This window comes from uncultured Amnibacterium sp., from assembly GCF_964250715.1.
GTDB lineage: Bacteria > Actinomycetota > Actinomycetes > Actinomycetales > Microbacteriaceae > Amnibacterium.
Window position 1 is genome coordinate 56,562 of the sequence record NZ_CAXUGX010000001.1, and the last position, 56,109, is coordinate 112,670.

Annotated in this window: 52 protein-coding genes (2 of these 52 running past the window's edge); 25 read left to right on the forward strand and 27 right to left on the reverse strand. The window is 71.4% G+C overall.

The window, feature by feature from the left end:
- The 3 genes in view from ACFE7H_RS00265 to ACFE7H_RS00275 are tightly spaced (at most 31 nt apart) and all read right to left on the reverse strand, a layout consistent with a single transcriptional unit that may run on beyond the window.
- A protein-coding gene (locus ACFE7H_RS00265) for a 3-hydroxybutyrate dehydrogenase (protein WP_375399187.1) crosses the window boundary here: on the reverse strand, nt 1–695 show its 5' portion. It extends 52 nt beyond the left edge of the window; only the first 695 of its 747 coding nucleotides appear in the window; it begins with the start codon at nt 693–695; the stop codon falls past the left edge of the window.
- 31 nt (nt 696–726) lie between these two features.
- Complete coding sequence (locus ACFE7H_RS00270) at nt 727–1,167, reverse strand: hypothetical protein (protein WP_375399188.1); 441 nt, start codon at nt 1,165–1,167, stop codon at nt 727–729.
- On the reverse strand, nt 1,167–1,781 hold the full coding sequence (locus ACFE7H_RS00275) for a nucleotidyltransferase domain-containing protein (RefSeq protein ID WP_375399189.1): 615 nt from the start codon (nt 1,779–1,781) through the stop codon (nt 1,167–1,169). Before ACFE7H_RS00275 ends, ACFE7H_RS00270 begins: the two co-directional genes overlap by 1 nt.
- 131 nt (nt 1,782–1,912) lie before the next feature.
- Between ACFE7H_RS00275 and ACFE7H_RS00280 the strand changes: the two genes are divergently transcribed.
- The 4 genes from ACFE7H_RS00280 to ACFE7H_RS00295 all read left to right on the forward strand — a co-directional run bounded on the left by ACFE7H_RS00280 (nt 1,913) and on the right by ACFE7H_RS00295 (nt 5,152).
- The gene (locus ACFE7H_RS00280) at nt 1,913–2,110 is read left to right on the forward strand and encodes a ribbon-helix-helix protein, CopG family (protein ID WP_375399190.1); all 198 of its coding nucleotides are present in this window, start codon (nt 1,913–1,915) and stop codon (nt 2,108–2,110) included.
- The gene (locus ACFE7H_RS00285) at nt 2,107–2,487 is read left to right on the forward strand and encodes a type II toxin-antitoxin system death-on-curing family toxin (protein WP_375399191.1); all 381 of its coding nucleotides are present in this window, start codon (nt 2,107–2,109) and stop codon (nt 2,485–2,487) included. The genes ACFE7H_RS00280 and ACFE7H_RS00285 overlap by 4 nt, the downstream gene beginning before the upstream one ends.
- Before the next feature lie 167 nt (nt 2,488–2,654).
- A complete protein-coding gene (pgi, locus tag ACFE7H_RS00290) occupies nt 2,655–4,424 on the forward strand; it encodes a glucose-6-phosphate isomerase (RefSeq protein WP_375399192.1) in 1,770 nt (589 codons plus the stop codon).
- A 167-nt stretch (nt 4,425–4,591) separates the two neighbouring features.
- Entirely contained in the window at nt 4,592–5,152 is a 561-nt protein-coding gene (locus ACFE7H_RS00295; RefSeq protein ID WP_375399193.1) for an NYN domain-containing protein, read from the forward strand.
- Nucleotides 5,153–5,310: 158 nt separating this feature from the next.
- On the opposite strand, the gene ACFE7H_RS00300 is transcribed toward ACFE7H_RS00295, so the two are convergent.
- The 3 genes from ACFE7H_RS00300 to ACFE7H_RS00310 all read right to left on the reverse strand — a co-directional run bounded on the left by ACFE7H_RS00300 (nt 5,311) and on the right by ACFE7H_RS00310 (nt 8,210).
- The gene (locus ACFE7H_RS00300) at nt 5,311–5,748 is read right to left on the reverse strand and encodes a CoA-binding protein (protein WP_375399680.1); all 438 of its coding nucleotides are present in this window, start codon (nt 5,746–5,748) and stop codon (nt 5,311–5,313) included.
- 457 nt (nt 5,749–6,205) lie between these two features.
- Nucleotides 6,206–6,499: a hypothetical protein gene (locus ACFE7H_RS00305; protein ID WP_375399194.1), complete on the reverse strand. Its 294-nt coding sequence runs from the start codon at nt 6,497–6,499 to the stop codon at nt 6,206–6,208.
- 40 nt (nt 6,500–6,539) lie between these two features.
- On the reverse strand, nt 6,540–8,210 hold the full coding sequence (locus ACFE7H_RS00310) for a sodium:solute symporter family protein (RefSeq protein ID WP_375399195.1): 1,671 nt from the start codon (nt 8,208–8,210) through the stop codon (nt 6,540–6,542).
- Nucleotides 8,211–8,439: 229 nt separating this feature from the next.
- Here ACFE7H_RS00310 and ACFE7H_RS00315 point away from each other — a divergent pair, with 229 nt between their 5' ends.
- Entirely contained in the window at nt 8,440–8,883 is a 444-nt protein-coding gene (locus tag ACFE7H_RS00315) for a hypothetical protein (protein ID WP_375399196.1), read from the forward strand.
- Between the two features lie 162 nt (nt 8,884–9,045).
- Here the strand turns inward: ACFE7H_RS00315 and ACFE7H_RS00320 are convergent, their stop codons facing one another.
- The 3 genes from ACFE7H_RS00320 to ACFE7H_RS00330 form a co-directional block, all read right to left on the reverse strand.
- Nucleotides 9,046–10,347: an O-acetylhomoserine aminocarboxypropyltransferase/cysteine synthase family protein gene (locus ACFE7H_RS00320; RefSeq protein ID WP_375399197.1), complete on the reverse strand. Its 1,302-nt coding sequence runs from the start codon at nt 10,345–10,347 to the stop codon at nt 9,046–9,048.
- A 184-nt stretch (nt 10,348–10,531) separates the two neighbouring features.
- Complete coding sequence (locus ACFE7H_RS00325) at nt 10,532–11,764, reverse strand: NAD(P)/FAD-dependent oxidoreductase (RefSeq protein WP_375399198.1); 1,233 nt, start codon at nt 11,762–11,764, stop codon at nt 10,532–10,534.
- 94 nt (nt 11,765–11,858) lie between these two features.
- A complete protein-coding gene (locus tag ACFE7H_RS00330) occupies nt 11,859–13,007 on the reverse strand; it encodes a winged helix DNA-binding domain-containing protein (protein ID WP_375399199.1) in 1,149 nt (382 codons plus the stop codon).
- Nucleotides 13,008–13,013: 6 nt separating this feature from the next.
- Here ACFE7H_RS00330 and ACFE7H_RS00335 point away from each other — a divergent pair, with 6 nt between their 5' ends.
- Nucleotides 13,014–14,438, forward strand: a complete 1,425-nt coding sequence (locus ACFE7H_RS00335; protein WP_375399200.1) for a PQQ-binding-like beta-propeller repeat protein — start codon at nt 13,014–13,016, stop codon at nt 14,436–14,438.
- 146 nt (nt 14,439–14,584) lie between these two features.
- Here the strand turns inward: ACFE7H_RS00335 and ACFE7H_RS00340 are convergent, their stop codons facing one another.
- Nucleotides 14,585–15,655 carry an NAD(P)/FAD-dependent oxidoreductase gene (locus ACFE7H_RS00340; RefSeq protein WP_375399201.1) on the reverse strand — a complete coding sequence of 357 codons (1,071 nt, stop codon included), beginning with the start codon at nt 15,653–15,655 and terminating at the stop codon, nt 14,585–14,587.
- A gap of 467 nt (nt 15,656–16,122) precedes the next feature.
- Between ACFE7H_RS00340 and ACFE7H_RS00345 the strand changes: the two genes are divergently transcribed.
- The gene (locus ACFE7H_RS00345) at nt 16,123–17,154 is read left to right on the forward strand and encodes an isopenicillin N synthase family dioxygenase (protein WP_375399202.1); all 1,032 of its coding nucleotides are present in this window, start codon (nt 16,123–16,125) and stop codon (nt 17,152–17,154) included.
- Between the two features lie 27 nt (nt 17,155–17,181).
- Here the strand turns inward: ACFE7H_RS00345 and ACFE7H_RS00350 are convergent, their stop codons facing one another.
- On the reverse strand, nt 17,182–17,679 hold the full coding sequence (locus tag ACFE7H_RS00350) for a hypothetical protein (protein ID WP_375399203.1): 498 nt from the start codon (nt 17,677–17,679) through the stop codon (nt 17,182–17,184).
- An 89-nt stretch (nt 17,680–17,768) separates the two neighbouring features.
- Between ACFE7H_RS00350 and ACFE7H_RS00355 the strand changes: the two genes are divergently transcribed.
- Entirely contained in the window at nt 17,769–18,644 is an 876-nt protein-coding gene (locus tag ACFE7H_RS00355) for an alpha/beta fold hydrolase (RefSeq protein WP_375399204.1), read from the forward strand.
- 123 nt (nt 18,645–18,767) lie between these two features.
- Here the strand turns inward: ACFE7H_RS00355 and ACFE7H_RS00360 are convergent, their stop codons facing one another.
- On the reverse strand, nt 18,768–19,175 hold the full coding sequence (locus tag ACFE7H_RS00360) for a TraR/DksA family transcriptional regulator (protein WP_375399205.1): 408 nt from the start codon (nt 19,173–19,175) through the stop codon (nt 18,768–18,770).
- Nucleotides 19,168–19,557: a PPOX class F420-dependent oxidoreductase gene (locus ACFE7H_RS00365; protein WP_375399206.1), complete on the reverse strand. Its 390-nt coding sequence runs from the start codon at nt 19,555–19,557 to the stop codon at nt 19,168–19,170. The genes ACFE7H_RS00360 and ACFE7H_RS00365 overlap by 8 nt, the downstream gene beginning before the upstream one ends.
- 171 nt (nt 19,558–19,728) lie before the next feature.
- Here ACFE7H_RS00365 and ACFE7H_RS00370 point away from each other — a divergent pair, with 171 nt between their 5' ends.
- Complete coding sequence (locus ACFE7H_RS00370) at nt 19,729–20,721, forward strand: ATP-binding cassette domain-containing protein (protein ID WP_375399207.1); 993 nt, start codon at nt 19,729–19,731, stop codon at nt 20,719–20,721.
- On the forward strand, nt 20,718–21,548 hold the full coding sequence (locus tag ACFE7H_RS00375) for an ABC transporter permease (RefSeq protein ID WP_375399208.1): 831 nt from the start codon (nt 20,718–20,720) through the stop codon (nt 21,546–21,548). The genes ACFE7H_RS00370 and ACFE7H_RS00375 overlap by 4 nt, the downstream gene beginning before the upstream one ends.
- A 31-nt stretch (nt 21,549–21,579) precedes the next feature.
- Here ACFE7H_RS00375 and ACFE7H_RS00380 read toward each other — a convergent pair whose 3' ends face one another.
- The 5 genes from ACFE7H_RS00380 to ACFE7H_RS00400 form a co-directional block, all read right to left on the reverse strand.
- Entirely contained in the window at nt 21,580–24,954 is a 3,375-nt protein-coding gene (locus ACFE7H_RS00380; RefSeq protein WP_375399209.1) for a BTAD domain-containing putative transcriptional regulator, read from the reverse strand.
- A 146-nt stretch (nt 24,955–25,100) separates the two neighbouring features.
- Entirely contained in the window at nt 25,101–25,535 is a 435-nt protein-coding gene (locus ACFE7H_RS00385) for an SRPBCC domain-containing protein (protein WP_375399210.1), read from the reverse strand.
- Nucleotides 25,536–25,602: 67 nt separating this feature from the next.
- Nucleotides 25,603–26,655, reverse strand: a complete 1,053-nt coding sequence (locus ACFE7H_RS00390) for an aldo/keto reductase (RefSeq protein WP_375399211.1) — start codon at nt 26,653–26,655, stop codon at nt 25,603–25,605.
- A 246-nt stretch (nt 26,656–26,901) separates the two neighbouring features.
- A complete protein-coding gene (locus tag ACFE7H_RS00395; protein WP_375399212.1) occupies nt 26,902–28,077 on the reverse strand; it encodes a MalY/PatB family protein in 1,176 nt (391 codons plus the stop codon).
- A complete protein-coding gene (locus tag ACFE7H_RS00400) occupies nt 28,068–29,786 on the reverse strand; it encodes a dolichyl-phosphate-mannose--protein mannosyltransferase (protein ID WP_375399213.1) in 1,719 nt (572 codons plus the stop codon). Before ACFE7H_RS00400 ends, ACFE7H_RS00395 begins: the two co-directional genes overlap by 10 nt.
- Nucleotides 29,787–29,855: 69 nt before the next feature.
- On the opposite strand from ACFE7H_RS00400, the gene rsmI reads away from it, so the two are divergent.
- The 3 genes from rsmI (at nt 29,856) to ACFE7H_RS00415 (ending at nt 31,898) form a co-directional block, all read left to right on the forward strand.
- Nucleotides 29,856–30,677, forward strand: coding sequence for a 16S rRNA (cytidine(1402)-2'-O)-methyltransferase (gene rsmI / locus ACFE7H_RS00405; RefSeq protein WP_375399214.1), 822 nt, complete (start codon nt 29,856–29,858; stop codon nt 30,675–30,677).
- Between the two features lie 33 nt (nt 30,678–30,710).
- Nucleotides 30,711–30,848, forward strand: coding sequence for a hypothetical protein (locus tag ACFE7H_RS00410; RefSeq protein WP_375399215.1), 138 nt, complete (start codon nt 30,711–30,713; stop codon nt 30,846–30,848).
- Nucleotides 30,849–30,968: 120 nt separating this feature from the next.
- A complete protein-coding gene (locus ACFE7H_RS00415; RefSeq protein ID WP_375399216.1) occupies nt 30,969–31,898 on the forward strand; it encodes an NADP-dependent oxidoreductase in 930 nt (309 codons plus the stop codon).
- An 81-nt stretch (nt 31,899–31,979) separates the two neighbouring features.
- Here ACFE7H_RS00415 and ACFE7H_RS00420 read toward each other — a convergent pair whose 3' ends face one another.
- Complete coding sequence (locus tag ACFE7H_RS00420) at nt 31,980–33,068, reverse strand: hypothetical protein (RefSeq protein WP_375399217.1); 1,089 nt, start codon at nt 33,066–33,068, stop codon at nt 31,980–31,982.
- A 104-nt stretch (nt 33,069–33,172) separates the two neighbouring features.
- On the opposite strand from ACFE7H_RS00420, the gene metG reads away from it, so the two are divergent.
- The 5 genes from metG (at nt 33,173) to ACFE7H_RS00445 (ending at nt 39,634) form a co-directional block, all read left to right on the forward strand.
- The gene (metG, locus tag ACFE7H_RS00425) at nt 33,173–34,759 is read left to right on the forward strand and encodes a methionine--tRNA ligase (protein WP_375399218.1); all 1,587 of its coding nucleotides are present in this window, start codon (nt 33,173–33,175) and stop codon (nt 34,757–34,759) included.
- Between the two features lie 62 nt (nt 34,760–34,821).
- On the forward strand, nt 34,822–35,724 hold the full coding sequence (locus ACFE7H_RS00430; RefSeq protein WP_375399219.1) for a TatD family hydrolase: 903 nt from the start codon (nt 34,822–34,824) through the stop codon (nt 35,722–35,724).
- Between the two features lie 158 nt (nt 35,725–35,882).
- Nucleotides 35,883–36,752: an SMP-30/gluconolactonase/LRE family protein gene (locus ACFE7H_RS00435; protein ID WP_375399220.1), complete on the forward strand. Its 870-nt coding sequence runs from the start codon at nt 35,883–35,885 to the stop codon at nt 36,750–36,752.
- A 94-nt stretch (nt 36,753–36,846) separates the two neighbouring features.
- The gene (locus ACFE7H_RS00440) at nt 36,847–37,866 is read left to right on the forward strand and encodes a 3-hydroxyacyl-CoA dehydrogenase family protein (protein WP_375399221.1); all 1,020 of its coding nucleotides are present in this window, start codon (nt 36,847–36,849) and stop codon (nt 37,864–37,866) included.
- Between the two features lie 151 nt (nt 37,867–38,017).
- Nucleotides 38,018–39,634 carry an FAD-dependent oxidoreductase gene (locus tag ACFE7H_RS00445; RefSeq protein WP_375399222.1) on the forward strand — a complete coding sequence of 539 codons (1,617 nt, stop codon included), beginning with the start codon at nt 38,018–38,020 and terminating at the stop codon, nt 39,632–39,634.
- 39 nt (nt 39,635–39,673) lie between these two features.
- On the opposite strand, the gene ACFE7H_RS00450 is transcribed toward ACFE7H_RS00445, so the two are convergent.
- Complete coding sequence (locus ACFE7H_RS00450; protein ID WP_375399223.1) at nt 39,674–39,802, reverse strand: hypothetical protein; 129 nt, start codon at nt 39,800–39,802, stop codon at nt 39,674–39,676.
- A gap of 272 nt (nt 39,803–40,074) precedes the next feature.
- Between ACFE7H_RS00450 and ACFE7H_RS00455 the strand changes: the two genes are divergently transcribed.
- The gene (locus ACFE7H_RS00455) at nt 40,075–41,064 is read left to right on the forward strand and encodes a hypothetical protein (RefSeq protein ID WP_375399224.1); all 990 of its coding nucleotides are present in this window, start codon (nt 40,075–40,077) and stop codon (nt 41,062–41,064) included.
- A 108-nt stretch (nt 41,065–41,172) separates the two neighbouring features.
- Here ACFE7H_RS00455 and ACFE7H_RS00460 read toward each other — a convergent pair whose 3' ends face one another.
- From ACFE7H_RS00460 to ACFE7H_RS00475, 4 genes are all read right to left on the reverse strand, one after another.
- On the reverse strand, nt 41,173–42,312 hold the full coding sequence (locus tag ACFE7H_RS00460; protein WP_375399225.1) for a substrate-binding domain-containing protein: 1,140 nt from the start codon (nt 42,310–42,312) through the stop codon (nt 41,173–41,175).
- Between the two features lie 81 nt (nt 42,313–42,393).
- Nucleotides 42,394–43,716, reverse strand: a complete 1,323-nt coding sequence (locus ACFE7H_RS00465) for a sugar ABC transporter permease (RefSeq protein ID WP_375399226.1) — start codon at nt 43,714–43,716, stop codon at nt 42,394–42,396.
- Nucleotides 43,713–45,236, reverse strand: a complete 1,524-nt coding sequence (gene mmsA / locus ACFE7H_RS00470; protein ID WP_375399227.1) for a multiple monosaccharide ABC transporter ATP-binding protein — start codon at nt 45,234–45,236, stop codon at nt 43,713–43,715. Before mmsA ends, ACFE7H_RS00465 begins: the two co-directional genes overlap by 4 nt.
- A gap of 272 nt (nt 45,237–45,508) precedes the next feature.
- A complete protein-coding gene (locus ACFE7H_RS00475; protein ID WP_375399228.1) occupies nt 45,509–46,558 on the reverse strand; it encodes a LacI family DNA-binding transcriptional regulator in 1,050 nt (349 codons plus the stop codon).
- A gap of 194 nt (nt 46,559–46,752) precedes the next feature.
- Here ACFE7H_RS00475 and rsmA point away from each other — a divergent pair, with 194 nt between their 5' ends.
- Both rsmA and ACFE7H_RS00485 read left to right on the forward strand, forming a co-directional pair.
- Complete coding sequence (gene rsmA, locus ACFE7H_RS00480) at nt 46,753–47,634, forward strand: 16S rRNA (adenine(1518)-N(6)/adenine(1519)-N(6))-dimethyltransferase RsmA (protein ID WP_375399229.1); 882 nt, start codon at nt 46,753–46,755, stop codon at nt 47,632–47,634.
- Between the two features lie 9 nt (nt 47,635–47,643).
- Complete coding sequence (locus ACFE7H_RS00485) at nt 47,644–48,570, forward strand: 4-(cytidine 5'-diphospho)-2-C-methyl-D-erythritol kinase (RefSeq protein WP_375399230.1); 927 nt, start codon at nt 47,644–47,646, stop codon at nt 48,568–48,570.
- A gap of 119 nt (nt 48,571–48,689) precedes the next feature.
- On the opposite strand, the gene ACFE7H_RS00490 is transcribed toward ACFE7H_RS00485, so the two are convergent.
- The 3 genes from ACFE7H_RS00490 to ACFE7H_RS00500 form a co-directional block, all read right to left on the reverse strand.
- Nucleotides 48,690–50,090: a DUF222 domain-containing protein gene (locus tag ACFE7H_RS00490; protein ID WP_375399231.1), complete on the reverse strand. Its 1,401-nt coding sequence runs from the start codon at nt 50,088–50,090 to the stop codon at nt 48,690–48,692.
- 251 nt (nt 50,091–50,341) lie between these two features.
- Nucleotides 50,342–51,055 (reverse strand): hypothetical protein, encoded by a 714-nt coding sequence (locus ACFE7H_RS00495; RefSeq protein ID WP_375399232.1) that lies wholly within the window; start codon nt 51,053–51,055, stop codon nt 50,342–50,344.
- Between the two features lie 132 nt (nt 51,056–51,187).
- Complete coding sequence (locus tag ACFE7H_RS00500; protein ID WP_375399233.1) at nt 51,188–52,660, reverse strand: glycosyltransferase 87 family protein; 1,473 nt, start codon at nt 52,658–52,660, stop codon at nt 51,188–51,190.
- Between the two features lie 136 nt (nt 52,661–52,796).
- Between ACFE7H_RS00500 and ACFE7H_RS00505 the strand changes: the two genes are divergently transcribed.
- The 4 genes from ACFE7H_RS00505 to ACFE7H_RS00520 all read left to right on the forward strand — a co-directional run.
- On the forward strand, nt 52,797–54,041 hold the full coding sequence (locus ACFE7H_RS00505) for a molybdopterin-dependent oxidoreductase (protein ID WP_375399234.1): 1,245 nt from the start codon (nt 52,797–52,799) through the stop codon (nt 54,039–54,041).
- On the forward strand, nt 54,038–54,760 hold the full coding sequence (locus ACFE7H_RS00510; protein ID WP_375399235.1) for a hypothetical protein: 723 nt from the start codon (nt 54,038–54,040) through the stop codon (nt 54,758–54,760). Before ACFE7H_RS00505 ends, ACFE7H_RS00510 begins: the two co-directional genes overlap by 4 nt.
- A 257-nt stretch (nt 54,761–55,017) precedes the next feature.
- On the forward strand, nt 55,018–55,524 hold the full coding sequence (locus ACFE7H_RS00515) for a sigma-70 family RNA polymerase sigma factor (protein WP_375399236.1): 507 nt from the start codon (nt 55,018–55,020) through the stop codon (nt 55,522–55,524).
- Nucleotides 55,521–56,109, forward strand: partial view of a hypothetical protein gene (locus tag ACFE7H_RS00520; protein ID WP_375399237.1) — the 5' portion only. The gene runs 161 nt beyond the window's last position; 589 of the gene's 750 nt are visible here — the first part of the coding sequence; the start codon lies at nt 55,521–55,523; its stop codon lies off the right edge, out of view. Before ACFE7H_RS00515 ends, ACFE7H_RS00520 begins: the two co-directional genes overlap by 4 nt.

Here is a 56,109-nt window from a genome sequence, read left to right on the forward strand (position 1 = left end):
GCCGCGGTGTCGCCGGCCAGCCAGACGACGAGGTCGGCTACCTCGGCCGGCTCGACGAGGCGCTTGATCGCGGTCTCGGTGAGCATGATCTCCTCGACGACGCGGTCCTCCGAGATGCCGTGGATGCGCGCCTGATCCGCGATCTGCTGCTCCACGAGCGGCGTGCGCACGTAGGACGGCTCGATGCAGTTGCTGGTGACGCCCTTCGCCCCGCCTTCGAGCGCGATCGTCTTGGATAGCCCCTCGAGGCCGTGCTTCGCGGAGACGTACGCGCTCTTGTAGGCGCTCGCCCGCAGGCCGTGCACCGAGCTGATGTTGATGACGCGGCCCCAGCCGCGGTCGTACATCCCCGGCAGCGCCGCCCGGACGAGCTGGAACGGCGCGACGAGCATCAGGTCGACGATGAAGCGCCAGCGGGCCGGGTCGAACTCCTCGATCGGGCTCACGGTCTGGACGCCCGCGTTGTTGACGAGCACGTCGACGTCGAGGCTGAGCTCGTCGAGCCCTTCGGGCTTCGACAGGTCGACCTGCCACGGGGTGCCGCGGATCTCCGCCGCCACCCGCGCGGCGCCCTCGCCGTCGAGGTCCGCGACGGTCACCGATGCACCGACCGCGGCCAGCGCTCGCGCGGCCGCCTCGCCGATGCCGCTCGCGCCGCCGGTCAGAAGCGCCCGCTTGCCCTGGAGATCGCTCACGCCGACTCCTTCGTCTCGAGACGATCCTGGCTCATCGCGCCGTGCTGCGGTTCGTCTCTGCGCCGGGCGACCGCTCGAGCACCTCGTCCATCGTGCTGACGAGTCGTCGAGCGCGCGCCAGGTTCTGCGCCCAGAGCGGTTTCGAGATCTCCCCCGCTCCATACTGCGCACGGTTTTTCACGTCCAGGAGACGCCCGAGGGCGGCGGCGGCGTTCGAATCGTCGGGGAGCGCCCGTTTGAGCAGGGCGACCGCTGCTCGATGGTCATCGCCGTGCGAATGCTCACCCAGGCGATGACCGCAGATCGCGTCGCTTGCGGCGATGCCGGCCTCGACGGCGTTGCTGAGACCGACCGCCCTCACGGCGCTTGTCGGTGCACCCTCCGCGTCCTCCGCCACCACGAGGAAGGCGTGCGCTCTCGCCGCCCGCTCCCGAATACCCGCCGCATCGATGACCTTGGACTGCGCAGCCACTACCTTGCACCGCGTTCCAGGGTCGCAGGCTTCGCGCCGGCGACGAGTACGGCTTCATGTCGCCATGATTCGACCATCGGATCGCCGTTGCCAACCAGCTCGGCCAGCTGCGCATCGGTCACGTCGTAGATCTCCGCGCGGTTGCCGGTCCACGCCTCGACGCGGCCGGCGAGCAGCTCGCTGAACGCGTCGCGTTCGCCGAGCGTCGTGTGGTCCGGATGCACGACAAGCAGGTCGACATCGCTGTCGGCGGTCGAACTGAAGCGGGCCGTCGATCCGTAGAGCAGCACCGACGTACCGGCCGCGGCGTGCTTCTTGGCCAACCTGTTTATCTCGTCGTCGAGTTCGGACCGGATGTCCCGGGCCCGTTTCACCGCGGGCCAGAGCAGGTGATCTTCGTTCACGGCGTACTCGACGGCGTGCGGGCGAGCCGTCGCAGCGACCAAGCCGATGCTCACCAGCTCGAGCAGCGCGGTGCGGGTGACGCTCGCGGACGCCGCACCGGTCACCCGCGCGACCTGGCGACCGCTCATGGGGCCCAGACGGGAGAGCGTGAGCAATGCGGTCGCCACGGTCGGCCGAAACAGCGACTCCAGCGAGTTCGAGAGGTTCATAATCCGAGTGTACCGCGAAACAGTACAATTGTACTGACTTCTAGTACATCCGGAGGGTCCAGTGCTCGCCCACGCGCTCGCGCTGCCGGCCCGACACGTGGTGTCACGAGTGATACCATCCAATCATGCCCATGACCTTGCGTTTGACCGACGCTGAGGCCGACGCGCTGCGTACTCGCGCCGAGCTCGAGGGGCGCTCCATGCAGGACGTCGCTCGGCAGGCGGTCCGCGAGTACATCGAGCAGCGCAGTCGTGCCGAGCTCATCGACGGGGTGTTGGACGCGGCGTTGCCGCGATATGCCGAGGCGTTGGCGCGACTCGCGAAGTGATCTTCCTCACCCTGGAGGAGTTGCTGCACGTCGCGGAACGGACACTCGGCGCGCCCGCGCGGCTCCGGGACGCCGGACTGCTCGAATCCGCCCTCGCCCGCCCGCGTACAACGGTGGCGGGCGTGGACGCCTATCCGGGCATCGAGGACAAGGCGGCCGCACTCGTGCACTCGCTGGTGCGGAATCACGGGCTGATCGACGGGAACAAGCGGCTCGGACTCGTCGGCTTGATCGTCTTCCTCGCAGTCAACGGGCTCGAACTGCAGTTCTCCAACGACGAGGCGTTCGACTTCATCACCGACATCGCGGAGGGGCGACTCGACGAGGTCGGGGCGATCGCCACGCGCATCCGCTTCGCGACTGTAGCGACGGGCTGACCGGGTAGCCGTCGGAGTGGGCACACCGGCTCGGCCGCTCGCCATCGCTCGGCTTGGCTCCGCCCTCCCTGCGGGGCCGCGCCCTGCGGCGCTACGGTCGTTTCGGCGTACCGGTCTGCTCATCCGCGGGCGCGGCCGGGCGCTGAGAGATGAAGCGGAGCACACCGGTGACGACCACCCCACCCACCCCGAGCAGCACCCCCTCCGGTCCCGTCGACCCGACCGGCACCGACGCGTGGCGGGCGCTCGCCGCGATCGCCGACGGCTTCACGCCCGACCTGCGCGGGTGGTTCGCGGCGGAGGCCGACCGGGCGGAGCGGTTCACTTTTCAGGCGGCCGACCTGACCGTCGATCTCTCCAAGAACCTGGTGACCGACGAGATCCTGGGGCACCTGCTGCAGCTGGCGAAGGACGTCGACGTGCCTGGGCGGTACGCCGCCATGATCGCGGGCGAGCGGATCAACGCCACCGAGGATCGCGCCGTGCTGCACACCGCGCTCCGACGCCCGGCTGCCGGATCGGCCGACGCGGCCGACCTGCAGCCCCCCGCACCGTTCGTGCTCGACGGGCAGGACATCGACCACGACGTGCAGCAGGTGCTCGACAAGGTCGGCGCCTTCGCGACCGCCGTGCGCGACGGCAGCTGGATCGGCGTCACCGGCAAGCGGATCGCGACCGTCGTCAACATCGGCATCGGCGGTAGCGACCTCGGGCCCGTCATGGTCTACGAGGCGCTCAAGCCGTACCTGCAGGCGGGGCTGGAGGTGCGGTTCGTCTCCAATATCGACCCCTCCGACGTCTACGAGAAGACCGCGGACCTGAACCCCGAGACCACGCTCTTCATCGTCGCGTCCAAGACCTTCGGCACGCTCGAGACCCTGACGAACGCGCGCCTCGCGCGGCAGTGGCTGTGGGAGGGCCTGACCGACTTCGGCCTGATCGACGACACCGACGAGGCCCGCACGGGCGCCGTCGCCAAGCACTTCGTCGCAGTTTCCACCGCGCTCGACAAGGTGCAGGCGTTCGGCATCGACCCCGACAACGCCTTCGGCTTCTGGGACTGGGTGGGAGGCCGCTACTCCGTCGACTCCGCCATCGGCACGTCCCTGGCCGTCGCGATCGGGCCCGACGGGTTCCGAGAGTTCCTCGCCGGATTCCACGCGCTCGACGAGCACATGCGCACCACCCCGCTGGAGCGCAACGTCCCCGTGCTGATGGGCCTGCTGAACGTCTGGTACACGAATTTCCTGGGCGGCCAGACCCACGCGGTGCTGCCCTACGCGCAGTACCTGAACCGGTTCCCCGCCTACCTGCAGCAGTTGACCATGGAGTCGAACGGCAAGTCGGTGCGCTCCGACGGCTCACCGGTCACCACCGACACGGGCGAGGTCTTCTGGGGCGAGCCCGGCACCAACGGCCAGCACGCCTTCTACCAGTTGATCCACCAGGGCACCCGGCTGATCCCGGCCGACTTCATCGCCGTCGCCAACCCGGCGCATCCGCTCGCCGACGACTCCGGCGACGGGGGAGCCGTGGCGCCCGGCGCCGACGTGCACTCGCTGTTCCTGGCCAACTTCTTCGCCCAGACGAAGGCGCTGGCGTTCGGCAAGACGGCGGAGGAGGTGCGGGCGGAGGGAGCGGACGAGTCGGTCCTGGCCGCGCGCACGTTCAGCGGCAACCGGCCGACCACCTCCATCCTCGCCCCGGCGCTCACCCCGTCGGTGGTCGGGCAGCTGATCGCGCTCTACGAGCACATCGTGTTCACGCAGGGCACCATCTGGGGCATCGACTCCTTCGACCAGTGGGGTGTGGAGTTGGGCAAGAAGCTGGCGCTCGAGGTCACGCCCGCCGTGCAGGGCGACGCGGAGGCGCTGCAGTCGCAGGACGCCTCCACCCGCTCGCTGATCGCGAAGTACCTGCAGTTGCGCGAGGGCTGACGGCGCGAGGTGCGCGGGTTTCATTCTGCCGCCATCCGTCCAGCCGAGGGACAGGCAAGGGACTGGCAGCCAAGGGACTGTCCAGGCAGGGGACTGATGGGCATGCCGGGGCCCGTACCGCAGTCCCTGAGCGATACACATACTCGTGGCGAGGATCGGAAGTAACCATGGCAGCGACCGCACGGCGCACCTTCGTCCTCGTCGACGGCGAGAACATCGACGCGACCCTGGGCAACACGGTGCTCGGCCGCCGGCCGGAGCCGGGCGAGCGGCCCCGCTGGGAGCGGGTGATCGACTTCGCCCGCACGCTGTGGGGGCAGGAGCCGACCGGGCTCTTCTTCCTGAACGCCTCCAACGGGCACCTGCCCGGTCCGTTCGTGACCGCGCTGCAGGGCGCGGGCTTCCGGCCGGTACCGCTCGCCGGCAGCGCGAACGAGAAGGTCGTCGACATCGGCATCCAGCGCACGCTCGACGCGCTGATCGGCCGTGACGCGGACGTGCTGCTCTGCAGCCACGACCGCGACTTCATCGAGCAGGTCGAGCGGCTGCTCGACGCCCACCACCGCGTCGGCATCATCGGATTCCCGGAGCTGGTCAGCGGCGCCTACGCGGCCCTCGACGTGCCGCTCTACGACCTGGAGACCGAGGTGCACGCCTTCAACTCGCCGTTGCCGCGCGTGCGGATCATCCCGCTTGCGGACTTCGACCCGGAGGCGTTCCTGCGCTGACCGCAGCGTGCGCGCCGCGGTCGATCCGAGGCCCGGCGCCCAGTCGGCGTCACGCGGTACCTGCACCTCCACGCGGTAGGCGTACACACCGCCCGAACGGTGTCAGTACCGCGCGGAGTGGGAGCGAGCCTCCCGGACTTGTCCGCGGATGGCGTGGCTCAGCGGATCGTCTTGCGCGCCGTGATCTGGCCGGTGTCGAAGCCCATCAGGTGCAGGCCGCCGTGGAAGCGGGCGTGCTCGATCTTCATGCAGCGGTTCATCACGACGGTCAGGCCGCTGCGCTCGCCGTAGTAGGCCGCGTCCTCGTTCCAGATGCCGAGCTGCACCCAGATCGTCTTGGCGCCGATCTTCACGACGTCATCGATGACCTGCGGGATGTCGCTGCCGCGGCGGAAGACGTCGACGATGTCGGGTACCTCGGGCAGCGACTCGAGGTCGGGGTAGACCTTCTGGCCCAGGATCTCCTTGGCCCGCGGGTTGACGAAGTAGACGCGGTACGGGCTGGTGGACAGCAGGTAGGTGGCGACGAAGTAGCTGGAGCGCGCCGGGTTCGGGCTGGCACCCACGATCGCGACGCTCTTCGCGCGCCGCAGGATCTGGAGTCGCTGCTTCGCATCCGGGCCGTGCCACGTGCGCTCCGCCTTGGAGCCGTGTGCCGAGCCGTGCGCAGAGGCGCCGGCGGAGGAAGAGGAGGAGCCGGAGCCGGACGCCTCGCCCCTCGCGGGTACGGCGCACGTCTCGGCAGGTGCCGATGCCGGTGTGGACTCCGACCCGCTCTCGTGCTGCGCGGTCACGACGGCGCCGTCCTCGGCCGCGACCGCGGATTGCGTTGCCGTACCCGGTCCGGCCGCGTTGCTGACCAATTTGTCCGATGTCTCGTCCATGGCGCCTCCCGCAGCCCATTCTGCCGTCGAGCCGGGATGTCGGACGCCAGCGGCCGCGGCCCCGCCGCTCGCACGTCCCGTCGGACACGCACATCCCGGCGCCGCGGTGCGCGAGGCCCGAGCGGGTGCGGGAGGCGGAGGCTCGCAGCAGCAGCAGGCGGGCCGGGGGTCAGCCGGCGGTGTCCTCGGCCCGTTCGCTGCGGGCCTCGGCGGGCGCCTCCGCCTGAATGGGGCTGAGCAGCGCCCAGGCGCCGAACGCCAGCCCGAGGACGAGCATGCCGATACCCGCCAACAGATTGACGTTGATCCCCGCGGCCTTCTGCAGCTCGGCCTGGGAGGTGAAGCCGATGCCCCAGACGATGCAGACCAGGCCGTAGATGGTGAAGAGCACCGCGATGATCATCCGCAACTCGAAGAACTTGGCCAGGAACCGCTGCCCGGCGCTGCCACCCGTGTCGCTCATGCGAACCTCCTCATGCCCGACTGCCTCGTACCGACCCTCATCAGGCGACCGCGAACAGAACGTACCCGCCGACCGTGATCGCCACGGCGACACCGGTCAGCACGTAGGGCGATCGGAGCAACCCGGGATCCCGCGGGAGCGCCTCGGCGCCGTCGGTCAGTCCGCGAACGAGTCCCCGCAACTCCGACTCCGGTTTCGGCTCCGTGCGGTAGGACACGATCACCGCCACGACGATGGCGAGCACGAATCCGACCGTGCCGCCGACGAAGCTGGAGCCCTGACCGGAGAAGCTGAACACCTTGGCCGTGTTCAGGATGAAGACGATGACCGCGCCGACGATGCCGGCGAGCAGGCCCGACCAGCCGGCTGGCGCCGTCATCCGCTTCCAGAGCAGCCCCAGGATGAAGACGGCGAAGAGCGGCACGTTGAAGAACGAGAACAGCGTCTGGATGTAGTCCTGGATGTTGCTGAATCCGGATGCGATGAAGGCGGTCCCGATGGCGAGCAGGGTCCCGACCACGGTCACGACGCGGCCGACCCGCAGGTAGTAGGCGTCGTCCCGGCCCTGGCGGATCCAGTCCTGCCAGATGTCGTAGGTGAAGACCGTGTTCAGCGAGCTGACGTTCGCCGCCATGCCCGCCATGAACGCGGCGAGCAGGCCCGCCAGGGCCACGCCGAGAAAGCCGTTCGGCAGCAGGTTCTGCAGCAGCAGCGGGATGACGTTGTTGTAGGTGACGTCGCCGCCCGAGCCGCCCTTCTTCAGGTCGACCAGTTGCGGGATCAACACCGAGGCGACCATGCCGGGCACGACGATGATCAGCGCGACCAGCGCCTTCGGGATGGCGGCGATCAGCGGGGTGCGGATGGCCGCGGGTGCGTCTTTGGCCGAGAACGCCCGCTGCACCTCGGTGAAGTTCGTCGTCCAGTATCCGAACGACAGCACGAAGCCGAGCCCCAGCACCACGCCGACCGTGCTGCCGATGCTGTTGGTGATGCCGGTCAGTTGCTCCGCCGGAAACGGGGTCAGGGTCGCCTTGCCGCCGGGCAGCGCGGAGATCTTGGAGACCAGGCCGTTCCAGCCGCCGACGCGGGCGAGGCCCACCAGGGTGACGGGGATCATCGCGGCGATGATCACGAAGAATTGCAGCACCTCGTTGTAGATGGCCGCGGACAGGCCGCCGAGCAGGGTGTACGCCAGCACGATGAAGCCGGCCACGACGATCGCGAGCCAGATCGGCCAGCCGAGCAGGGCGTTCACCACCAGCGCGAGGGCGTAGAGGTTGACGCCGGCGATCAGCACCGAGGCGACGGCGAAGAGCACCGCCTGCAGGCGCTGCGTCGTGCGGTCGAAGCGCTTGCGCAGAAACTCCGGGACGCTGCGCGCCTGCGAGCGGTAGTAGAAGGGCATCATGAACAGCCCGAGGAACAGCATCGCCGGCACGGCGCCGATCCAGTAGTAGTGCAGCGCCTGCTCGCCGTACTGCGCGCCGTTCGCCGACTGCCCGAGCAGCTCGGTCGCTCCCAGGTTCGCGGAGACGAACGCGAGACCCGTCACCCACGCGGGTAGCGAGCGGCCCGACAGCAGAAAGTCGAGGCTGCTCGACACGGAGCGGCGTGCGGCGAACCCGATGCCGAGGACGAGCAGGAAGTAGAACGCGACCAGGATGTAGTCGATCGGCTGGGCGTCGATCTTGAGCGGATTGCCGGCCATCGGAACGGCCGGGAGGAACGTGGTCGTGATGGTCGTGCTCCTTCACACTGACGTCTCGCTCGTCGCCGGCAACGCTGCCGGGACGCCGCGGAACGCTAACATCCCGAGCCCGGAAATTGGAACCGATCGCGCCCACCGTGTTCCATGGCGGTTTCCCTCAATCCCTGAGGTACCTTCTCGCTGCAGGCGCCCCTCGGGAGGCGTCGCCCGACGCTCGGAAGGTTCAACCATGACCGCCACCGCCCGCACGACCACGACCACGACCTCCGTGCCCACCGGACCGCGCCGCGCCTTCGCTGTGCTGATCGGGCTCAGCGCCCTGTTCGTGGTCTTCCAGTACTTCACCTCGGGCGAATTCATCACCGACGACATCCCCCATGAGACCCGCGAGACGTGGACGAACATCCACGGATTCGGCGCGTACCCGGTGATGGTGTTCGCGCTGATCGCGGCGATCGTCGCCTTCGCGCGCTTGCGTGCCGTGCGGGGGCTCGCGGTCGCCGCCGGGGTCTATTTCGTGGCGACCGTCGTGCAGTGGCTGCTCGGGCACGCCATCAGCACCCTGGGCATCGACGCGCTCACTCCGCTGCACGTCGTCGTCGCGGCGGTCGTGCTCGGACTCGCCGTCTGGCTCTCGGTCCGGTCGGCCCTGCTGCGTCGCTCGACGACGTAGCCCGCGCCGCTGACCCGCAGGCGGTCGGTCAGCGCCCTGCGGGGGCCGGTCACCGCCCTGCGCGGGCCGGTCAACCTACCCCCCCTACCCCCCCCAGCGCGGTCGATCAGCGGGCGGGCCGGATCAGCAGGCGGGCGAGCGAGACCCGGCTCCGCGGATGCGTCAGGCGACCGTGACCCGCTGCACCGCGGCCTCGAGGGCCTGGTCGAGGTCGTCGATGATGTCCGCCACGTCTTCGATGCCCACGCTGATGCGCACGAGGCCCGGCTGCACACCGGCGTCGACCAGCTGCTGCTCGGTCAATTGCGCGTGCGTGGTGGACGCCGGATGGATGACCAGTGTCTTCGCGTCGCCGATGTTCGCCAGGTGGCTGGCCAGGTCGACACTCTCGATGAACGTGCGGCCGGCCTCCCTCCCGCCCTTCACGCCGAAGCCGAACACCGAGCCCGGCCCCTTCGGCAGGTACTTCGCGGCGCGCTCGTGATGCCGGTGGTCGGGCAGGCCCGCCCAGGTGACGTACTCGACGCGGTCGTCGGCGTCCAGCCACTCCGCGACGGTGCGCGCGTTGTCGACGTGGGCCTGCATCCGGAACGGCAGCGTCTCCACGCCCTGAGCCAGCAGGAAGGCGGAGTGGGGAGCGAGCGCGGGCCCGATGTCGCGCAGCTGCTCAGCGCGCAGCCGGGTGAGGAAGGCGTACTCGCCGAAGTTGCCGCTCCACTCCAGGCCGCCGTACGAGGGGACGGCCGCGCCGAACAGCGGGAAGCGCTCGCTGTGCCAGGGGAAGCGGCCCGACTCCGACACCACGCCGCCGAGGGTGGTGCCGTGGCCCCCCAGGAACTTGGTCGCGGAGTGCACGACGATGTCGGCGCCCCACTCCATGGGGCGGGAGAGGTACGGGGTCGCGACGGTCGCGTCGATCATCAGCGGCACGCCGTGGGCGTGCGCGACGTCGGCCAGGCCGGCGATGTCCGCCACGTCGCCGGAGGGGTTCGCCACGCTCTCGGCGTAGACGACCTTGGTCTTCTCCGTGATGGCAGCGGCGAAGTCGGCGGGGTCGTCGGACTGCACGAATGTGGTCTCGACTCCGAAGCGGCGGAGCGCGACGTCGAGCTGGGTGAGCGAGCCGCCGTACAGCTGGGCGGAGGCGACGATGTGGTCGCCCGCGCCGGCCAGGGCGGCGAAGGTGATGTACTGCGCGCCGAGCCCGGAGGCGGTCGCGACGGCGCCGAGCGCGCCCTCCAGGCTGGCGATGCGCTCTTCGAAGCTGGCGACCGTCGGGTTGGCGAGGCGGCTGTAGATGGTGCCGAACTTCTGCAGCGCGAAGCGGGCCGCGGCGTCGTCGGCGTCGTCGAAGACGAAGGCGCTCGTCTGGTAGATCGGCAGCGCCCGGGCCCCGGTCACCGGATCAGGGATGTTCCCCGCGTGGATCGCCCTGGTGCGGAAGCCGTATTCGCGATCAGCCATGCGTCGAGGGTATCCGCGGCGCGCGGTGACGCGACGCGGGGCGCTCCTCCTCCGCTGCTCTGCCCCTCCGACAGTCCGAGGAATTCAGGAGAAGTCGAGGAATGCAGGCGGAATCGGCCCGAATCGGGACCCGGACCTCGATCTGTCCTGAATTCTTAGCAATTCAGGAGCCGCAGCGTGCCCGTCAGCGGTCGGCGAGCAGGGCCTCCGCCGCTCGACGGCCCGAGCGGAGCGCGCCCTGCGACGACGGGCTCTCGCGCCAGTCGCCGGCGACGTACAGGCCGGGCGCCAGCCGAGGTGTCACACGGACCTGCACGCTGCGCCGGGTGCCGCCGGGCAGGGCAGGGACCGCCTGCGGCACGCGGCTCTGTGCGACCTGCCGCCAGGATGCGGTGTCGACGCCCCACAGCCGGGCGAGCGTCGAGCGCAGCACGTCGTCGGGCAGCGGCTCCGGTCCGAGGGTCGAGGAGGCGATCAGCGCCCGGCCGCCGGAGCCGTAGGAGGGGGCGGCGTTGCTCAGCACCACGCTGTTCGCGACCGGGCCGCCCTCGGTGTCGAGCGCGATCATCGGGCGGTCGGTCGGTGGCGTCGGAGTGGCGTGCCAGGTGGTCGTGATCGCGTGCATCGTCGGCTGCGGCAGCCCGAGCAGGCTGGAAGCGCGCACGGGGTCCGCGGCCACGATCACGGCGCCGGCATGGACGGTCCCGGCGCCGGCGACGTCCACCTGGCCGGGCCGGACGGCCGTGACGACGCGGCCGGTCTGCACCGTGTCGGTCGGCAGCCGCTCCGCCAGCAGCGCCGGCAGCGCGCCCATGCCGGCAGCGGGCACCACCACGTCACCGCGGACGAAGGTGCGCAGCACGTACTCGGCGAACCGGCTGGAGGTGGTGAGCGCGTCCTCCTGCAGTACGCCGGCCAGGAAGGGGCGCAGGAAGTGCTCGGTCGGCGCCCCGTCGATTCGGTGCCGCTGCAGTGCGTCGCGGAAGGGCACATCCGCTCGGCGGCGCAGCAGGCCGACGGGGAAGTAGGCGACGCCGAGCAGGAACGCGCCGAGCCGCGCCCGTTCGGCGAGCGTGCCGAGCGGCCCGGTGAGCAGCCCCACGACTCCGGCCGGTATGCGACGGGGATCGGCGAGCAGGTGCAGCGCGTCGCCGGACCGCAGATACGCGCCGCGGTCGAGGCGCCGCAGGTCGAGGTGCTGCAGCACGTCCAGCCGTTGCAACTCGGAGTAGGCGGTGTTCAGCACCTGGAACCCGCGATCGACGATGAAGCCGTCCACCACCTCGGACCGCATCCTGCCGCCAGGAGCGTCGGCGGCTTCGAGCACCTGGACGGACCGGCCCGCAGCGACGAGCCGGGTGGCCGCCGCGAGTCCCGCGAGTCCCGCCCCGACCACCACCACGTCCGCCTCGGTCACCCGAGCGAACCTAACCGCGCCCGCTGCGAGGGCGGGATGCGGCGGGCCGCCGGGTAAGCGGGCCGGATGCCAACCGCGATGTTCCGACGACCCCTCAGGGCGCGTCGACGCGCCAGTCCTTCGGCGGGAGGCCGAGGAAGTCGAGGACTCGGGCCGCGTCCTGCTCCAGGTGCTGCAGCGCCCGATCGGGCAGCGGCTCGAAGGGGGTGAGGCGCACGTGGTCGCCGTCCAGCCGCCACAGGGCGACGGCGCGACCGTCGACCATCGCGAAGGGGCGGAAGATGCCGTTGGACGTGACCACGCGGGCAGCGTGGGGGCCGAGGATCGCCTCGCGCGAGGCCCAGCCGTGCAGGATCGGGTCGAACGGGCCGAGCAGGCGCGGTGGGGCGATGTCGTCCACGGCGGCCCGGTTGGTCAGGTCGATGAGACCGTCGGCGTCGGTCGTCGTCTCGTCGGCGATCGCGGCCAGCCCGCGTCGGGCGTCGCCCAGGTTCACGCCGCCCCAGACGGCCAGGTCGCGGGCGTCGGCCGGGCCGTGGCCCGCCAGGTAACGGCGGGCCAGGCGGCCGAGCGCCTCCGCTCGATCGAGGGGCTGCGGCGCCGGGCCGAGCCACGACTCCGCCACTACATACGCGTGCTCGCCCGCCACGATCGGCCCGCGGATCAGGTGTCGGCGGAGCGCCGCCGCGTAGATCAGGTGCATGAGCGCCTGGCCCGCGGTCGGGACGCCGGCGGCGTCGAGGACGGCGCGCAACTCGGCCCGTCGCTGTGGTCCGGCTTCGATCGTGCGGGCGGCGACCACATCTATGCCGCGAGCGGCATGCGACTCCGACACGCCTGCCCGACGCAGCCGGAGCGTGTTCGCCGTCGCTAGCTGCGGGGTCGTCAGCGGGTGCAGCCACCAGTAGTCGGCGGCGCGCACCAGGTGCAGGGTGCCGCGGTTCAGCCACGCGACCACGAGCGACCGGGACTCGGTGAACGCGTCCTCGACGTCGGCCGCCGTCACTCCGGCGGTCCGCGCCCGCACGGCCAGGCGCAGGCCGCGCGGGTCCTGACCCTGCACCGCGAGGATGCGCACGACCGCCTGCTCGGCGCTCGTGGCCGGGGTGCCGCGCAGCAACTGGGCCGCCAGGCGCTGTGCCGTCGGGTAGCCGAGCGCACCGCGCACGGTCGGCGGATCGCTCTGCACGTGGCGAAGTCTGCCGGGGTGCGGCGCAGCGCGCACGGCGGTTCGGGTGATCATGGATGGATGAGGCGTCCCCTGCTCGTCACCGCGCTGGCAGCGAGCCTGCTCGCCCTGACCGCCTGCGCCGCGCCCGCGGCCGATCCGGCTTCCTCGTCGCCGGCTCCCTCCTCACCGTCGTCCTCCGCGCCCGCGTCGTCGACTCCGTCCTCCTCCGCCGGGTCCTCGGCCAGTTCCGATGCGGCGTCGACGGACGTGACCACCTATCACCAGGACGCCCAGCGGACCGGGCGGTCGGCCTCCACTCCGGCGCCCGCGAAGCTCGCAGTGGACTGGTCGCACGACCTGGACGGCGAGGTGTATGCCCAGCCGCTGGTGGTCGGCGGGATCGTCCTCGTCGCCACTGAGAACGACACCGTGTACGGGTTCGACGCGGCGAGCGGACTGCAGCGCTGGAAGCGGCACCTGGGCACGCCGCAGCCCTCCGCGGCACTGCCCTGCGGCAACATCGACCCGACCGCCGGCATCACCGGGACCCCCGTCTACGACCCGGCGTCGAAGACGGTGTTCCTGGTCGCGGACGAGCAGGGGCCGCACCACCTCCTGTACGGCCTTGATCCGGCGACCGGCGCCACGCGGGTCCGCACGGGCGCCGACGTGCCGGGCAGCGGTCCGCGCACGGAGCAGCAGCGCGGCGCCCTGGCGCTGGCCGGCGGGCAGGTCTACATCACCTACGGCGCCCTGTACGGCGACTGCTCCAGCTATCACGGTGAGGTGGTGACCGCGTCGACGTCCGGGACGATCGTCGCGACCCTGGCCCTGCCGACGCGGAACGGCGGCGGCATCTGGACGCCGGCGGGACCCACGGTCTCGAAAAACGGCGATGTGTACGTCACCTCCGCGAACAGCGCCGCGCGGCCGGGCGACCAATACGAGTTCAGCAACGGGACGCTGCAGCTCTCGCCGACGCTGAAGGTCGAGCAGTGCTTCGCGGCGAAGGACTGGCAGGCGAAGGACGCGGCGGATCTGGGCCAGGGCTCCACCGGACCGACGCTGCTCGACGACGGCCTGATCGTGACCGCCGGCAAGGACCTGCCGAACTACGTGCTCGACTCCGAGCACCTGGGCGGGATCGGCGGCCAGGTGGCGACGACCGCCATCTGCCCGGCGTACGGCGGAACCGCGAACGTGGGCACGACCGTGTTCCTGCCCTGCACCTCCGGCCTGACCGCGGTGCGGGCGGACCGCGGAGGGCTGAAGCGGCTGTGGTCCGCCGACGGAGTGACCGGGTCGCCGGTGCTGGGCGGCGGAGCGGTGTTCGCGCTCGCGCAGGACGACGGAGTGCTGCACGCGTACTCGCAGGCCGACGGAAAGTCGCTCGGCAGCGTGCGGCTTCCGGACGCGACGACACGGTTCGCGACGCCGGCGCTCTCGGGTAGGCAGGCGTTCATCGGGACGACGAAGGGGATCGTCGCGGTTTCGGGCGTCTGATCCGGCGCACCCGGACCTGCGCCACGGTACGCACTGCGTCTGGCATCGCGCGGTAGCTCTGGCCTCGCGCGGTGTGCATGCTCCTCCCCAGCCCGACAGGGGCTGTGGGCCCAGCGTGTAGGCGCGGGTACCGCGCGAAGGGGCTGTCAGGCGAGGCGGGCGACGAGGGCCGCGCCCAGGTCGTCGCCGGAGCGCCATGCGGCCTCCACGCGGCTCTTCGACGACCAGCCGTCGCTGCACAGGCCGATGACGGACTGGCCGATGCTGCGCGTGCCGGTGCCGCGCTGGCCGACTCCGCGCTGATTGACTCTGCTCTGGCTGACTCCGCTCTGGCCGATGCCGCTCGGCCCGATGCCGCTCGCGTCCAGATGGAACGTCGCGTCCCGGCCGCTGGTCGGCTGCGCGAACGTCCACCGCTGCACACGGGTCTCGACCGGGTCGTGGTCGATGCCGAGCACCGAGCGCATCGCCCGCAGCATCGGCGGGATCGCCGACTCCGGATCGGCCAGGTGCTCGCGCGCGAGCCCGGGTGTCGAGTGCGCGACCAGTACCGGGGCACCGTCACCGCGGCTGCGGCCGTCGTCGGCGAGCCACCGCAGCTCCGCGACCTCCGAGACAAAGGCGCCGTCGAACTCCGGCCAGTCCCGCCGCTCGAAGCGGGCGACGAGCACGATCCCCGGGTCGTACGGCTGGTCCGCCACCGCCGCAAGGGCCGGGCGACGCTCGGCCAGCAGCCGCGCGGCCTGCGGGCCGGGCATCGCCAGCACGACCGCGCGCGCCTCGTCGCCGTCGATCAGCCGCTCGAAGTCGGCCGCGTCGAGCGTCGTCCCCGACCGGACGTCGAGCCCCTGCGCCAGATCCTCGACTAGAGCGCGGAGGGAGGCGGTCCCGGCGTACCGCACGGGCCCGGACTTGGCCTCGCTCAGGCCGCCGGGTCCGGCGGTGCGGAAGGTGTCCGTCCACTCGCGCGCCAGACCGCGAGCCAACCAGTCGTCCACCACCGCGTGGAATCCGTCGTCGGACACCGTGAAGTAGGGCGCACCCAGGTCCGCCGGATGCGGTCCGCCGGGCAGGTCGCGCAGGGTTCGGGCCCCCAGGCGTCCGCCGAGGCGCCGACCGCGGTCGACGACCCTCACGGACAAGCCGGCGTCCGACACCCGCCGCGCGCACGCGACGCCGCTGATACCGCCGCCGACGACGACCACGTCGGTGGTCACGAGCCGCCCGCCGTCCGCGCGAGGTGCGGGTGCTGATCCGCGCCGTTCCGCTCGGCCGGGCGGTCCCGCGACTCCGTCATGGCCTGATCCTCGCAGGCCGTTCCGGCGCGCTGGTCCGAGCCGGGCGACTCCACACCGCACCGACCTCCACTCCAACTACGGAGCGCCACCCCAACTACGGAGCGGCATGCACAACTACGGAGAATGGGAGCTCGAACTCGGCGCGTCGCCGAGGATCTCCGTACTTGGGATGATCTCCGTAGTTGGGGAGGTGGACTGAGGCGCCAGGTCCGGAACCTGCCGGAAACGTGCGGCGGGCAGACTGCATCGCACGGGCGGTGACACGGACGGCGATACCGACGGCGATACCGGACGGTGACACAGACGGCGATACCGAACGGCGATACCGACGGCGACACCGAACGGCGGTACCGACGGCGACCCGGACGGCGACTGGAGGAGTGACCATGGCGGACGGTGCTGCGACGGTGCACACGGCGGTGCCCACGGCGGTGCCCACCGCGACAACGGTGCCCACGATCGACATCGACCGGGATCCGGCGGTGGTGGGGCGGGAGATCGACGACACGCTGCGGTCGGTCGGGTTCTTCCAGATCGTGCAGCACGGCGTACCCGACGACGTCGCCGACGCCTGCTGGGACGCCGCCGCAGCCTTCTTCGACCTGCCGGTCGAGCAGAAGCTCGCCGTGGAGCGGGAGGAGGGCGGCCTCTACGGCTACTTTCCGATGCGCAGCGCGTCCCTTGCGGCCTCCCGCGGCGTGCTGACGCCCGGGGACCTGAAGGAGTCGTTCAACATGGGGCCGACCGCCCCGCCGTCGCATCCGTTCGCCGACGCCGACGAGGCCGCGCTATTCGCCCCGAACCGGTGGCCGGCGGCGCTGCCGGGCATGCGGCCGGCGTGGGAGGCGTACTTCGCGGCGATGCAGTCGCTGTGCGCGCGGCTGATGTCGATCTTCGCGCTCGGCCTCGACCTGCCCGCCGACGCGTTCGCCGAAGCGATCGACGGGGGAGCGGGGGCCCTGCGGGCCATCAACTATCCCGAGCAGCGGACCGCGCCCGAGGCCGACCAGTTGCGGGCCGGCGCGCACACCGACTACGGCACCCTGACCGTGCTTCGCCAGCAGGTGGGGCGCAGCGGCCTGCAGGTGTTCGACGAGCGGACGGAGGCGTGGCTCGACGTGCCGGCCGTGCCCGGCGCCCTGGTGATCAACATCGGCGACCTGATGGCCCGCTGGACGAACGACCGGTGGACGTCGACCCTGCACCGCGTGGTCGACGGAGGTACGGGTGCCGGCGCCGGGTCGGGCGTCTCGACGCGGCGGCAGAGCATGCCGTTCTTCCACAACGCGAGCTACTCCGCGCCGATCGAAGCCCTGCCGACCTGTATCCCTGCAGGCACGCAGCCGCGGTACGAGCCGGTGCTGGCCGGCCCGCACCTGGCCGCCAAGTCGCGTCGCTCGGTGGTCGCTCCGGCCTGACCCGGCCGGCACCGACCTCGCCTCCGGTCAGGACAGATTCGCGACCGAGCGCACGAGCGCCGCCATCGCTTCGGCGCCGAGGCAGCGCATCTGCAATGTGCTGGAGCGGAGGGTGTCGGTGCCGCTGGCCGTGAGCACGGTGGTGATGCGCAGGTCGCCGACCGGCACGCCTCGACCGACGTCGATCGAGCGGATCGATTGCAGCTCGAGCACGATGTCGCGGCCCGCGTCGACCGTGGCGCTGCCGGGGCGGAACTGCAGCGTGCGGTCGGTCAGCCGTAGCCGCCCCGCGACCCAGACCGGCGCCGTGGGTCGAGCCCGGCGGACCGCGCGGGCAAGGGGTGCGAGCGCGGCCGGCGGCCCGAAGTGCCGCACGCCGTCGACCTCCGCGGGCAGAGCGGCCACCGGCAGCAGCACCTCCGCCCGCCGACTGGTGAGCACGTACTCGTCGTCGGCCCCCTCGCCTAGGGCGTCCTTCGCGGCGTGGTCCTCTGTGGCGTCGAACCCGTCGGCACGCGCGGTCACGGCGCCACCGTAGCGCCCGGCACTTCACAGTCGGCGGGTGCTGCTGCCGGAATGACGCCATCCTCAGGGAGGACTGCCACGATGCCGCGATGAGCGACTCCGACTCCGTGCTGCTGCCCGACGGGCGCCGGCTCGACATCGCGATCTCGGGGCCCGCGGACGGGCTGCCGCTGATCTTCCACCACGGGACGCCCGGCTCGGCGCTGCAAGCGCGGGCGATGCAGCGGGCCGCCGCCGAGCGCGGGCTGCGGCTGGTCACGATGTCGCGGCCCGGGTACGGCGACTCCACCCGCCAGCCGGGCCGGCGCGTGGTCGATGCCGTCGCGGACACGCGGGCGGTGTTGCGCTCGATCGGCGCAGACCGGTGCCTGGTCGCCGGATGGTCGGGCGGCGGTCCGCACGCGCTGGCTTGCGCCGCACGGCTGGACGCGGCGGCCGCGGCGCTCGTGATCGCCGGCGTCGCGCCCTTCGACGCGGACGGCATCGACTTTCTGGCCGGCATGGGGCAGGACAACATCGACGAGTTCGGTGCCGCGCTCCACGGCGAAGGGGCACTGCGGACCTATCTGGACGCGCAGCGGCCGGAGCTGCTCGAAGCGGATGCGAGCGGGATCGTCGCGGCGATGAGCAGCCTGCTGCCGCAGGTGGACCGGGCGGTGCTGACCGATGAATTCGGGGAGGACACGGCGGACGGTTTCCACGAGGCGCTGCGTACCGGCGTGGACGGCTGGCTGGACGACGACCTCGCATTCTCGACCGACTGGGGCTTCGACCTGGCCGAGATCGCGGTGCCGACCGCGATCTGGCAGGGGAGCGAGGACCTGATGGTGCCGTTCGCACACGGCCAGTGGCTCGCGGGCCGCATCCCCGGCGTCGTTCCGCACCTGCAGCAGGGCCAGGGTCACCTCTCCATCGGCATCGGCGCCATGGCCGCGATGTTCGACGAACTGGTCGCCGCCGCCTGACGCCTTCGCGGCGCGAGGAATTCAGGCGATTCCGACTTCCGGGACCGGATCCGGCCGGTTTGCGCCTTCGTTCCTCGATTTCTCCTGAATTCCTCGGCGCCACGGGGGCTCAGGAGGAGGGCGTCAGGCGTGGCGCAGGCAGGTGGTCGCGAACGGGCGCGCTGCGAGCCGCAGCGGCGGGATCGGGTCGCCGCACACCGCGCAGCGGTCGGACGTGCCGGCATCGACGCGGGCGATCGCGGTGTCGATCTGCGTCAGCCGCGACACCGCTGCCGATCGCAGCGCGTCGGCCTGCGATCGCTCGAACGCGATCGTCGCCCCCTCAGGATCGTGCTCGTCGTCGGTGTTCGCGTCCGCCCGCGCCGCCGTCACCCGCTCGATCTGACGATCCAGCACCTCGATCGTCGACACCGTCTCGGATTGCAGGGCAGTCAGCACCGAGCGACGCTGCTGCGCCTCCGCTGCCCGGTCATCCCGACCCCGGCTGAGCTGGTCCGCGCCCGGATCAAGACCGGCCTCGGCGTCAGACACCGAACGAGTTCCACTCCGTCACGCGAATCCGGGCGAATGCGTACGGGTGGGCGCGGTCGTCGTACGGTTTGCCCACATAGTGCTGCGAGAGCCGATCGATCACGGTCAGGTCGGGGTCGTCGCCCACCTCCTGCGCCTCGCCGTGCAGGGTCACCTGCCGATACCAGCTGGAGTCGTCGAGCACGGTCAGCGTCAGGCGGGGATCCCGCTCCAACTGGCGCCGACGAGGGCTCGACGCACCCATGGTCAGCAGCACGACCGGCTCCTCCCACAGGTACCAGACCGCCGCACTGACGGGAGCGCCGTCCGTGCGGATCGTCGCCACCACCGCAGGATTCGGACGACGGAGCAGATCGAGGACGGCGGGCGACATGGGCTCCATGCGCACATTCTCCGCCCGTGTGCCTGCCCGGCCCTCCGCCCTCCGCTCGCCCGCCCCGCGCCCACGTGAGCGACACGTGAGCGCGGTGTGAGCGGCGACCGCCATCATCGTGAGTGCGGTCGAACTGACGGCTGCACCGAGCGAGAAGCACGAACGAAAGGAGGGACGCGCATGACGACCACTGCGACTCCCGCCATCGAGGCGACCGGCCTCGTCAAGAACTTCGGGGACAACCGCGCCGTCGACGGTGTGGACCTGACCGTGGCCGCCGGCACGGTCTACGGCGTGCTGGGCCCCAACGGCGCCGGCAAGACCACCACCATCTCCATGCTCGCCACCCTGCTGAAGCCGGACGGCGGCAGTGCCCGCATCTTCGGCCACGACGTGGTGCACGAGGCGCGCACCGTGCGCGGCCTGATCGGCGTGACCGGCCAGTACGCCTCCGTCGACGAGAAGCTCTCGGCCACCGAGAACCTGGTGATCTTCGGCCGCCTGCTCGGCCTGAAGCACCGCGACGCCAAGCAGAAGGCCGCCGAGCTGCTGGAGGAGTTCGCGCTCACCGAGGCCGCCCGCCGCCCGCTCTCGAAGTTCTCCGGCGGCATGCGCCGGCGCCTCGACCTGGCCGCCAGCCTGATCGCGCAGCCGCCGCTGCTGTTCCTGGACGAGCCGACCACCGGCCTCGACCCCCGCACCCGTGCGCAAATGTGGGACACCATCCGGCGCCTGGTCAGCACCGGCTCCACCGTGCTCTTGACCACGCAGTACCTGGACGAGGCCGACCAGCTGGCCGACCGGATCGCGGTCATCGACCACGGCCGCGTGGTGGCGGAGGGGACCGCGGACGACCTGAAGGCCTCCGTCGGACTGGCCTCGCTGCAACTGCGGCTCGCCGACCCCGCGGACGGCCGTCTCGCGCGGCAGAGCGTGCACGACGTCCTCGGCGTGACCGTCGCGGCGGGCACCGACCCCGGCCTGCTCGTCGTGCCGCTGCAGAACCCCGACCGGGTCACCGACCTGCTGGTCGAGCTGCGCGGCAACGGAATCCGCCTCAGCGAGTTCGGCGTGCAGAAGCCGACGCTCGACGAGGTCTTCTTCGCCATCACCGGCCGCCCGGCCGACGACCAGACCGCCGCTACGCCGGAGAAAGACGAGGTGCTCGCATGACCACCACCCAGCTGATTCCTGCACCGGCGCCCGCGCCGCTCGCCCGCGCGTACCCGCGCACCGGTCCAGCCGCGACCGTCTCGCAGTCGATCACGATGGCGTACCGAGGGCTGCTGAAGGTCAGGCGCACACCCGAGCAGCTGTTCGACGTGACCCTGCAACCGATCATCTTCACGGTGATGTTCGCCTACATCTTCGGCGGCTCCATCGCCGGGAACGTGCAGGACTACCTGCCGATCCTGATCCCCGGCATCCTCGTGCAGACCGTCATCACGGGCTCGGTGGTCACCGGCGTGCAGCTGCGCGAGGACATGGACAAGGGCGTGTTCGACCGCTTCCGCTCCCTGCCGATCGCGCGCATCTCGCCGCTGGCCGGCGCGCTGCTCGCCGACACCGTGCGCTACGCCATCGCGACGACCATCACCTTCGTGGTCGGCGCGATCATGGGATACCACCAGATCACCGACCACCTGGGTTGGACGGTCGTCGCGGGCCTGCTCGTCGTCGTGGTCGCCTGGTCCATCAGCTGGATCTTCGCCCTGTTCGGGATGCTCGCCCGCACCGCGTCGAGCGTGCAGGGCATTTCGTTCCTCGTGCTGTTCCCGCTGACGTTCCTCTCCAACGCATTCGTGAATACCGACAAGCTGCCGGAGGTGCTGAAGGTGTTCGCGAACATCAACCCGATCTCGCACCTGATCAGCGCGGTGCGCGACCTCGTCAACGAGCAGGCGGTGACGGGCGACTTCTGGCTTTCGCTGCTGGGCGCCGCGGTCGTCGTCGCGATCTTCGCGCCGCTGACCGTGCGTGCGTACATGCGCAAGGCCTGAGCGGAGGGCTCAGCCTGTCGGGTCAGCCGGGTCAGTCCGTCGGGAACGGCAGGCGCAACTCCGGGCGGCTCAGGATCCGCACCGCCTGTGCGATGGCGTCCGGCCCCGTCGCGGGCGTCGCGGAGTCGGGCGGGGAGCCGGGCGGGGAGCCGGGCGGGGAGTCGGACTGGGAGCCGGCTGGAGAGCGGGTCGGAACGGCGGATGCGCCCCCGACCAGCTGCGCCACCGCAGCGATGCTCGGCAGGTCGAGTCGGGCGCCCGTGGTGGCGGCCAGGCGCACCAACTCCGCGCCCGCCGAGCGGCGGGCGTCGTCCGACCGCAGCAGCACGCCGGCCAATCCCAGCAGCCCGGTCCCGTACACCGGCGTGTCGACCATGAACGTCGGGACCCTCGGCAGCGCGAGCAGCAGGCTCCGCAGCCGCCGGTAGCCGGCCACGACCGCGGGATCCGTACGAGCGTCCGGTCGCGCGGCGAGCGCCGCCAGGGCCGACCCGCGCGCTACCACCAGCCAGGGTGCGCCGGGCGGGATCGGCACCTCCATCGCCTGCCGCCACCACTGATCGGCGTCACCGGTGCGGCCGCGCGCCTCGGCTATCTCCGCGAGGGCGACCAGCGCGATCACGAGCACGTCGTCCTGGTCGTCGGGCCGCGCACTCGGCAGGTCGGCCAGATGCTGCAGCCGACGCTCCGCCGAGGCGAGGTCGCCCCTCGCGAGCTCGTTCACCGCGATGATCCAGTCCAGCTGGCGCACATCGGCCCGCGTGTCCAGATCGAGCAGCCGGTCGCGCACCGCCGTGGCCGTGCGCAGGGCGCGCTCCCGGTCGCCGGATTGGCTGTACAGCTGCGCGAGCGCGGCGCGGGCGGTGAGGCCGATCCACGCCAGCCCGAGGCGCTCCGCCAGCGCGCCGGCGCGGGACGCGTCCCGCTGCGCGTCGGCGATGCGGCCGAGGTTCTCCCGTAGCAGCGCGCGGACGAGCAGGGCGAACGACGCCACCGCCGGATCCGTCGACGCCGTCGGCGCGTCGATCAGCTCCTCCGCGTCGCGCGGCAGCCGGACCTGCAGCAGCAGTCGCGCGTAGGTCGGCCAGAACCGCTCGTCGGCGGGATCCAGCCCGTGGACCGCCCGACGCAGCAGCGCCGTCGCGCGCAGGGTCCCGGGCTGGTTCGCCACCTGCAGGACGACGGCGGCGAGGGTCAGCGCCCGCAGCTCGGTCTGCTGCGCGAGGGGAGTCGTCGCGCGCCGCCGGGCCGCCGCGACGGCGACCGGTGCGGTCGCGAGCACGCTCGGGAACTCGCTGCGGGACAGCCACCACTCGCCGAGCAGCGCGTAGACGGCCAGCACCACTCCCTCCCGGCCGTGCACGTCCGCGCGCAGCAGCGCGAGCAGCGTCTCCTCCTCGTCGGCGAGGGCCCGGACGTCGCTCTCCTGGACGGCGGTGCTGATCCCCGCCGCGGTCCGCTCCGTGAACGCCGTGGCCCAGGCGTCGAGCGCCGCGGCGGCCCGCTGCTCCTCACCCGCCTGCGCCAGCGCGCGCAGCCCGAACTCGCGCACCGTCTCCAGCATCCGGAACCGCGCGCCCAGCGTGCCCTCGCGCAGGGTCAGCAGCGACTGCTCCACCAGCTCGTCGAGCACGGCGGCCGGGTCGTCGCCCAGCACGACTTCGGCGGAGTCGGCGGTGAAGCCGTCGGGGAAGATCGCAAGCAGCGCCAACGCCGTGCGGGTGCGCTCGCGCAGCAGCTGCCAGCTCCAGTCGATCACCGCGAACAGGGTGCGGTGGCGTGCGGGCGCGGTGCGGTCGCCGCCCACGAGCACGCCGAAGCGGTCGCCGAGCCGTCGGTCCAGCTCGAGCAGGGTCATGGATCGGAGCCGTGCCGCGGCCAGCTCGATCGCCAGCGGTAGGCCGTCCAGGCGGGTGCAGACGCGTTCCACCACGGCGGTGTCCAGCACCGCATCCGGCCGTACCGCCGCGGCGCGCTCGCGGAAGAGGGCGGCCGCGTCGGTCACGGGATGCAGCGGAGCGAGGGCGACCATCCGCTCGCCGGCGACCAGCAGGGGCACGCGGCTCGTGGTCAGCACCGTGAGCGACGGGACGGCGGCCAGCAGGTCCGCGGCCAGTGCCGCGACCGCGTCGACCACCTGTTCGCAGTTGTCCAGGATCAGCAGGGTCCGCCGCGCGGCGAGCGCCTCCCGGATGCGAGTGGGCAGGTCGGCGACCGGAGCGTCCGTCAGGCGCCGGCCGGCCCGAACGGTGCGCGCTCCCACTGCGTCGCCGAGCACCAGCGGCACGTCGTCGCCGCTGCGTGCCCCGGCCAGCTCGACGAACACGATCCGCTCGAACCGGTCCGTCAGCGCGGCCCCCACCGCGTGGGCGAGCCGCGTCTTGCCCAGGCCGCCGGCACCGCCGATGGTCGTCAGGCGGTGCTGCGGGATCGCCGTGACCAGGGCCCGCACCTCCTCGTCGCGGCCGAGCAGCGCGTTCGGGGCGGCGCGCAGGCCGACCGTCTGTGCCTTCTGCGCCGGGGCGCTCTGATTCCGTGTCTCCTGGGCCGGGGCGGTCAGCGTCTGCTCTGCCCGAGCGCCTCGGTCCGGTGCGCCGGGTACGCGGGCGGAGGTGCGGAGCAGTTCGGCGTTCAGGGCGGTCAGCTCGGCGTCCGGGTCCGCGCCCAACCGGTCGGCCAGACGCTCGCGGTAGGCCGCGAACGATCCCACGGCCTCGCTGACGCGGCCCGCCGCGGCGAGGGCCCGCATGCGCAGCAGCTGCAGGGGCGCGTCGACCGAGTCGGCTTCGAGACGATCCAGGTCGGCGAGGGCCCCGTTGGGGTCGTCGGCAGCCAGCAGCGCGGTCGCTCGAGCGCGGAGGAGGCGGTTCCGCGCTCGATCCGTTCGGGTGCGCAACTCCTCCGTCAGTTCGGAGGGCTCCAGGTCGGCGGCCGGCTCGCCGTCGAGCAGGCGCAGCGCGTCGGCGAGTTGCGCCAGATCGGGCGGTGCGGCCGAGGTCAGCAGGTTCGCGGCGTGCTCCACGAGTGCCAGATCGGACTGCGGCAGCGTGTAGCCGACGGCCGTCGAGAGCACGGTGTCGGGTCGGGCGACGGCTCGCAGGCGCGAGACGAGCATCTGCAGCGCGGCGCGCGGGTTGCGCGGCGGCTCGTCGCCCCAGACGTCCTCGATCAGCCCGGATGCGGAACGGCCGGCCCCGCCCGCAAGTGCGAGCGCGATGACCAGGCGCTTGCCGAGCGTCCCCGGCGCCTCCGCGGTCGACCCGTCGGCAGCCGTGATCCGCACGGCGCCCAGCACGCGAACGGCGATGGCCGCCGAGGTCGGATCCGCGAACCGGCCGTCGGGGGCCGGCCTCACATCCGCAGGCCGGGCCGCGGGGACGGCGCCTTCCGCCCCGCCCGCCTCCACGCCGCGAGCCTAGCCAGCGCCCCGTCCGCCCCCGTCCTCCGCCCGTCCGCCGATCACTGAGCACTTGAGCAGGACCAGGTCCCGACAGCAGGTCCACCGTCGACGGGGAGCCTGCTGACGAGACCGTGTCCTGCTGTCGCGCTCGCTCAGGCGGCGAGCAGGCCCGCCATCTCGTCGAAGAAGCCGTTCCAGCCGGCTTCGGCCTGCCTGTACTGCTCGTCGGTCAAGTTGCCGCCGCGCTGGGTCATCGTCATCCGGGTCCCACCGTCGACCTCGGCGAGGTCCACGGTGACGGGCTCCCGCGCCGGGTTCGCCGGGTCGTCGGTCATCGTGAAGGCCAGCCGCTGCGGCGTCTGCACCTCGATGTACTCGCCGGTCCAGTCGATCCGCTGCCCGTCCGGCAGGTGCATCACGGCCGACCAGGCGCCGCCGACCCGCACGTCCATGACGATGGTGGCCAGCGGGACGTCGACGGCCGCCGTGCCGAACCAGACGGAGAACTGCTCCGGAGCCGTCCAGGCCGCCCAGACGACATTCCGCGGAGCATCGAACACGCGGGTGATGGTGATGCCGTCGGTCATGGTCGTGGCTCCGTCCGTCCGGTGCAGTCAGGTGCCGTGCGATCGAGTGCGATGCGGTGCGGTGCGGTCAGCCGAGGTGCGGGCCGAGCAGGGCTGTGTCGGCGGGGCCGAGTCGGTCGGCGGCGGTGTTCGCCTGGTGCCAGTGGGGGTAGCGCAGCGGCTCCACGCTGACCGCGTCCAGGCGGGCCAGCTCGTCGGCGGTCAGTTCGAGATCGGCGGCGGCGAGGTTGTCGGCCAGCTGCTGCTCCGTGCGCGCGCCGACGATCACCGAGGTGACGGCCGGCTTCGCGATCGTGTATGCCAGCGACACCTGCGCGGCCGAGACGCCGTGCGACTCCGCGATCTCGACGAGCACATCGATCGTGTTGTACAGGCGGTCCTCGTCGTTGACGGGCGGCTCGTTCCAGCCCTCGAAGCGGCGCGTTCCCTCCGGTGCGTCCTGCCCGCGGCGGTACTTGCCGGTCAGCAGGCCGCCGGCCAGCGGACTCCAGACCAGGATGCCGAGGCCCTGGTCGATGGACACCGGCACCAGCTCGCTCTCCGCGTCCCGCGACTGCAGCGAGTAATAGATCTGCTGGCTGACGAAACGCGGCAGGTGCTCGCGCTCCGCGGTCCAGAGCGCCTTCACCAGCTGCCAGCCGGCGTAGTTGGAGGCGCCGACGTACCGCACCTTGCCGGAGCGGACCAGGTCGTCGAGCGCCCCGAGCGTCTCGTCGAGCGGCGTCTGGCCGTCCCACTCGTGCACCTGGTACAGGTCGATGTGGTCGGTGCCGAGGCGCCGCAGGCTGTCCTCTGCCCCGCGGATGATGTGGTGGCGCGAGAGCCCGGCGTCGTTCGGCCCGTCGCCCATCGGCATGCGCACCTTGGTCGCAATCAGCACGTCGTCGCGGTCGACGCCGAGCGCCTTGCCCAGGATCTCCTCCGAGCGGCCGGCGGAGTAGACGTCGGCGGTGTCGAAGAGGTTGACCCCGGCTGCGCGGGCCAGATCGATCTGCCGCCGTGCGCCGTCCACGTCGATGCTGCCGACCGGCTTGGCCCAGCCCTCACCGCCGAATCCCATGGTGCCGAGGGTGATCGTGGATACGCGGAGGCCGGAGCGGCCCAGTTGCCGATACTGCATGGTTCGACCCTAGATCCGCGGTCCTGGGGGTGAGCAGTCCCCGACTATGGAGGCCCACCCCGACTACGGAGCCCACCCCACCTACGGAGTTCCGTCCCAACTACGGAGCCGAGTACACAAGTACGGAGGATCCGGCCCCGAATACGGCGTGTCGCCCAGGATCTCCGTAGTTGCGCGGGATCTCCGTAGTTGGGGAGGGTGGTCGTGGAGGAGGAGCCGAACCGGAACCGGCTCGGTCGGCGGCGCTCAGCGGCGGCGGACCGCGTCGGCCATCCGCTGCACCGCGTCGATCAGGATCGGCCGGGGCGTGGCGAAGACGAAGCGCACGTGGCCCTCGCCCGCCTCGCCGCACGCGGCGCCGTCGGTCATGGCCACCCCGGCCTCGCGCAGGAAGAAGTCCGCCGCGGGTTCGCTCAGGCCGAGCGCCCGCACGTCCAGCCACGCGATGTACGTGCCCTCGATCGGCAGCATCGACACCTGGGGCAGCAGGTCGGCAAGCCGGTCGCGCAGCGTGCGCCGGTTGCCGTCGAGGTACTGCAGCACCCCGTCCAGCCACTCGCCGCCCTCGCGGTACGCCGCGATGTTGCTGAGCACACCCGGCGTGCTGGCCCCGTGCGTCGACCACATGCCGATCTGCTCGAAGCGGGCCTGGTCCTCGTCGTTGTGCAGGATCAGTTGCGCGCATTTCAGCCCGGGCAGGTTGAAGGCCTTCGAGACACTCGTCGCGGTCACCGTGTGCCGCGCAGCCTCGGGGGAGACGGAGGCGTAGGGCACGTGCCGCGTCTCGCCGTAGACGAGCGGCGCGTGGATCTCGTCGGCGAACACCCGACCGCCGTGCGCCTCCACCACCGCTGACAGCGCCAGCAGTTCGTCGCGGGTCAGCACCCGGCCGATCGGGTTCCACGGGTTGCAGAGCAGTACCAGGTCGCCGCCCGCGGCGAACGCGGCCGCCAGGGCGTTGAGGTCCAGCTCCGAACGCCCGTCGCGCACGGTGCACGGGACCTGGATCACCTCGCGGCCGAGCGCGCCGGGCAGGGTGAGGAACGGCATGTACGCGGGCGTGGGCACGATCACGGGCGCGCCCGGCGCGGAGAAGTGCCGGATGGCCAGCTCGGCGCCCGCCAGCACGTCCGGCAGCGGGTGCACGCGCGCGGGATCCACACCCACCCCGTACCGGTCGGCGTACCAGGCGGTCGTCGCAGCGGCCAGTTCCCCCGTGAGCGCCCTCGGCAGGTAGCCGGTCGCGCCCCGGTCCACCGCCTGCACGAGCGACTCCCGCACTGCCGGGGCGAGCCCGAAGTCCATCTCGGCGACGAAAGCGCCGATCGCGTCGGGGAACGCGGTCCACTTGGCGCTGCCGGCTGCGACGAGCTGCTCGCGCGTGATCGCGTCGAAGGACGCGTGCAGTGCGCTCAGATCCATGTCGTCGACCACATGTGGATGTGCCAGAACCAGTACGGCGTCTGCATGCCGTTCGTCAGTGGGTAGAAGAAGACGCTCACCAACACGATGGCGGCCAGCAGCCCCGTGACGATGCCGCGACGCACCCGCAGACCGTGATTCCGCTCCGCCACCACTATCTCTCTTTCGCCGAACGCAGCTTCACCGAACGCAGCCTCGCCGGCCAGGTCGGAGGCGGGCGGCCGCACCACCATCAACCCGATCGTGGCGGCCAGGCAGAGGATCAGGTACGGCTCGAAGGCGATCGAGTAGAAGAAGAAGATCGTGCGCTTCGGGTACAGCAGCCACGGCAGGTAGCCGCCCACGTAGCCGAGCAGGATGATGCCGCCCTGCCACTCCCGCCGCCGGACGAACCGCACGATCAGGTAGATGGTCGCGGCGATCCCCGCGTACCAGAGCAGTGGATTGGGGATGTCCAGGATCGCTGCGATGCAGCTGCCGTACTGGCAGCCGTGCCCGCCGGCGACCGAGGCGCCGTCGGAGTAAATGGAGGTCGGCCGGGCGATCAGCGGCCAGAGGATCGCGGGTGCGGAGTAGTTGTGCGGGCTGTCGAGCCCGATATGGAAGGCGTAGATACTCGCGTGCCAGGCCCACAGGTTCTGCAGCGGCAGTGGGACCCAGGCCAGCAGACCGGTGAATCTGGCCGTTGCGCCGTCCTCGACGGCGTGGCGATCCCACCCGCCGTTCGTGACGAACCAGCCGGTCCAGCACACGAGATAGGCGACCACGGCGACGGGGATCGTCACGAGCACGGTCGCCCAGGCCTGCTTCAGCAGCGTCGCGCTGTACCAGAAGCGGATGCCGGCCCGGCGGCGCAGCATCATGTCCGACGCGATGCTGTAGAGCACGAACGCCGCCAGAAAGTAGAGGCCGGACCACTTCACGCCGGTGCAGAGCCCGGTCAGCACGCCGACGCCCAGCAGCCACGGCCGCCACAGCATGGTCGGGCCCCAGCCGCCGGCGTCTCCGTCGTGGTCCATCAGCCAGCGGCCGAACCGGCGTTCCACCCAGAAGCGGTCCTCGATCAGGCAGGCGAAGGCCGCCAGCGCGAAGAACATGACCATGTTGTCGAGCAGCGACACCCGGGACATGACGATCGCCTGCGTGTCGATCGCGAACAGCCCGCCGGCGACGGTGGTGACCAGGGCATTCCGGAACAGGCGGTGCGCCACGACCATCAGCAGGGCGACCGCCAGCACGCCGACGATCGCGACGGACAGCCGCCAGCCGGCCGAGTTCTGCGCGCCGCCGGCCGCGAGTTCGCCCAGGCCGATGATCCATTTGCCGAGCGGCGGATGCGCCACATACTCGGCGGAGGCGGAGAACCCGTTCACCTGTCCGGACTGGAACAGCGCGTTCGCATCGGCTGCCAGCCAGCTGCCTTCGTAGCCCAGGTGCACCAGGCTCCAGGCGTCCTTGACGTAGTAGGTCTCGTCGAAGTTCAGGGTGCCGGGCGCGCCGAGCGACCAGAAGCGGGCCAGTGCCGCCACGACGAGCACGCCGAGGGGTCCGGCCCACCGCAGCGAACCGTTCGTCGGCGCCGCATGCCGGCCCGAGCCGCCCGGAACCCGCACACGGCGACGCACCCGCGGGCGGGCGCGCCGGCGCACGCCGAGGACCGCGGTCCCGGAGGCGGGCGCCGAGGTGCTGGGCTGGGCGGCTGGAGCCACCGCGCCAGCCTAAGGTCGACCTCCGGCGCCGCCCGCGCGACTGCTCGCCCGGCTGCGAGGATGCCTCCCGTGTTGATCCTCGCCGGCACCCCGATCGGCAACCTGGGCGATGCGAGCGCACGGCTGCTCGCGACGCTGGAGGCCGCGACGGTGCTCGCAGCGGAGGACACCCGGGTCGCGCACCGCCTGCTCGCCGGCCTGCACATCCTCAACCGCCCCCGGCTCGTGATCGTGAACGAGCAGACGGAGCGGGGTCGCGCCGCCGAGCTGGTGCACCTCGCCGCCGACGGCGACCTCGTGCTGGTGACCGATGCGGGCATGCCGACGGTGTCCGATCCCGGCTACGCGCTGGTCCGCGCCTGCGTCGACGCGGGCGTCACGGTCAGCTCGGTGCCCGGCCCCTCCGCAGTACTCACGGCTCTGGCAGTCTCGGGCCTGCCCACCGACCGGTTCGTCTTCGACGGGTTCGCGCCGCGCCGGGCGGGCGATCGCATGCGGTATCTGGCCGCCGTGGCGCGCGAGCCGCGCACGACGGTGCTGTTCGAGTCCCCGAATCGGCTGGCTGCCCTGTTGCAGGCGATGGCCGAGGCGTTCGATCCGCAGCGCCGCGTGGTCGTCTGCCGCGAGCTGACCAAGCTGTACGAGGAGGTGCGGCGCGGCTCGGCGGCCGAGTTGGCGGAGTGGGCGGCCGGCGGTGTGCGCGGCGAGATCGTCGTGCTGGTCGAAGGGGCGCCGGCGTCGGTCGCGTCGCTCGAGGACGGCCTCGCGGCGGTGCAACGCCTGCTGGCCACGGGCACAGGGATGAAGCAGGCGGCGGCCGAAGTGGCCGAGGCGACGGGTCTCGCCAAGCACGACCTCTACGAGGCGGCGCTCGCGGCCAAGCACCGCTGACCGCCGCGGTCCTGGTCCTGCCAGAGTCGCATCGTGATGATTCCGGGAGAGCACGAGCGGATCCGCGAGGCGCTTGACGACGCCGACGACGTTGCCTTCGATGAGGCGATGGCGGAGGAGGGGCCCAGCATCCCCTGGGCACAGGTCAAGGCCGACCTCGGCTGGGGGTAGGACACTGCTGGAGATCCGACACCGACGCCAGCGGCGGACGCCCAGGGGCGCTCGCGCACACTCGACCCCGGTCGATGAGGATCGGCGACGATCGATGACGGGCTTCAGGAGGGTCGGCGGATGCGCGCGGTGCGGTTCACGGAGTACGGCGGCACGGACGTGCTGCAGGTCGTCGAGGTCGAGACGCCGTCGCCCGGTGAGGGCGAGGTGCTGGTGCGGGTGGTCGTCGCCGGGCTGAACCCGGGCGAGGCCGGGATCCGCTCCGGCGCGATGCAGCAGATGTTCCCCGCCGTGTTCCCGGAGGGCGAGGGCAGCGACCTGGCCGGCGTCGTCGAGGCCGTCGGACCGGGCGTGACGGGCGTGGCGGTGGGCGACGCCGTGCTCGCCGTCTCGGACGGGCGCAATGCGCAGGCGGAGTTCGCCGTCGTGCCGGCCGACCGGGTGGTGCCGAAGCCCGACGGGCTGGGCTGGGCGGTGGCCGGATCGCTCGGGGTCGCCGGCCTGACGGCCGTGGCGATGATCGCCGCGGTGAAGCCGGTCGCCGGTGAGACGGTCGTGGTCACGGGTGCCGCGGGCGGCGTCGGCACCCTGGCCACCCAGCTGGCCGTGCGGACCGGCGCCACCGTCATCGCCATCGCGAGCGCCGCGCACCACGAGCAGCTGCGGGTGTGGGGCGCGCTGCCGCTCGCGTACGGCGACGACATGGCGGATTCGATCGTCGCGCTGGCCCCGGACGGCGTCGACGGGATGCTCGACACGTACGGTCACGGCTACGTCGACCTGGCGCTGGGCCTCGGGGTGCCGAAGGACCGCATCGACACGATCATCGACTTCGAGGCCGCAGAGCGCACCGGCGTCGCCGCCGACGGCCAAGCGACCGTCGAGCACCCCGCCGCCGCGCTCACCGAGCTGGCGGGCCTGCTGGCGACCGGCGATCTGGAGCAGCCGATCAAGGGCCGATTCCCCCTCGACGCGGTGGCGGAGGCGTACCAGCAGTTGGAGCAGCGGCACGGCCTGGGCAAGATGGTGCTGGAGGTCTCCCAGCCCTAGAGCGAGGTCCGGCGTCTGACCGGATATGAGCGATCTGTCAGTGCGCGCGCATGGGCAGATCGCGCGGATCTGGGCAGAAGGTCAGCCGAAGGCGGCGTCGATCGGCGCACCTGCCCGCGGTTCGGCAGCGCAGTAGTCGTACCCCAGCAGCCGTGCGATCGTCGCCGCGATGCCGTCGTTGGTCGCCTGCTCATCCGCCGCCTCGCCGGCCGCCGGCGTGTCCGGGCCGAGGAATGCCAGCCACGTCGCCTCGGAGCCGGGCGTGTCCGTCCCATGATCGGTCCACCGCGGCCCGTCGCCGCGCCCGTGGTCGCAGGTCAGGATCAGCGTGGTGGTGTCCCGGTACTGCGGCAGCAGTTGCAGTATCGCCCAGAGTTCGCCGACGGCCGCGTCCCACCGGCGGGTCGACTGCAGGTAGCGGCCGTAGTCGCCGTGGTGCGCCCATTCGTCGGGCTCGCCCAAGCCCAGGAAGGTGAGCCGCGGCCCGTTCGCCGCGATCCACTCCAGGGCTGTACGGAACGTGAGCGGGTCGTACGGCTCGTCCGCCCAGCCCCGCGGCAACTCCGCCTTCAACCGGTTCAGCAGCGCGATCCCGCTCGTCGTCCGCCCCTCCGTCAGCGGGTCGTACCCGACGTTCACCGCGAATGGCGCGCGGCCCTCGTGGAACACCTCTCCGATGCCGTCCCAGGCGCCGAACACGCCGATCTCGCCCCGCCGCCAGTCGGGCTGCCGTGCGAGCCACTCGAACACCGTCACGTTCGGGTTGGGTCCGTGCTCGTTGTCCACGATCGCCGGGCCCACGAAGCCGCACAGCGTCTCGCTGTAGCCCGGATAGGAGAGGTTGCGCCCGTTGGTCACGGCGCAGCGGGAGCCGAGGTCGTGGTTGCCGAGCACCGTGCCCTGCCGGGCCACGACCGACCACAGGAACGGCAGCAGCGCCTCGCGTCTCGCCGCGGGCGTCACGCCGCCGAACGCACGCCGCACCTGCTCCTGCTCGTCCTCGCCCGGCATGCCCGCCTCCGGTACGTCCGCCTCCGGCACGCCCGCCAACAGGCGCGGGTCGGCGCCCCGGAACACCTCCTGCCACCGCACGCCGTCCACCATCATCAGCACGACGTTGCGGGTGCGGAGCGGCGGGGCCGGCGGAGTAGGCAGGGCTCCTGACATCACGAGCGCGGAGGCTAGTGAGGGCTTGAGAACGCCGGTCGAACGCCGATCGAACGCCGGTCGTCATCGAACCGCGGCGTCCTCCGGCGCGCCGGTACGATCGACGGATGCCCGAAGGCCGGTCGTTCTTCATCACCACGCCGATCTTCTATCCCTCCGACGTGCCCCACATCGGCCACGGCTACACCGAGGTGGCCGCCGACGTCCTGGCGCGCTGGCACCGGCAGGCCGGCGACGACACCTGGCTGCTGACGGGCACCGACGAGCACGGCCAGAAGATGCTGCGCACCGCCACGGCCAACGACATGGGGCCGCGGGAATGGGCCGACCGGCTGGTCACGGAGGCGTGGCTGCCGCTGCTCGACACGCTCGACGTGGCGAACGACGACTTCATCCGCACCACCCAGCAGCGACACGAGTCGGGTGTCGCCGCGTTCGTGCAGAAGCTGTACGACGCCGGCTTCATCGAGGCCGGCGACTACCAGGGCTACTACTGCGTCGGCTGCGAGGAGTACAAGCAGCCGAACGAGCTGCTGCCCGGCACCGGCCAGTACGACGGCCAGCTGGTCTGCGCCATCCACTCCATCCCCGTCGAACTGCTCGCCGAGCGCAACTACTTCTTCCGGATGAGCCAGTTCACCGACGCGCTGCTGAAGTTGTACGAGGAGCGGCCCGACTTCGTCCAGCCGGAGTCCGCCCGAAACGAGGTGGTGCAGTTCGTGCGGCGGGGGTTGGAGGACCTCTCCATCTCGCGTTCCAGCTTCGACTGGGGCGTGCCCGTGCCGTGGGACGAGCGGCACGTGGTCTACGTGTGGTTCGACGCGCTGCTCAACTACATCACCGCCGTGGGATACGACTCCGACCCGGAGACGCTGCAGCGCCGCTGGCCCGCCGTGCACCTGGTGGGCAAGGACATCCTGCGCTTCCACGCGGTCATCTGGCCGGCGATGCTGATGGCCGCCGGGCTGGAGGTGCCGCGGCAGGTCTTCGCGCACGGCTGGCTGCTGGTGGGCGGCGAGAAGATGTCCAAGTCCAAGCTGACCGGCATCGCGCCGAACGAGATCACCGACGTGTTCGGGTCCGATGCCTTCCGGTACTACTTCATGCGCGCCATCCCCTTCGGGCAGGACGGCACCTTCTCGTGGGAGGACCTGGCCGCGCGGTACCAGGCCGAGCTGGCGAACGGGTTCGGCAACCTGGCGTCCCGGGTGATCGCGATGATCGGGCGGTACCGGGAGGGTCTGGTACCGGAGGCGACCGAGTCGAGCGAGCGCGACCTGGGCGTGCAGGCGGTGGTGCGCGATGCAGCGGCCCACGCCGATGCGGCGATCGATCGGATGGCGCCGCACGAGGCGATCGCCGCGATCTGGCGCATCGTGGAGGAGTTGAACGGCTATCTGACGCTGGAGGAGCCATGGACGCTCGCCAAGCAGCCCGACTCCGCGGCACGGCTCGACGCCGTGCTCGCGACGGCGGCGGAGGGACTGCGCGCGCTCGCCGTGCTGCTCTCGCCGGTGCTGCCCGAGGCGACCGCACGGTTGTGGGAGGCGCTCGGCGCGCAGGCGGCGCTCGGATCGCTGACCGACCAGCCGATCCGGCAGGCCGGGCAGTGGGGCCAGCTGCCGGCCGGCACTCACGTGGGGACGCTCGCGCCGCTCTTCCCGCGCATCGAGGCCGACGTGCTCAGTGCCTGAGCGTGCCGGCGCCGATGCCTGACCGTGCGGATGTCTGACTGTGCCGATGTCTGACCTCGCCGATGCCTGACCTCTCCTACCCACCCCTGCCGCAGGCGCTGCGCGTGCCCGTCTACGACAACCACACGCACCTCGATCCCTCCTCCGCCGCCGGTTTCGGACTCGACGGCCAGGGGCTGGACTGGCGCGAGCAGCTCGACCGCGCGTCGTCGGTCGGCGTCCGGGGCGTCGTGCAGGTCGGTACCGACCTCGCGTCCAGCCGCTGGTCGGCCGAGGCGGCGGCAGCGGAGCCGCGGATGCTCGCCGCGGTGGCGCTGCATCCGAACGAGGTGCCGGCGCTCGCCGCGTCCGGCGAGCTGGATGCGGCGCTCGCCGAGATCGACGAACTGGCTGGCAGGCCCCGCGTGCGGGCGATCGGCGAGACCGGCCTCGACTACTTCCGCACCGACGAGACGGGGCGCCCCGCTCAGATCGAGTCGTTCGAGGCGCACATCGCGATCGCGAAGCGGCGCGGCCTGGCCCTGCAGATCCACGACCGCGACGCGCACGACGACGTGGTCGCCACGCTGCTGCGGGTCGGGGCGCCGGAGCGCACGGTCTTCCACTGCTTCTCCGGCGACCCCGAGCTGGCGCGTCTGGCCGCGCAGCACGGCTGGTACTGCTCCTTCGCCGGCACCATCACCTTCAAGAACGCCCAGAGCCTCCGGGACGCCCTCGTCGTGCTGCCCCAGCAGCGGGTGCTCGTGGAGACCGACGCGCCCTACCTGGCGCCGATGCCCGTCCGCGGCCGGCCGAACGCCCCCTATCTGATCCCGCACACCCTGCGCTTCATGGCGGACGTGCTGGGCACGGACGCTTCGATGCTCGCCGCGACCATCACCTCCAACACCGAGGCCGTCTACGGCTCGTGGGACGCGGAGGCGCCGACCCAGTCCGCCCCGCCCCGCGGCGACGGCACCGAGTAACCCGAGCCCTCATCCGCCCCCAGGCACGAGCGCGATAGCAGGACAGGGTCCCTTGAGCAGGTTCCCGGTCGACGGCGGACCTGCTGTCGGGACGTGGACCTGTTGTTGTGCTCCGGCGCTCGGCGGGTGTCCAAGCGGGGAACGCCAGACTGCTGGGCGTGGTAACGACGCGCACCGCGACCCGGCTGACGGATGTCTGCACCTTCCACGGCGAGGGGCCGTTCTGGGATCCGGTGGGCGGCCGCCTGCTGCTCGTCGACATGCTCGCCGGAGCCGTCGTGCAGGTGCACGCCGACCGATCGACGACGCGTCACCCCGTCGATCGCATCGCCGCGGTGATCCGCAGCCGGGCAAGCGGCGGATTCGTTGTCGGCGTCGAGCGCGGGTTCCGATTCTTGGACGAGCACCTGCACCCGGTCGGCGATGCGATCACCGTGTTCGACGACCCGACGCTGCGCATGAACGAGGGCGGATGCGACCCGCTCGGACGCTTCCTCTGCGGCGCGATGGCCTACGACCAGACCCAGGGTGCAGGCACGCTCTTCCGCCTGGACGCGGACCACTCGGTGCGGCCGGTGCTGACGGACGTGACCATCTCCAACGGCCTGCAGTGGAGCGCCGACGGTCGCACCGCCTTCTACGTCGACACGCCCACTCGGCGGATCGACGCGTTCGACGTCGATCCCGGCGACGGCGCGTTCAGCAACCGGCGACCGTTCGTGTCGCTGCCGGATTCGCTGGACGGCAATCCCGACGGGCTGGCGATCGACGCGGACGACGGCCTGTGGGTCGCGCTCTACGGCGGCAGCGCGGTACACCACTACGACACCGCGGGCGTGCTGCAGGACGTCGTGCAGGTGCCGGCCAGCCATATCACCGCGTGCGCATTCGGCGGCCCCGACCTGGACGCCCTGTTCATCACCACGTCACTCGAAGGTCTCGAGCCCGACGCGGAGCCCGACGCCGGTGCCGTCTTCACGGTCGACCCGGGTGTGCGGGGCGCACCCCTGCACACCTACGCGGGGTGAGGTCGCGTCGAGCCCGCGTCGATCGGCGGGCCTGCGGGCCGATCTCACGCATGTTCGCAGACCGTGAACACCCGGCGACGGGCACACTGGACGCATGGTCACCGACGACAACTCCGATTCCTCCGCCCGCCCTACCCCACCTCTCTCACCCGCACCCCACCCCGCCGCACCCCGCAAGACCGCGGTGGTCGGCTCCGGTTACATGGGCGGCGGCATCGCCCAGCGGCTCGCGCTCTCGGGCGCGTCCGTCCTGATCGCCGACGTGTCCGCCGAGATCGCGCGCAGCAACCTGGAGCGCCTGATCGCCGAGTCGGACCAGTTCGTGACCGACGGCCTGTTCCCTGCCGGTGCGACCGAGACGATCCGGGCCAACATGACGGCAGCGGAGTCGATCGAGGCGGCGGTCGCCGACGCCGACTTCATCGAGGAGGCGGTGCCGGAGCGCACCGAGATCAAGCGCGAGACGCTGCGCCGTATCAGTGCCGCGGCGAAACCCGACGCCATCATCGGCAGCAACACCTCGACGATCCTGATCGGCTCCCTCGCGTCGGTGGTCGAGAATCCGGGCCGGTTCCTGGGCGTGCACTTCAGCAATCCGGCGCCGTTCATCCCGGGGGTCGAGATCATCGCCCACGACGCCACCGACCCGCACGCGATCGAGGTGGCCGAGGCCGTCGTCGCAGCGACCGGCAAGGAGTCCGCCCGCGTCAAGGACGTCACCGGGTTCGTCCTGAACCGGCTGCAGTACGCCCTGTTCAGCGAGGCGACCCAACTGGTGGACGAGGGCGTCGCCACCCCGCAGGACATCGACACCGTCGTGCGCACGACCTTCGGCTTCCGGCTGCCGTTCTTCGGTCCGTTCGCGATCGCCGACATGGCCGGGCTCGACGTCTACGCCCTCGGGTACGCCTCCATGCAGACGGACTTCCCGGAGCGGTTCGCGACGCCGGCCATCCTGCAGCAGCACGTGGATGCGGGGGAGTACGGCACCAAGTCCGGCGGCGGCTTCTACGGCGTCGGCCCCGAGCGCACGCCCGAACTGGTCGCGTACCGCAATCGCGCCTACGTGGCGATGTCCAAGCTGCTGGCCGAGCTGGGCCCCGCTCCGCTCTGAGGCCGAGCGCCCGAACGACCTGCAGCCGCCTCGTGGTAGACCGAGAGGCGCCCCACCCGAGTGCCCGGCCCGAGTGCCCGGCCCGAGTGCCCGACCCGAGTGCCCGACCCGAGAGCCCGACCCGAGTGCTCGAACAGATGAAGGAGCGACCATGGCGGACGAGCCGATCGACCTGAGCGCCGGAGTCGCGCTGGCGGACATCCCCGCGGACGGCACGCTGGCTGCCCAGTTGGACGGTGCGCAGCTGATGCTCGCCCGCTGGACCGACGCCACGGGCCGCGAGCACGTCAGCGCCCTCGACGCGATCTGCACCCACTCCGGAGCGAAGCTGCCCACCGGCATCCGCACCGGCGACACCGTGCACTGCCCCTTCCACCACGCCTGCTTCGACCTGCGCACCGGCGAGGCCACGGTCGCTCCGGCGTACAAGCCGCTGAAGCGCTGGCAGGCGGACATCGACGGTGACACGGTGCACGTGCGCGACGCGGCGCCCGAGGACGAGCCGGCCCTGCGGGAGGCGGCCGACTCCGGAACGGCGGAGTCAGGACCGCTGCCGGGCACACCGGAGCGGGTCGAGAACCTGCGAGGCGTCGAGCGCGTCGTCGTGGTCGGCGGGGGCGCCGCGGGCTTCGCGACCGTGGAGCGCCTGCGTCGGGCCGCGTACACGGGTGCGATCACGCTGGTCAGCGGCGAGCCGCACCTGCCCATCGACCGCACCCTGCTCTCCAAGGGGTACCTGGACGGCAGCGCGGAGGCGAGCAAGCTGCCGCTGCTGCCCGACGACTGGTACGCCGCCCACGACGTGGACGCCCGGATCGGCGTGCACGCCACCGCGATCGACACCGCGGAGCGCATCGTCACCCTCGACTCCGGCGCCGAGGTCGGCTACGACGCCCTCGTGCTCGCGACCGGTGCCACCCCGGCCCGGCCTGAGTTGCCGGGCTTCGATCGCGATGACGCCTTCGTGCTGCGCGGTCAGCAGGACGCGCAGGCGATCATCGCGGCAGCGCAGTCCGTGGCATCGGAGGCGGCGGGGTCGGGGGCGAAGCGGGTGATCGTGGTCGGCTCCGGCTTCATCGGCCTGGAGGTCGCCGCAGCCATGCGCACCCGAAAGGTGGCGGTGACCGTGGTCAGCCGCTCCGAACTGCCCCTCGCCCGTCAGCTGGGCGCCGACCTGGCGGGCCTCGTCAAGTCGCTGCACGAGGAGCAGGGCGTCGAATTCGTCACCGGCTCGCCCGCGTCGTGGGACGGGGCTGTGCTCGAACTGGAGGACGGCGGCACGGTCCACGGCGACCTGATCGTGGTCGGCCTGGGCGTCTCACCGAACACCGAGCTGGCCGAAGCCGCGGGGCTGCCGGTGACCGACGGCGTGGTGGTCGACGCATACGGCGAGACGACCGTGCGCGGGGTGTTCGCCGCCGGCGACATCGCCCGCTTCCCCGACCCCGTGACCGGACGCCTGATCCGCGTGGAGCACTGGGCGCAGGCCGAGCGCGCCGGGGCGCTTGCCGCGATCAACCTGCTGGGCGGCCAGGAGCCCCTGACGGAGCCGCCGTTCTTCTGGAGCAAGCACTACAGCACCAGCCTGCGCATGGCCGGCCACGCGGAGTCCGTGGAGGACGCCGAGGTGGAAGGATCGACGGCCGAGAAGAGCGCCGTCGTCCGCTTCACCGAGCAGGGCCGCGTGACAGCGATCGCGGGCGTCGGCCAGGACCGCCGGGTACTGGAGTTGGAGGAGGAGCTGCTCCGCCAGCCCGCTGGGGCGTAGAGCGGGGCCGGGGTTCTGCCTCAGGCGCCAGCAGGCGCTTCAGGCGATCGCGTCGCGGATCAGCTCCGGCTGCGTCGGGCCGTCCAGCCAGAAGTGCGTCTGCAGCCGCGCCAGCTCGTCGAGGTTGCCGGCGGCACAAGGTCGCTGAAGGTCGACCCTTCCGTCCACGGGGTCTCGCCGTACCCGCGGCGGTCGTACGCGACCACGCGGAACCCATCACCGTTCAGCCGGTCCGCGACCCCGGTCCACGCCCGCGGTCGGCGACCGCCGCGTGGCAGCCGGCGCCGTCCCGGTCAACCCGACCGCGCCGCTCCTAGCTCTGTGCGCGGAGAATGGTCCTCGACGGCCGCAGCGAGGTTGCAGCGGGGTGGCGGGGCGGTGGCAGAGCCAGACGCGGTCCGCGATCCAGACGGACTCGCGATCTGATGACGAGGAGGGGTGTGCCCGAGGCCGACGCAGACCTGCTCGCCCACGACGGCCGGCTGCCGGACGCGACGCTCCTGGCCGACTTCACCGCCGCGTATCGCGGACCGCACGATCCTCGTGATGCGCTCGCCTGGCTATTCCACCCGTCGTCGATCGGCCCGTCGGGTGTGCCGTCACCGTCGGCGCAGCTGGCACCGCTGCGCGAGCGCCTGTACCGGCCCGACGTCACCGCGGCGGAGCGGAAGCACTTCGATCAAGCGTCGGCCCGGGTGCAGGCCGACGCGCAGCAGGCGGCCGATGCGCTGCGGACGGCCCTCGCTCGTTCGAGGCCGCTTCCGGATGCCGAGCAGCCGGACCCGCTCCCGATCGCGCCGGACCGAACCGGCGGTCGGCGCCGCGGATCGACCTGGGGAGTGGTGGTGGCCGGCCTCGTCGTCGCGGTCGGCGTTGCCCTGGTCCTGCTGCCCCGGTCGGCGGACGCCCCGACCGGCTCCGCCTCGCCCGTTCCGCGCCTGTCGCCGCTACCGCCGGGGGTCGTCGGCTCGGCACCGCTCGCCTTCGTCGGCTCCGCGGCTCAGCGCCGCAGCGACCGGCAGGACCTGGCCGCGCTCTTCGCACCCGGCAGCACGCACACCATCGGCGACTATCTCTTCGCGCACCGCACATCGCTGACCGGCGCGATCCGCACGGACAGCATCGCCGTGGATCACCGCGGCCGCGGCCCCGCAGTCGTGTCGCTGCTCGGAATCGACGGAGGGGGCGGGCCGGGCAACGTGAGCGTGCTGCTCACGTGCGCCAAGCCGGCCGCCTACTCCTGGACTCTCACGACCGATACCCCCGAGGGTGACCGCTCCCGGATCGGGCGCAGCAGCGGTGCAAATTGCTCGGGTGCCCTGATCACGTCGTCGTTCGTTCCGGCGCACCTGCTGATTCCCACCTCGATCACGATCCAGGTGCCCGAGGATGTGGACTACCTGCTCGAGGTCGACCTCAGCCAGTACTGAGAACGAACGCAGTCCTGAGAACGAACGCAGTCCTGACAGAACGAACGCCGCCCCGACGCGGTGTGCGTCGAGGCGGCGTCCTGTGGAGATGCTGCGCTTCTGGGCGGGTCAGCCCTTCTTCGCGAGTGCCTCCAGCGTCGGGTCGGGCGCGTACGCCTCCACCGCGTTCTCCTTGGTGACCAGCACCGGGGAGAGCTCGACGGCCGGGACGACCTTGACGCCGTTGTTGTTCTGCTTCGCGTCGATGACCACGTTGGACGGCTTCGCGCCGCTGGCCAGCTCCTTGATCAGCGTGACGGCGGCGTTGGCCTCGTCGGTCGTGTTCTTGAAGATGGTCGAGTACTGCGTGCCGTTCATGATGAGCGGGATCGACGCGGTCTCGGAGTCCTGACCGGTCACGACCGGGTTGGGCTTGCCCGCGGCCTTGGTGGCCGTCAGGATCGCGCGACCCAGAGTGTCGTTCGGCGACAGGACGCCGTCGATCTTCGTCTTCGAGTAGTGCGCCGTCAGCAGGTTCGTCATGCGGGTCTGCGCGTTCTGCGGCAGCCAGCCCTGGGTGTCGACCTGGTTGAACTTGGTCTGACCCGAGGCGACCTTCAGGGTGCCGTCATCGATCTTCGGCTGCAGCACGCTCATCGCGCCCTTGAAGAAGATGCCGGCGTTGGAGTCGTCCGGTGAGCCGGCGAACAGCTCGACGTTCCAGGGCTTGGTGCCCTTCAACTTGGCGAGGCCGTCGAGCAGCGCCTGACCCTGCAGCTCACCCACGTGGTAGTTGTTGAACGCGACGTAGTAGTCGACGTTCGGCGTGTTGGTGAGCAGACGGTCCCAGGCGATCACGACGATGCCGGCCTTCTTGGCCGCCGCGACCTGCGAGCCGAGCTGGCTGCCGTCCGCCGCACCGATGACGATGACCTTGTCGCCCTTGGTCGTCATGGCCGTGACCTGCTGCTGCTGGTCGGGCACGGGGCTCGTGGCGTTCGCGTACTGCACGTCGGGCTTGAAGCCGGCGGCCGTGATGGCCTTCGTGAAGGCGGCACCGGCGAGCACCCAGTTCTGGCTGGTCTTTGCGGGGAGCGCCACACCGATTGTGGAACCCGCCGGGATGGCTGCGGCTGCGGATGCGCTGCCGGACGGCGCTGCGGAACCGGAGGTTCCAGAGCTGCTGCCACTGCGCGCGGAGCAACCGGACAGCATTGCCACGGAGAGGGCGATCGCGCCGACCCCGAGGAGGATCTTCTTCTTTTGCATCTGTGTACTTTCTGTTGTGGAGCGGCCCGAATGCGTTGCGGCCTGTTGTGTGGTGCGGGCGGGACGGGTGCGTCCCGGGTATCACTGCGGCGGACGTGAGCCCGACGCGGCGAGGTCTTCGGAGGTGGTCGCCGTCGTTCCGACGGTCGGCTGGTCGACGATCGAGCGCGGCGTGTCGTCACCGGGCGGGCGGCGCAGACCGCCGAGCAGCCTGCCGGTGAGAGAGGGGCGGCCCTGCGTCTTGCTGTAGACGTCGAACGCCACGGCGACGAGCAGTACCAGGCCGCGGACGATCTGCACGATGTTCGAGTTGGTGCCGACGAGCGAGAGCCCGTTCGTCAGGAATGCGAGCACGAGTCCGCCGATGATGGAGGCGGTCACAGTGCCGACGCCGCCGGCTACCGCGGCGCCGCCGACGAAGACGGCGGCGATCGCGTCGAGCTCCCAGCCCAGGCCGTCGGCCGGCCCGGACGCGGTCGCGTTGGCGATGAACACCATGCCGGCGATCGAGGCGAGCACCGACATGTTGAACATCACGAAGAAGTTGATGCGGCGTGCCGAGACGCCCGACAGCACGGCAGCGTTCGAGTTGCCACCGACGGCGTAGATCTGCCGGCCGAGGATCGTGTTCTGCGTCAGGAAGCCGTAGAGCAGCACGAGGACGCCGAGGATCAGCGCGACGATCGGCACGCTGGTCCCGACGGGGCCCGCGGCGAACTCGTAGGTGACGGCGATCGCCACGGCGCTGAACACGACGACCCGGACGACCGAGCCCCACACGGGCAGCACGTTCGCCTGCATCCGCTCGCGGCGGCGGCGGGCACGGACCTCGCGAACCACGATCGCGACCACCGCGAGGATGCCGAGGATCACGGTGCCGTTGCTGAACGGGGTCGAGGGGCCGAAGTCCGGAATGAATCCGTTGCCGATGAACTGGTACCCGGCGGGCACCGGGATCGAGATCGAGTTGCCGATCACCTGGTTCACGCCGCGGAAGATCAGCTGCCCGGCCAGCGTGACGATGAATGCGGGAACCCGTACGAAGGCCACCCAGAAGCCCTGCCAGGCGCCGATCGCGGCACCGACGAGCAGGCCCAGAACGATCGCGAGCGGCACCGGGACGCCGCCCGCCATGGCCTGCGCCACGACGATGCCGGTGGTGGCCGCCACCGAGCCGACGGACAGGTCGATGTGGCCGGCGATGATCACCTGCACCATTCCGATCGCCAGGATCAGGATGTAGGAGTAGGCCAGGAACACGTTGATGACGTTCGTCGGCAGGATCGTCTGGCCGCCGGTGAGTGCGGAGAAGATGATCAGGATCGCCACGAGCGCGATGATCATGCCGGCCTGGCCGGCGCCGGAGCTGTTCGCGTTGCCGAACAGTCGCTGCAGGGTCTTCATCGCGCTCCCACTTTCTTGACGTTGGCGGTCATGCTGCGCATGAGGATCTCCGGATCGGCGCGGTCGGCCGTGATCTCGTCGGTGATGGTGCCCTCGAAGATCGTGTAGATCCGGTCGGAGATGCCGAGCAGCTCGGGCAGCTCGGAGGAGATGAGGATGATCCCCTTCCCCTGTGCCGCGAGCTGCTGGATGATCCCGTAGATCTCGAACTTGGCGCCCACGTCGATGCCCCGGGTCGGCTCGTCGAGGATCAGCAGGTCGGGGTCGGTGAACATCCACTTGGACAGGACGACCTTCTGCTGGTTGCCGCCGGACAACTTGGAGATGCCCTCCTCCACGCTCGTCGCCTTGGTGCGCAGCAGCTTGCGGTACCGCTCGGAGACCTCGTACTCCTGCGCCTGATCGACGACACCGCCGCGCGAGATGCGGCGCAGATCGGCCGATACGGTGGTGCGCTTGATCGTGTCGAGCAGGTTGAGTCCCAGCGCCTTGCGGTCCTCGCTCACGTAGCCGATGCCGTTGCGGATCGCGTTCTGGACGGTGTTGGTCTTGATCTCCTTGCCGTCCTTCAGCACCGTGCCCGAGAGCACCGTGCCGTAGGAGTGCCCGAACAGGCTCATGGCGAGCTCGGTGCGGCCGGCTCCCATCAGCCCGGCGAAGCCGACGATCTCGCCGCGTCGCACCGTGAAGTTGGAGTGCTTCGCCACCAGTCGGGTCGGGTCGACGGGGTGCTGCACGGTCCAGTCGCGGACCTCGAAGAACGTCTCGCCGATGTGCGGCTCGCGGTCGGGGAACCGGCTCTCGAGCGACCGGCCGACCATCCCGCGGATGATCCGGTCTTCGTCGACGCCGCCGGCGGACACGTCGAGCGTCTCGATGGTGCGGCCGTCGCGCAGGATCGTGATGTTGTCGGCGACCTGCTCGATCTCGTTCAGCTTGTGGCTGATCATGATCGAGGTCACGCCGCGGCCCTTCAGCCCGACGATCAGGTCGAGCAGGTGCTGCGACTCCGCCTCGTTCAACGCCGCGGTCGGCTCGTCGAGGATCAGCAGCTTGACGTCCTTGTTCAGCGCCTTCGCGATCTCGACCAGCTGCTGCTTGCCGACGCCGAGCGACTTGATCTGGCTGTCGGGGTTCTCGTTGAGCCCGACCCGGGCGAGCAGCTCGCGGGCGCGCATCTGCGCTCCGGTCCAGTCGATGATGCCGAATCGTGCGGGCTCGTTGCCGAGGAAGATGTTCTCGGTGATGGACAGCTCGGGGATGAGCGCGAGCTCCTGATGGATGATCGCGATACCGGCGGCCTCGGACTGCTTGATGCCCGAGAAGTGCTGCACCTCGGCCTGATAGACGATGTCGCCGTCGTAGGTGCCGAACGGGTAGACCCCGGACAGCACCTTCATCAGGGTGGACTTGCCGGCGCCGTTCTCGCCGCAGATCGCGTGGATCTCGCCTGCTGCGACCTTCAGGTTGACGTCCGCGAGCGCTTTGACGCCCGGGAACTCCTTGGTGATCGAGCGCATCTCGAGAAGGATCGGTCCACCCGGCACCACGCACTCGTTCCTTCGACCCTATGAACCCTGTGTCTGATCAACACTGCCTTGATCAAGCTGCCCGATCAGGCACTGATCGGGCACGCCGACGGTGGCGGGGGTCGAATCGACGCCGGTGTCGGTGTGGGACATGTGACCGGTCACATGCCGAACGAGATACTACGACCTCCGTGCGCACGCAGTGCAACCACGACGCGATCGTGACCAGCGACTGTGTCCGATTCGTTAGCGAACGAACCGTTTCACCGGCGGGCCGGCCCGATCGACCTGCGTGGCGGGGCGGTCGACGCGCGGACGATCAGGTCCACGGCCGGTTCCGTCTCTGCATCGAGCGCGTCGTGCACCGGATCGCTGGCCCCGTCGAGCAGGCGGGCCACGCAGCGCCTGCCGAGCGAGGCGAAGTCCTGCCGCACCGTCGTCAGCGGCGGTGCGAAGTGCGCCGCCTCCGGCATGTCGTCGAAGCCCACGATGCTCAGGTCCTCGGGTACGCGCAGTCCCATCTCCAGGGCGGCATGCATCAAGCCGAGCGCCATCTGGTCGTTCGCGGTGAAGAACGCGGTCGCGTCGCGCCACCGCAGCAGCTCGCGGCCCGCTCGATAGCCGAAGTCGGCTGTCCAGTCGCCGAGGACCGGAGCGAGCAGCGGCAGGTCGCGATCGGAGACCTCCAGCAGGAAGCCCTGCATGCGGGCCTCGGCCTCGATCCAGTCCCGCGGTCCGGCCAGATGGCGGATGTGGCGGTGGCCGAGGTCGAGCAGGTGGCGGGTCGCGAGCCGGGCGCCGCTGATCTCGTCGACCGACAGCGCGTTCTGCGACCCCGGCATGGAGCGCAGGGTCACGTGCGGCACGTCCAGCTGCAGATCCGCGATCACCTCGAACACTCGTTGCTGCGGAGCGATGACGACGAGCCCCTCGATGTCCTGGCTCATCAGATGGGCGAGGGCGTCGGTGATGGCCGGCCTGCCCGGGGAGGCGACGGATGCTGTGGTCACGTAGTAGCCGCGCTCGCGGGCCGCCTGCTCGATGGCCTGGATACTGCGCGCCGGACCGTAGTGTCCGCGGATCGAACTGAGCACGCCGAGGGTCTTCGACCGGCTGGTGACCAGCGTGCGCGCGGCGCGGTTCGGATGGTACGAGAGCTCCGCCATCACCGCGAGCACTTTCTCGCGGGTCTCGTCACGAATGCTCTCGGACTTGTTCAGCACCCGCGACACGGTCTGGTGCGAGACGCCCGCGGCCCGCGCCACGTCCCGGATGCTCGGCGCACGCGCCGGCTTGACCGGGGACGGGTCCATCTGCGGCAGTCCTTCACATCCGGTGCCCGGCGTGCCCGGGATCGGTGCTCATTATGGGCGACGGCGGGCGGCTCCTTTCCACCTGCTGCGCGAGGGCGCACCTACCGTGCACGCGGGGGCCCTCGGGTGGGAGGCGGTACCGTCCACCTCGTGCCGCGTGCCTCCGGAACCCGCGCCGGCGCGGAGTGGGGCCGATGACCGTCGAGCCCCGGCTGCTGACGCCCGCGGACGTCCGGCGCCTCGCCGCCGGGCTGGGGCTCACTCCCGCGAAGCGCCTCGGGCAGAACTTCGTGCACGACGGCAACACCGTGCGGCGCATCGTCCGGCTCGCCGGCGTCGCACCCGCGGACATCGTGCTGGAGGTCGGGCCGGGACTCGGCTCGTTGACCCTCGGGCTGCTCGCGGCCGGCGCCTCCGTCGTCGCGATCGAGCTGGACGAACGGCTCGCGGCGCTGCTGCCCGCGACCGTCGCGGACGCCGCTGGAGTCGACGGTGGGGCACGCCTGACCGTGCTGTCCGGCGACGCGATGACGGAGCCGGTGCCCGCCGGCGTCACTCGCCTGGTCGCCAACCTGCCCTACAACGTGGCCGTACCGATCGTGCTGCGGCTGCTCGCGGATGTGCCCTCGCTTGCAAGCGGCGTGGTCATGGTGCAGGCGGAGGTGGGGGAGCGGCTGGCCGCGTCGCCCGGCTCCAAGATCTACGGCGCTCCGAGCGTCAAGGCCGCCTGGTACGGGCGCTTCGCCCTGGCCGGCACGGTGGGACGCTCGGTGTTCTGGCCGGTGCCGAACGTCGACTCCGTGCTGGTGCGCTTCGAGCGGCACGCGCCGCCGGGCGACGATCGGCTGCGGGGGGCGGTCTTCCGGCTGGTCGACGCCGCCTTTCAGCAGCGGCGCAAGACGCTGCGGCAGTCGCTCGCGAGCGTGACCGGAGGTCCGGCAGCCGCCGCTGCGCTGCTCTCGGCAGCCGGCCTCGATGCCGGCGATCGTGGCGAGCGGCTGGACGTCGGCGCCTTCACCGCGCTCGGTCGTGCCCTGCTCAGAGGGGCTCGGGAGTCGGCCAACGGCACCCCGTAACGTGTAGCCGTGGGCGCTGCAGCGAGGTCGGTGCATGTCAGGGCACCGGGCAAGGTGAACGTCTGCATGCGCGTCGGCCAGGTGCAGGCCGACGGCTACCACGACGTCGCCACCGCGTATCAGGCCGTCGCGTTGTTCGAGGAGCTGCACGCCGAGCAGGCCGACGACCTCTCCGTCGCATTCTCCGGGCCGATCGCCTCCGCCTCCCTGCCGGTGGACCGCCGCAACATCGTGCTGCGGGCCGCGCACCTGCTGCAGGCCCGCACCGGTTTCCGCGGCGGCGCCCGCATGCAGGTGGTGAAGCGGGTGCCGATCGCGGGCGGCATGGGCGGAGGCTCGGCCGATGCGGCTGCCACGCTGGTCGCTCTGGACGCGCTGTGGGGGATCGGGCTCGGCCGCGAGGAGTTGCTGTCGCTCGGCGCGGAGCTGGGGGCCGACGTGCCGTTCGCGTTGACCGGCGGCACCGCGATCGGTACGGGCCGCGGCGACAAGCTGAGCCCGGCGCTCGCGAAGGGCACGTTCCAGTGGGTGATCGCCACCGCCGAGCGGGGGATGAGCACGCCCGAGGTGTACGCGGAGCTCGACGCGCACCGTGAGCGTCACGCGGAGCTGTGCCCCACCTCGCCGCCGACGGTCGACCCGGATGTGCTGCAGGCGCTGCGCGCCGGCGAACCGCGCATGCTGGCGGAGGCGCTGCACAACGATCTGCAGGCCGCGGCGCTGCACATGCGCCCCGAGCTGGCCGCCGTGCTCGAACTCGGTGAACGCAACGGGGCGCTCGCCGGCATCGTGTCCGGCTCCGGCCCCTCCATCGCCTTCCTGGCCGCGGACCTGGACAACGCCCTCTCGCTGCAGATCGCCCTCTCTGCCGCGCGGCACACCGTGCTGCGGGCGACGGGCCCGGCCCCGGGCGCGCGCCTGATCGCCTCAGCTTGATGATCACCTCCGCCTGATCGCCTCGCCGGATCGGGTCGGCGTGAGCGAGTCGGCCTCGGCGAATCGGCTTGCGCGCCCGCGCCCACTCGGCGGATGAGGGGCTCTGTCTTCATCCCGGTCTACATCCGCTTCGACGCCTCGCGCTTGGGGTTGATGGGGTGTCGTTGCATGCGGTGTCGGGGCAGTGGTGGTCCCTTCCAGCCTTTCGGTACCAGGTGTGGCTGCTTCGCGTGGAGTCGGATCTCGTGCCGGCCGGTGTTGTGGATGAGGTGGTGGTGGTGGCTGCAGAGCAGTACCCCGTTGTCGATGTCGGTGGGTCCGTGGTCGCGGTGCCACCAGGCGATGTGGTGCGCGTCGGTCCAAGCGACCGGTGCGGCGCAGCCGGGCCAGGCGCAGCCGCCGTCCCGTGCGGCGAGCGTCTTCTTCTGTGCAGGAGTGAACAGGCGATTCGAGAGCCCCAGGTAGAGGGGCTCGCCCTGCTCCCCGGTGACCAGGAGTCGTGCCCGTCCGTCGCACGCGATCCGCTCGACGGTGGGGACGGGGAGACGCGCGAGGATCCCGGTCGGCCAGCCACCCCCGGTGCGCTGCTCCAACTCGGTGGCGGTGACATGCACGACGACCTCATGAATCGCCTTACTCCCGACCGTCCCGTCATTCTCCGCCTGGACTCCGGCGGTGACGATCGCGGCGAAGGTGTCGAAGTCGTACTGCGTCGTGGTGTGTTGGTCGCCGTCGGTTTCGCGCCAGGTGGATTCCAGATCCTCGGCGTCCTCGCCGCCGGGTGGCTGGTAGGTCATCTGCACACCACGCCGGTGTGCTTGGAGTGCTTCCCGGAGGAGGGCGGCGACCTCGGGGGTGGCGCGTCCGGCGAACGACGTCAACCCGTCGATCCCGAGGCGTCCGAGCCGGAACGCACGCTTCTGCCGTCGTGCTTCGTCGGCGGGTTCGGTCCCATCGGGATCCAAGTACTCCGCCCATGTTGCGGTCTGTACTGACAGCAGGTCCGGGGTCAGGATCCCGGCGGCTTCGCTCAGTTGGGCTTCGGCGATCTCGAGGTTCTCGACCGTGGTCCGCTTCCGCACGGAGTTCAAGGTCTCCACCACCAGGCGGGCTGCTTCGATCCCGACCTCGCCGGCGTTCACGGCGGCGGTCATCACCGGGTACCGGCCGGGCAGCTCATCCCCGGTCAGGCCGAGGCGGGGCAGCAGCGCGGTGCCGACGCCGATGCGGCGTTTGGCTTCCTTCGTCCCGATCCGGGCGACCGTGGAGACCAGGTCCGCGCCATCGCGGGCGTCGTACTGCTCGGCGAGACCATTCGGGCTCAACTGCACCCGGGACCGCCACTCCACCTCCGCGGCGGCACGGACCCGGCGGGCATCGACGACCCGACCGATCGCCTCCCACCCCTCCACCGCAGCAAGCACCTCCGCATCCGTCGCAGTCCGAGACAGCACGGGTGCAGCGAGCACCGCGGCGAACGCGCCGTCGAGCGCTTCGCGGGTGGTAGCTGCTGACTGCATACCTGCACTCAACCACCCACCACCGACACTCCCTGCGGGACGAAGAAGCACTCCGGACCAGCGGAACTTCGCCTCGCATCCCGGCGCGTCGACTCCTCCACAGGCCACGTCCGCGACGACTTCTCCACAGCCCTCCGAAACCTGGCACAGGTACCGCGCGAGCGAGCGCGCAGCGCAGACGAGGAAGGCCCGCCCCGCGAGTGCGGGACGGGCCTCCGTCGTGCTGTGGTGCTGTGTTCAGTGGACCTGGGTCAGCTGAGCTTGATGGTGATCTTCGCCACGCCGACCAGCAGGGTGTCGGTGACCGCGGTCGTGCCGAACGTCTTGTTCAGCAGGGCTGCAGCGTCCGGGGAGACCAGCACGCGGGTGCCCTCGAGCACGCCGTTGCCGTCGCTGTCCTTCGACAGCGGCTTCACGGTGTTGCCGTCCAGCGTGAACAGCGTGGCGCCCTTGACGACCGACTTGCCGTTCAGCGACACGTCACCGGAGAGGTGCGAATTGTTGCCCGGGTCGATGACGAAGTTGGTCAGTTCGACCTTCTTGCCGCCGGCGGTCAGGGAGATGCCGGAGCCGTCGTGGTCGACCTCGCCCTGGACGAACGGACGGTAGGCCTTGGTCGGGTCGAAGTACTTGATGTTGCCGCCCGTGATCGGGAACGTCAGCACACCTGCCTTCGAGAGCGTCGCCGTGCCGACCACGCCGGGCGTGAGCTTCAGGGTGGTGAGCGCCTTCAGGAAGCCGGCGTCGAGCGTGACCTGGGTGTGCACGCCGGTCAGGCTCGGGAGGTCGGCCACCGGCGTGGGCGTGGCGTCCGGCGCCGGAGCGGAGGACGAGGGAGCGGCGGACGATGCTGCCGCGGCCGAGGAGGACGGGGACGAGGACGCCGGCTCGGAGCAGGCGGCCAGCGAGCCGACCAGCAGGCCGGCGGAGGCGAACGCAAGAACGCTCTTGGTGATGGTGCGCATGTGCTGTGTCTTCTTTCGGTCGACCGGGCTTCCGGTGCGGAAGCGGGCGACCGTCGTGTGAGTTCCGGCCGATCCGCAGTTGGCAGGTGTTCGGTGAGGGCCCCCGAATCGCTTGGGTCTGATCGACAAGACTCAGGAACGGGAGCGGGCGGACAGCGTGCTCCGGTGGCGGAATAGTGCTCCGACCAGGCAGATCACTCCGGCCCCGACGAGCCAGAGCGGAACCGCGATCGACGGCCCCGTCAGCTGAATCAGGGTCAGCACGAGCGCGACGGCGAACCACTCCCATCGGCCGGTCATCGCGATGAAGGGCACGAGCAACAGGCCGTACCAGCCGTATCGGGGACTCGCGAGCAGCAGCGCCGCCCCGACGATCACGAGCTGCGCGACGAACGGATCGCCCCGCTGCGCGCGGATCGTCGCAACCACGACGACCGCTGCCAGCAGCAGCGCCGCGGCGGGCGTCACGAGCGGCGGCGGCAGCACGGCCGCCAGCACGGCGGACCTGGTTCCGGAGTCGTAGCCCTCCTCGTTCAGGTACCCCGGCAGGTACCCCAGCACGCGCGAACCGCTCGCGAGCACGTACGGCACATAGAGCAGAGCGACGGTGAGCAGGGCGGCGAGGCCCACCCGCAGGGGCGATCGCTTCAGGATCGGCGGAGCGACCAGCAGCGGGGTGAGCTTGACCGCCACGGCGAGGCCGAGCAGGACGCCGCCGAGTACAGCGGTGCCGCGCGCCGCGAGCAGGCGTGCACCGCGCCCGGCGCCGCGCGCGACGAGCAGGCTCGCCCCGAGCGCGAGGGCTGCACCCAGCAGGTCGATGTGCGAATTGGTCACTCCCTCCGCAGCCACCAGCGGGCACCAGCCCCACAGGGCTGCCAGTCGCGGGTCCCGGCCGCGGCGGCGCAGCGCGGCCAGCAGCACCGCGGTCGTGGCCAGCATCACGAGCAGGCCGAGCGCCTGCATCGGCCAGTACTGCGCGGAGACCGGGACGATCGCGCGGACCGCGGCGTACACGATCTCGGCCGCCGGCGGATAGATGGTGGGCACCTGCGGCCGGTTGATGACGGTGCAGATCGTGCCGGGGGCGCCGATCTGCTGAGTCGGATGGGCCTCACCGATCGAGCCGGCCGGATCCCCGGGGCAGACGGGGCCGGCGGCCGTGATCACCGGCGCAGGGAAGAGCCACTCCGGTCGCAGCCGGGCCAGGTGCACATCCGCGGGGACGTAGGCGTAGGGCGAGATTCCGGCTTTCTGCACGATGCCGTCCCAGGCGTAGCGGGCGGAGTCGGTGGTCGTGTCGGGCGGTCCGGCGATCGCAGCCCCGCCGATCGCTGCGGTGCCGATCAGCACCAGCGCGGGCACGGCGCGCAGGGGCACCCGGCGCAGCAGCACGACCGCGACGCCGAACAGCACCCAGCACGCGCCGAGCAGCAGCAGGTACGTCGTCGCCCGGCCCGCATGCTGATAGGGGAGCGCCGCGACGATGAACGCCGTGAGCGCCGTCAGTCCCGCGAGGACCGCGGCGACGGCGGCGACCACCGGCCCCGAGGCTCGCCGGGCGACGGCGACCGCGGCCGCTGGCGTCTGAGGCGCCGGTCGCACCGCCTCATCCTGCCGTGCCGCTCCGAATACCCCTTGTGCCGCTCCGACTCCCTGACCCGCCGGTGCGGCATGGTGGGAGTGTGCGCCACGGCGAGAACATATGCCGTGGCGGACATGGGCACCCGGGGATGACGCCGTGAGGCGCCTGCTCGGCACCGCGCGCCTCTCGCTGGCGAGCCCCGCCCGGCATCCGCGCACGGCCGTGGTGATCGGCCGGCTGCTGGGCGTCGCGTTCCTCACCTGCTTCGCGACCGGCCTGTACAGCCACCTGATCCAGAACCCGCTGCCCGGCGAGGCGTTCTTGACGCGGCCCGTGTGGATCTACCGGGTGAGCCAGGGCCTGCACGTGACGACCGGGATCGCCTGCATCCCGCTGCTGCTCGGCAAGCTCTACACGATCTTTCCGCTGCTGTTCAAGTGGCCGCCGGTGAAGACGATCGGATCGCTGCTGGAGCGCGCCTCGATCGCCCTGTTCGTCTCGTCGTCGCTGGTGCAGCTGGCGATCGGCCTGGTGAACACCTACCAGTGGTACCCGTGGCACTTCGGGTTCCGGCAGGTGCACTACGCGCTCTCGTACGTGATCATCGCCTCCCTCGCCATCCACATCGCGGTGAAGCTGCCGGTCATCCAGCGGTGGTGGACGAAGCAGGCGAGCGTCGACGCGCAGGGCGAGCTGCTGCCGGTGGGCGACGGCGAGGGGGAGTCGGCGCGGCCGGTGCCGGCCGACGAACGGCCGCGCGGCGTGACCGGACTGCTGATGCGGCTGATCGACACCCCGCCGAAGCCGTCGCCGAAGGTGAGTCGCCGCACGGTGCTCGGCGCGGTCGGCGTCACGACGGCAGCCGCAGTGGTGCTGACGGCGGGGCAGACGGTGCCGGCGCTCGACGCCGTGAACGTCTTCGCGCCGCGCAAGCAGCGCTACGGGCCGCAGTCGCTGCCGGTGAACAAGACCGCGAGGTCGGCCGGAGTGATCGACGCGGCACGCTCCCCGGACTGGCGGCTGTCGGTGCGCGGGCCCTCCGGCACTCTCCGATTCACGCTGGATGAGCTGCGGGGCATGCCGCAGACCAGCGTCACCCTGCCGATCTCGTGCGTGGAGGGGTGGAGCACGAACGCCGACTGGCGCGGGGTTCGGTTCTCGCACCTCGCGTCGCTGGTCGGCGGCTCCGGGCGGGAGTTCGTGGTGCGCAGCATCCAGAAGGGCGCGTACAGCGTCTCGATGCTGCAGCCCGCGTTCGTGCGGGATCCGCTCACCCTGGTGGCGCTGGAGCTGAACGGCCAGATCCTCGACATCGACCACGGGTATCCCGCGCGGCTGATCGCGCCGGCCCGGCCCGGGGTGCTGCAGACCAAGTGGCTGCGATCGCTGGAGGCGCGATGAACCGCTCCGTCCCCGCCCAGGTGCTGCGCCTGCTGCTCGTGCTGGCCGGAGCCGTGCTCGCCGTCGTGGTGGCGCAGGTCCGACGGCGGCCGCGGGCCGTTTTCGACGTGGATCCGACGGTGCAGGAGGGGCCGGATGGGTCGGCGCGGAAGGGGCTGGGCGCGGTGCAGGCGGCGCGACCGGTCGCCCGAACCACGCAGGCGGTGCGCGGCGTCCTCATCGGCATCGGGGTACTGGGACTGGCGTGGTCGGCGTACGTGCTGACGCAGACCGTGCCGCCGCAGGGAGCGCTGAACGTCGCGATCTGGCTGGCGGCCGCGATCGTGCTGCATGACGGGGTCCTGTCGCCGCTCGCGTTCGGCGCCAACTTCCTGCTGCGCCTCGTCGGCCGGCGCGTCCCGGCGGCCGTGCTCGCGGTCGTCCAGGTGGCGGTCGTCGTCGGAGTGGTGCTGACCCTGATGGTGCTGCCCGAGATCAAGGCGAAGGCGCTGGGCCCGCGCAATCCCTCCGTGGTGCCGCTGGACTACACGCTGAACCTGGTGGTCATGTGGGTCGTGCTCGCGATACTCGCCGGGATCGTGAGTGTGATCGTGCTGCGGGTGCTCGACCGGCGCTCGCCCGCCCACCGCGGACCCCGCGGTTCCGGCCCCGCGGCCCGACACCGCGGCGCCCATCCCCGACTACGGAGTTCCATCCCAACTACGGAACTGCCTACCTGACGACGGAGAATCCGGCGCCGAACGCGGCGTGTCGCTCGGAGTCTCCGTAGTTGTGCAGGATCTGCGTCACTGGGAAGGGTCATCCGCCGCGCCGCCCTGCACCACTTTCGGCCTCCGCGCCGCCGTGCAGCACTTTCAGCGCTTCGCACCGCCGTGCAGCATTTCGGCGCTTCGCGCCGCCGTGCAGCATTTTCGGCGCTTCGCGCCGTACTAGGACTATGAGCAGTGTCGGAGTGCTGTGCGCGGAGAGGACCCGGATGCCCGAGACGGCGGACGCGGACTTCGCGCGCTTCGTCGTAGCGCAGGGCCCACGCCTCGTGCGCCTGGCCACGCTGCTGACCGGCAACCGCTTCGACGGCGAGGACGCCGTGCAGGAGGCGATGATCGCGCTTCGCCGAGCCTGGCCGAGGGTGCGCCCCGGCACGGCGGCTGCCTATGCGCGGAAGGCGGTGGTGCGCAAGGCGCTGGACGTGATCGCGGGCCGGCGGGAGGTGGCGGTGCAGGACGTGCCCGACACGGCGGTGTTCGATGCCCGCCTGCTGCGCTACGAGGAGGATCGCGCGTTCTTCGAGCGGCTCGCGTCCGTGCCGGGTCAGCAGCGCGCGGTGCTGGTGCTGCGCTACTACGCCGACTTCGACGACCGCACGATCGCGCGCCTGCTGCACTGCACCACGAGCACCGTGCGCAGCCAGGCCGCCCGCGCGCTGCGGCGGCTGCGTCGCGAGGCGCTGGCACGCGAACAGACCGAAGGAGCCGAGCGATGAACCATCAGGATCGGACCACCGAGGGCCAGATACATGCCCACGATGGCATGCACGCCGAGGACCGGCAGAACGTGGAGCGGCTACGGCGGCTTCGGGACGACGGCCGCTGGCTGGACGAGCCGTACGTGCAGCGCGACCGCAGCACGCGACGCTCGTGGCGGACCTGGTTGCCGGTGCCGATCGCTGCGGTGGCGACGCTCGCGATCGTCTTCGGAGCCGTGGCGCTCAGTCGCCCGGCACCCGTCTCGGACCGTGGTCCGGCGGCTCCGGCGACAGGTGCCGCTGCGGCAGGGAACGCCTCGCAGACGGTCGTGCCGTGGGCCCCGCTTGCGGCGCTGCCGGCGCGATCCTCGACTTCCGCAGCACCGACTTTCACTCCGAAGGGCAGTGGCCCGCTCAGCGCCCTGACCGCCGCCATCGAACTGCCGGCCACCCTGCACGCCGGCGTGACGACGGACTATACCGTGCGACTGACGAACTCGACCGGCACGGCGATCGCGCTGACGCCCTGTCCCAGCTACACCCAGATCGTCCTCGGCGCGCCGCAGAGCGCCGCCAACCGGCCCGCCGGCTCCCGGTTCCGCC

Coding starts and splice junctions, on each gene's coding strand:
- ACFE7H_RS00275 (WP_375399189.1), bottom strand. CDS start 1,781: ATGAACCTCTCGAACTCGCTGGAGTCGCTGTTTCGGCCGACCGTGGCG.
- ACFE7H_RS00280 (WP_375399190.1), top strand. CDS start 1,913: ATGACCTTGCGTTTGACCGACGCTGAGGCCGACGCGCTGCGTACTCGC.
- ACFE7H_RS00295 (WP_375399193.1), top strand. CDS start 4,592: ATGGCAGCGACCGCACGGCGCACCTTCGTCCTCGTCGACGGCGAGAAC.
- ACFE7H_RS00305 (WP_375399194.1), bottom strand. CDS start 6,499: ATGAGCGACACGGGTGGCAGCGCCGGGCAGCGGTTCCTGGCCAAGTTC.
- ACFE7H_RS00310 (WP_375399195.1), bottom strand. CDS start 8,210: ATGGCCGGCAATCCGCTCAAGATCGACGCCCAGCCGATCGACTACATC.
- ACFE7H_RS00315 (WP_375399196.1), top strand. CDS start 8,440: ATGACCGCCACCGCCCGCACGACCACGACCACGACCTCCGTGCCCACC.
- ACFE7H_RS00320 (WP_375399197.1), bottom strand. CDS start 10,347: ATGGCTGATCGCGAATACGGCTTCCGCACCAGGGCGATCCACGCGGGG.
- ACFE7H_RS00330 (WP_375399199.1), bottom strand. CDS start 13,007: ATGATCACCCGAACCGCCGTGCGCGCTGCGCCGCACCCCGGCAGACTT.
- ACFE7H_RS00335 (WP_375399200.1), top strand. CDS start 13,014: ATGAGGCGTCCCCTGCTCGTCACCGCGCTGGCAGCGAGCCTGCTCGCC.
- ACFE7H_RS00345 (WP_375399202.1), top strand. CDS start 16,123: ATGGCGGACGGTGCTGCGACGGTGCACACGGCGGTGCCCACGGCGGTG.
- ACFE7H_RS00355 (WP_375399204.1), top strand. CDS start 17,769: ATGAGCGACTCCGACTCCGTGCTGCTGCCCGACGGGCGCCGGCTCGAC.
- ACFE7H_RS00365 (WP_375399206.1), bottom strand. CDS start 19,557: ATGGAGCCCATGTCGCCCGCCGTCCTCGATCTGCTCCGTCGTCCGAAT.
- ACFE7H_RS00370 (WP_375399207.1), top strand. CDS start 19,729: ATGACGACCACTGCGACTCCCGCCATCGAGGCGACCGGCCTCGTCAAG.
- ACFE7H_RS00375 (WP_375399208.1), top strand. CDS start 20,718: ATGACCACCACCCAGCTGATTCCTGCACCGGCGCCCGCGCCGCTCGCC.
- ACFE7H_RS00385 (WP_375399210.1), bottom strand. CDS start 25,535: ATGACCGACGGCATCACCATCACCCGCGTGTTCGATGCTCCGCGGAAT.
- ACFE7H_RS00390 (WP_375399211.1), bottom strand. CDS start 26,655: ATGCAGTATCGGCAACTGGGCCGCTCCGGCCTCCGCGTATCCACGATC.
- ACFE7H_RS00395 (WP_375399212.1), bottom strand. CDS start 28,077: ATGGATCTGAGCGCACTGCACGCGTCCTTCGACGCGATCACGCGCGAG.
- ACFE7H_RS00415 (WP_375399216.1), top strand. CDS start 30,969: ATGCGCGCGGTGCGGTTCACGGAGTACGGCGGCACGGACGTGCTGCAG.
- metG (WP_375399218.1), top strand. CDS start 33,173: ATGCCCGAAGGCCGGTCGTTCTTCATCACCACGCCGATCTTCTATCCC.
- ACFE7H_RS00430 (WP_375399219.1), top strand. CDS start 34,822: ATGCCTGACCTCTCCTACCCACCCCTGCCGCAGGCGCTGCGCGTGCCC.
- ACFE7H_RS00440 (WP_375399221.1), top strand. CDS start 36,847: ATGGTCACCGACGACAACTCCGATTCCTCCGCCCGCCCTACCCCACCT.
- ACFE7H_RS00445 (WP_375399222.1), top strand. CDS start 38,018: ATGGCGGACGAGCCGATCGACCTGAGCGCCGGAGTCGCGCTGGCGGAC.
- ACFE7H_RS00460 (WP_375399225.1), bottom strand. CDS start 42,312: ATGCAAAAGAAGAAGATCCTCCTCGGGGTCGGCGCGATCGCCCTCTCC.
- ACFE7H_RS00465 (WP_375399226.1), bottom strand. CDS start 43,716: ATGAAGACCCTGCAGCGACTGTTCGGCAACGCGAACAGCTCCGGCGCC.
- mmsA (WP_375399227.1), bottom strand. CDS start 45,236: ATGCGCTCGATCACCAAGGAGTTCCCGGGCGTCAAAGCGCTCGCGGAC.
- ACFE7H_RS00475 (WP_375399228.1), bottom strand. CDS start 46,558: ATGGACCCGTCCCCGGTCAAGCCGGCGCGTGCGCCGAGCATCCGGGAC.
- rsmA (WP_375399229.1), top strand. CDS start 46,753: ATGACCGTCGAGCCCCGGCTGCTGACGCCCGCGGACGTCCGGCGCCTC.
- ACFE7H_RS00490 (WP_375399231.1), bottom strand. CDS start 50,090: ATGCAGTCAGCAGCTACCACCCGCGAAGCGCTCGACGGCGCGTTCGCC.
- ACFE7H_RS00495 (WP_375399232.1), bottom strand. CDS start 51,055: ATGCGCACCATCACCAAGAGCGTTCTTGCGTTCGCCTCCGCCGGCCTG.
- ACFE7H_RS00510 (WP_375399235.1), top strand. CDS start 54,038: ATGAACCGCTCCGTCCCCGCCCAGGTGCTGCGCCTGCTGCTCGTGCTG.
- ACFE7H_RS00515 (WP_375399236.1), top strand. CDS start 55,018: ATGCCCGAGACGGCGGACGCGGACTTCGCGCGCTTCGTCGTAGCGCAG.